Below are 53,784 nucleotides of genomic sequence, written 5' to 3' on the forward strand. Positions count from 1 at the left end.
TCCAGCGCTGTTCTCACGGTGGCTTGTGGTTGTTCCGGGCGCGCCCCCCCGCCTTGGGTTTCCCGGGGGGGGGCCCGGACCGCCCCGGCCGGCCCCACCCCGCCATGGATTCATACGGCCACCCCGCCTCGCCGTGTACGGCAACGGCACTGTGACAGCCGATGCCGCCCGATTCTCGCGGCCGTCCCGTGGCCGGTGTTCAGGTCGTCGGCTATCCGGATGATGTTCTCGCTGCGGGGCAAACCTCGTCTTCGAGGTCGCGGGGTCGAAGTTTCCGAGCATCGGGATGCGCGCCGTTCACCACGTCCGGCCAGTTCTGCGTGACGAATTGGGTGGAACGCGAATACAGGTCCTCTCGGGCGAGGCGGCGTAAGGCACCGAACAGATTCTCGTTGATCGTGGTGAGCTTGAGGATTGTGCGGACCGCTGCGCTGCGTGGCTGAACCGGAATCAATCGCATCTCGGCGGCGACGGTCGCCTTGGCCAGTTGGGCGTACTCGTCCAGCACATCCGGTCTCAGTTCATGGCCGAGCAGGCGCAGCGCTGCAAGGACGTCTGTAGCGTCGTCCAAGGCGGCGGCATCAGGCCGTACACGCCAGGCGCGGGCGGTGAGAAACGCGTTCAGCCGGCCGCGGGCATGCCGCCACGCCTCGTCATCATGGCTCAGGCCGGCGCCGCCGAGCGGCACGAGGTCCTGGGCGGTGGCGAGCACGTCGGCGGAGCCTCGGGCCGGGTCCTCGATCACTTCCAGCAGCGCACGGACGCCGTCGAGCGTGAGTCCGACGACCTCGGTGAGGACGCGGATGAGGCGAAGCCGCTCGACATGGGCGGGAGCGTAGTCGATCTGATTGCGGTAGGTCGCGCGGCCGGGAGGCAGCAGCCCCCTGCGCTTGTAGTACTTGATGGTGGGGATCGACAGACCGCTGCGGGCGCTGAGTTCAGTCATCCGCACTTCGCTCACCTCGTCACGCGCGCGGTCCGGTGGGGACCGCCCGCGGAGTCCGGCCCCGCCGCGCGGATCTTCGCGCATACGGAGGCTCCTACAGGTTGTAGGAGAACTATGGACGATCTCAGCGTGAATGGGGAGGCCCGTCGGCCCCCCATTCACGGAATCTGCGAGCTGCGGTCGGCTACGAGCCGCGGATCAGCGACCGGAATTCGGTGTACTTCATGCCGTTGACCTTGGCGACGTCGGGCACCTCGCTGAAGGTGCGGACGGCGCCGCCGCTCACCAGGTAGCGGCCCTCGGGGGAGAGCAGGACGTTGCGGCCGTCGGCCCGCTTGCCCTTGAGGATGAGGACGTACTGCTGCCCGGCGCCGTAGGCCGGGTCGTCATCGATGTTCGCCGTGGCACTTCCCGTCTGGAACACGGTGAAGGTGGCGGGCGTGCGGCCCTTCAGCCTTTCGACCGTGCGGAAGGTGACGGCCCGAGTGGGGATTCGGTTGACGCCGCCCGGTTCGCCGGCGGCCGGGACCACGATGTCGGCCCCCGGTCTGACGTTGACGACGGTGGCCCGTACGGCTTTGGAGCCCATCCGGGCCGCCTGGCGAACGGAGCCGGCGCGGTATCGCCAGCTGGCGAAGTACCGGGTCCCCGGAGTGGCGGTGGGGCCCTGCGCGCTCGCCGTGCCCGCGAAGCCGTACATGCTGTTGATATCGTTCCAGTTGTGCGGGACGGTGGTGGTGAGGTTGTTGTAGTAGCTCAGCCCCATGCAGCCGTCATTGGAGTGATCCAGCCCGAAGGTGTGGCCGATCTCCTGGCAGAAGATGCCGAGGATCCGGCTGGCGCCGGGATTGTAGGAGAGGTTCACCTCAGCGTGCGCGTGGGTGATGTAGCTCCCGCTCGAGTCGACGATGGTGGCGAGGCCGCCCCATCCGGTGTTTCCGTAGTATCCGTCGGCGACGCTGATGTCGCTGTGGGATCCGGTGCGGGGGAGCGACAGCACGGTGTGGCCGTCCCAGTCGTTCAAGGCCTGATTCGCCAGGCTCGAGTTGGATGCGGAGTTCCAGACCTGGATGGTGGAGCGGTTCCACTTCCAGTTGCCCCACTGGTGGGCTGAGGCGCTGTTCGTGTTCACGAAGACGAGCGGCATGCTTACCGCAGCCGTCAACGCGAGGACTTTCGTGGGCCGTCGCAAGGGATCCTCCTTCGACGTTTGGCGGGGGGCTTGGGAGTTCGATCAGGGAAAGCCGCGCGCTGCATTCCCCTCACTTCCCGATGTCTTCTGGACATCGGCCGCATGTGGCGAGCGGAAAGTAACCCCGCTGTTTCGGCGGTGACAAGGGGCGGGTTTGCGGGTTTCCCGGCTGACTTCGTGAACTGGGAGATCAGGGCGCCCGCCGAGCGGGTAGTCGATAGTCCGGCTATCCGTACCACCATGACGCCCCTGCGGCCGCGCGGGCCGTCGCGTCTCCAGCGGCCATTGACTACTAGGCCGCCTAGTAGCACTCTTGAGACATGACTGTCTCATCAATGCATACTTGGCGTCTCGGTCCGGGGTTGGGATCGATCATCGCGGGCAGCGGCGCGGTGTCGCTCTTCGCGACGTACTGGGACGATGCATGGCACACCGACTTCGGTCGCGATAGTGCCTGGATTCCGCCGCACGTCACGCTCTACGGTTCGGTGGCCGTCGCAGGCCTCGCGATCCTCGTCTGGGGCCTGACGGCCCTGGCCCGTCTCCGTTCCATCAGCGCCGTCCTTGGGCGGCCTCCGTTGGCGTTGGCCGCCCTCGGCGGCGGGTTTACGCTGGCGGCCGCCCCGGCGGATGCGGCTTGGCATGCCGCCTACGGCAGGGACGCGGTGCTGTGGAGCCCACCGCACATGCTCGTGGTGTTCGCTTCGGCGACGATGGCGATCGGAGTACTGGCCGGCCTTCGGACGACCCGGTCCGGACTGGTGGAGACCGCGGTCTCAGGTCTCGTGCTCGGCAGCCTCGTAATGGCGGTGCTGGAGTACGAAACCGACGTCCCGCAGTTCAGCGAGGCGTTCTATCTCCCGGTACTGCTGGCCGCCGCAATCCCGGCCGTGCTGGTCACGCGCCGCCTGGTGCCGCACCGTCACGCTGTCCTCAGAATGATCGCCGCTTATGCGCTGACGCGCCTGCTGACCACCGTCGTACTCGTGATCATGGGACGAAGCGCCCCCGACCTCCCGCTGGCGGTCATCGGGCTCGCCGCAATGGAGTTGCCTTGGCGCAGCACGTTCCAGAGGTACACCGCCGGGGCCGCCGGCGTCGCCGCAGCCGCATGGACGTCCGCCGCTCTCGGATGGACGGGTCAGTCGCCCGCGAGCGTGGGCGCAGTGGCGTTGCCCCTGCTCGCAGTGTGGCTGCTGTGCCTTGCAGCGGCACGCCGCAGGTCGCCTGTGCTCGGTGCAGCGGCGGCGGCACTGATCGGCATCGTGCTCGTGGTGAGTCCTGGTCGGCCGGCGCGAGCTCATGACCCCGGGCAGGGCGAGCCTTACGCAGAGGTGCGTCTCAGCGCTGTCACCGACAATGCCGGCGTCACGCATCTCGCTGTGCTTCCGGAAAGCCGCTGCAATGAGATGCAGCCATTGAGAGCAGTGGCGCGCAGGGCTGGACGGGAGGTCATCGGACGCCTCGGCCCCGTGGGCGGCTGCCGCTTCGAAGGGGCGTTGCGGTTGCCGCGCGGTGACCTGTGGTTCGTCTACGGGGAGTTCAGGACATCCGGAGGCGGAGACGCCGAGACCTGGATGCCGTTCAGGACCGGAGATAGAACGACGGTGACAATGCGGCGGGAGCTCTACCGCCCGGCCGGTGGCGGGGACGTGACAGGAGGCCAGATCGCTTGGGGAGCCGTCCTTTACGGGGTTGGTCTGTCGCTTCTCGCAGCGGCGTTGGTGCTGACACGCGCCCGTCGAAAGCCGGCTGGACGGTAGAGCGGGCGGGCCCGGGACCCCGCCCGCCCTACCGCGCGGTCCTACTGCTTGAGCAGGTTCTTCATCTTGGTGATCTCGGCGGACTGCGAGGTCACGATGTCCGTGGCCATCTGCTTGGCCGCGGGGAACTGCCCGGAGGACTGCTCGGTCTTGGCCATCGCCACGGCGCCCTCGTGATGCTTGATCATCATTTCGAGGAACGCCTTGTCGAAGGCCGCGCCCTTGGCGCCCTCCAGCTTCTTCATCTCCTTGTCCGTCATCATGCCGTCCATGCCGTGGCTCATGCCGCTCATCCCGGGCGAGGGCACCGACGCCCCCCAGCCGGTCAGCCAGGCGGACAGCTGCTTGATCTCCGGGTCCTGCGCCTTCTTGATCTCCGCGGCGAGCTGCTTCACCTCCGGAGACGAGGTGCGGATGGCGGCCAGGTCGGCCATCTCGATCGCCTGGCGGTGATGCGGGATCATCATCTGGGCGAACATGACGTCCTGGTCGTTGTGCTGCGTCTGCGAGCCGCCGTTGGACGGTGACGCGCTCGCCGGCATCGAGTGGCCGGACATCGGGGCCTTGGCGTTGTCGGAGTCGTTGTCGCCGCAGGCGGCCAGGCTGATCGCCAGGGCGGGGACGGCGACGAGCGCGAGTGCGCGCTTCATGGTGGTGGACCTTTCGTGTCGAGTGTCTGTGACTTCGGGGAGCCCGGCGCCCGCGAAGACGCCGCCGGTCTGTCACAGCCTCAGCACGCTCAGGCGGTACAGGGACGGCCTCGGTGGAGGCCGTCCTACGAGAAGGATTCGGATCCTGGTCAGGATCCGCCTCGCCACGATCACCGGCTCGCGCACGAACAGGGCGACGATCGCTCCGAGGAAGGAGATCATGGACAGTATCGCCAGGCAGACCTGACCGCCCGGATGATCCTGGTGATGATCACCGGGTTGGTCCTCGCCCGAGGATTGATGGACGGCTTTCGACGAGGATGGCGTCGCCTCGTGCCCGATGCTCATCGCCGTCAGCGGGACGCCCGCCGCTTCGGTGGGGCTCGGCGATGCCTGGAAGCCGTGCATCGCCAGGACGCAGAGCAACATGAGCAGGCCGAACGGCAGCTTCATGGCTTGCCCGCACCGTTCCGGTGACCGGTTCAGCTACCCCACCTGCCGTTCCATACCCCGTAGCGACCGTCCGCCCGGAAGACCGCCGGCCATTCCTCTCCCTGCGCTGCTCTGCCACGCCCATGGTAGCGAGGGATGGCCGGTGATCCGCCAAGGCGCCTCCCTGACCAGGACATACGTCTCCCGGCACGCTCCCGGCTCAATCGGGATCGCCTCGGTCAGAGGCCACGACTCGGTCATCGGCCACAACGACCGGCCATCGTGCGGTCGGAGGTGTTCGAGCGGATCGGCTCCAAATCGATGTAAAGGGTGTCCCAGAACGCCAGATCTTCGTCGTCCTGCAGTGTCGAGACCCGGCTCCAGAATTCGCGATCCTCTGCCTCGGCGGCGACGGCGGCCGAGATCACCGGCATGGCGGCGGTTCCGGCCTCGGACGCATCGAGGCCCGCCGGTGTGATGTCCGCGGGCAGTTCCACCGGCTGCTTGTGGTGCTTGCCGCGCTTCCGCACACGGATCGGCGGCTCCGCCGGAACGCGAGCAGCGATCGACTTGCCCGCCGCCAGCGCGGCCGTACCGCAGACCGCGATGGACAGCAGCCCTCCCAGCAGGACGTCCGGCTGGACGAGCGGCTGGTCGCCGGCCGCCTTCGGGCTCGCGCCCTGAGAGGTGACCGCCGTTTCGGGGCGCGTCGCCTCCGCGCCCTTGGACTCGGATGCGGGAGCCGCGTGCTTGGGGACGTAGTTCGTCTCGTCTTCGGTTCCCGGCAGCGGCTTGCCCGCCACTTTGACCTTGCCTGGGTAGCCGTAGCCGACGACGTCGCTGACGTCGCGCGTCTTCCGTTTGAGGTAGACGCCGTCGGTGTTGGCCTCGATCGTGCGCAGGGACGAGCCCTTGACGCTCTCCACCAGGCCGACATGGCTGATGGCGTCGATGTCCTTGGAGTCGGACCAGGCGAAGAACACCAGCGCACCCGGCTCGGGCTTGGTGCCCCACGCGTCCTTCTTCTTGAACCACTCGGCGTGCTGGATGGTGGAGGCGAACTCGCCCGCCCAGTCCTGTGTGTCGGTCTCGGTGGCGGCCCAGGCGAGGAACATGTCGCACCAGGGGGCGGTGGCGTAGTAGTCGTCACCGCCCTCGTAGGTCTTGCCGTACCAGTCGCCGTACTTCGTGTAGCCGCCGGCCTTCTCGCGGTATCCGAGTTCCTTCTTGGCTACTTCCAGCAGCTTCGCACCTACGGGATCCATCGGTTCTCCTTGACTCCGCCTGCCGGGTTAGCTGACGGGTTCGGGCCAGGAGCAGGCCCTACCGCGCGCGGCGGATTCACCCCAGGAACAGTGGGTCCCCGGCTCCCGCGGCGCTGGCGCGCCGATCGGGATTAGGCGGTCGGTCCGCGCCCCCCAGGCCGGGGAGTGGATCACGAACCGATTACGATGCAATGTAGTAGCACGTTCGCCGAGATGGCAACGCGAGGTCAAAGCCGACCACGGATCAGCTGCCTGCGGGCCGGTGTCTCCGCGCATCGTCGAGTGTCAGTACTGCCTGTTCAGGACGACTTGCATGCACCTGCCGACTTGTCGGGCGGACACGGCCAGTAGAGCTGAACCGGCCGTTCGCGGTCCGTCATAGCTACTATTGAAGGTAGTAGCCCTAGTTGATGTGCGGCTACTTGATCGTGGCCGGCGGCTGGCGTCGACGCAGCATGGCGGCTATCGTCACCTCCGACGCATCGTAGGAGATGGTACGCGAACCTTGCGGGAGGTCCGGGTGTTCAAGCCGAGCGGCCGCACGGTTCCCATAGTGATCGGCATTTCGGCGGTGACCACACTGACCGCGGACGTGGCGGTCCTGGCCGTCCGCTCGGCATCGCAAGCGCCTCCGGCCACGGTGGCGCAGGCCGGTGCGGCCCGGTTCCTGGCGGCGGGGCGTCCCGAACCGTCCTCAGCAGGGCTCGTCGCCCCCTTGACGTCGCGGCTCGCGCCGCACCTGCTCGTGGCCGCACCACGACCTCTCCCGCCCTCGGCGATCGCCAAGATCGCCGAGATGAAAGGCGTACGCGGAGTCGAGACGGTCGATGCGGCACAAGGCCGTCTCGCGGGCAAGTCCGTGACCGTCTTCGGCGTCGATCCTTCGACCTTCCGGCGCTACACACCGAAACCCACCGCGGAATCGGACGCGCTCTGGCGCAACGTCGCTGCAGGTGACATCGCGGTCTCCTTCGCACTGGGGACCGACGGCGGGGTGTCCCTCGGCAGCCAAGCGGCGCTCGACGGAACCGCTGGAAAGACCAGCCTCAGAGTCGGCGCGCTCGCCACGATGGGGATCGGTGAGGTCGACGCCGTGGTCTCGCGTCCAACCGCACGCACCCTGGGCATGGCGGAAGGCAATGCGCTGCTCATCAGCGCCGGGAAGCGCGACCTGACGAAGCTCACGCGGAGCGTGCGCAGGCTCGTACCGCGCGGGTCCAAGGTCGTATCCCTCGCCACCAAGAGCGGGACTTCCCCGGGCGCAGGTGCCCAGCTCCCGGACGCTCGCGGTCAGGTCTTGACCGCACTCCAGATCCGCACGGCGATCAAAGCGTCCGAGAGCAAGCTCGGGATGCCGTACGTCTGGGGCGGGGAGTCGGACGCCGAGGGCGGCTACGACTGCTCTGGAATCCTGCAGTATGCCTTCGGCAAGGCCGGTGTCCGGCTACCGCGGGTCGCCGACGACCAGGCGAAGGCCGGCTGGCGGATCCCGTTCGAGAAGGCCCGGCCCGGTGATCTGCTCACCTGGGCCCACGACCCCACCGCCCCGGGATACATCTCCCACATCGCGCTCTACCTCGGCGATGGAAAGATGCTCGCCGCACCGAGGCGCGGCACCGTCGTGCGCATCCAACCGGTCTACTTCAGGAACTTCCAAGGGGCGATCCGCATCAATCCGCGCCTCGCCGCCCGGCTGGCGGGCTGACAGGTTGGAATTGGATCTCACCCTGCCCAGCCGAGCTGGTCAGCGTTTCGAGCGCGGCCAGGATGCGCTAGGGGATTGGCGCTCAAGCGAAGAACCAGATGTGTATGGTCTCGGCATTAGCTCCCTGTTGCCGCCGGTGAGCGTCAGGTGGTGACCCTTTCATCGGCACGGGCCAGTGCGGAGGACGGCGAACAGCGGCAAGGAGCGGCCAGAGATGGGCGGTAACCACGCACACGGCAGTCACGCTCACGGCGGGCGGTCAGGGCTTCGCGGTCGGTGCGGATCGCGGTGCTGGCGGTCATTGTCCCGGTCGCGGTGGTGACGTTGGCGGCGGTGCTGTGGATGTGGCGGGACAAGCCCCCGGCGCCTGCCGGCGCGGGGCCGGCATTGAAGCCCGGCGGCCGACGACCGAACTCCCGCCGCCCTCGTGGCGAGGCGGGTCGAGCGCCCCTCTCCCATAGCGGCACGGCCGTCCCTCAGCGGCCGGAGTGACCCAAGGCTGCGGGCCGCTCCACCCAGCCTCGGCCTCAGTGCCGTGCCGGCGCCCACCCGTAGCGGACCTCACCCCTGCCCGGTTCGGCTGGTCAGCGTGTCGAGAGCGGCCTGGATCCGCTGTCCGGCCTCATCGGCGACCGGACGCAACTCGGGCCGCTCGGGGACGGCGACCATGACGCCTGGATCGAGCGGCAGCAGAGTCCCGCCCTCAGGCAGAGCGCGGACGACGACGTTGCACGGAAGCAGCAGACCGATCTCACGCTCGACGTCCAGAGCGCGGTGGGCGAGTTGGGGATTGCACGCACCAAGGATGAGGTAGTCCTCCATGTCCTCGCCGAGCTTGCTCTTAAGAGTGGCGCGGACGTCGATCTCGGTGAGCGTGCCGAATCCCTGGTCGGCGAAGGCTTCCTTCACCTGGGGAACTGCTTGGTCGTAGGGAAGGTCAAGGGTGGTGGTGCGCGCGTATTCCATGTCATTCGTCCACTGATGACGACCACGAATGCAGCATCCACCGGTGGCCAGCGGCTTGCTGCTGGTGAGCCGCGCCCGGGGGTGGGCGGTGCTACGTGCCCTCTGGCGTGACCACGGGTGGTTCCGACCGTCGTCAAGTTGTTGGATCGGCGTCGTCTTGCGGGAGAGGCAGTGTGCCGTGTGTGTCCTGCGCGTCGGCCACGGCCTCGCCGATGGGCACGAACTTGTGGGTGACCTGTGTGCCTTGAGCGATGACGCCGCTGGTGAGGACGGTGTTGCGGTGGCGCAGGGCCCCGTTGTCCCGGAGCAGGTCGTCAACGTCCCTTCTCGCTTTCGCCAGACGCTTCGTGAGTCGCAGGTGAACGAAGAGGCCGCCTATGGCGAGGCCGGGGATGAACCCGGCGAAGGAGGGCAGCCACAGCGTGGACGCCGCCGTAGCGATCATGGCGACCGTGGCCGCGATAACGCCGATGTGCTTCTCCAGCCAGTCCAGCGAGGCGTCGACGCGCCTGGGTATCTTCACCTCTCCGTCCTCTCTATGCGATGCATTACTAGGCCGGATCGTAGATGGGTTGGGTGTCTTGGTCGAGGGTGTTCGCTGCGACGACTCATCCCTGGCGGTCGAACCAGCCGAACCACCAGAGGCTGGAGACCGCCACGGCGATCCCCAGGATCAGGTAGAAGGGGCTGTGCCCGCCCGGAAGCATCCGAGTTCGCGTGAACTGTGTGAGCAGGTTAAGCACGATGGTCAGCAGCCCCAAAGTGGTAACGAGCCAGCCGATCCATCGATGCCAGGCGGGGCGGTAGCGGGTCGGCGCGCGGCGCGCCGCCGGTGGTCGGTACACCGCCTCGATCTTGGTCTGGCGCTTGGCTTTAGGGGACATGCGTCTCCCTCCCAATAATCTACTAAGGAGCATAGTAGTTTAATGGGCGGGTGCTGTGCCGCGGCGTCGGTGGACGCCGCGGCACAGATGTTCAGCGGGCGCCATAGAGGACGTTGAACGTCCGGCCGCCGTCCCGGGACTCGTACACGCTGCCGTCCTCGGCGGCAGCCAGCAGGTGCTGGGAGTCGACGGCGGTGAACGCGGCGGCCTGACCGCCGGGCAGTTGGCCCAGGCGTTGCCAGTCGCCGTCACCTGCCTTGACATGGATCTGCCCGTCCGGGGCCACGCCGATGAGCGTCTTGCCGCCCACCACGTCCACGTGCGTCAGGACGGGTGCGTCACTGACGGTCTTGAAGGAGCCTCCCGAGTCGTTGCTCTTCTGGAGGCCTTCGGGTGTGGCCGCATAGACCTCGTCGGGACGATCCTTGTATGCGCCGAGGTCGTTCACATCGAGGCGTTCGCCCAAAGTCCAGGTGCGCCCGTCGTCGCGACTGTGCCGCACGCTCTGGGTTTGGCTGTCGTAGGCGTAGAGGGTTTGTCCCGCTTGCTGGAGTGCGTGGAAATCGGCCTTCCCGGCTTCGGAGACCGTGGTCCACGTTTGTCCGGCGTCCGTGGACCGGATCAGGCCCAGATGCGGCGGGACGTCCTTCTTCTTCATATCGTCCATCGCCGGGTGACCGCTGGCGACGAACGTGCGAGGGCCGACGATCGTGAAGCCCATCGTGTCCTGCCGGTTCGTCCCCACCCGGCTGACCCGGTCGGGGGACTCGATCTTGAAAACGCCGAAGTGGGCTGCCACGTAGACGGATTTGTCAGCCGGGTCCATGGCGACGCCGTGAATGTGCCCGATCTGCGCCTCGGCGGAGGGAGCGGGGGCCTTGGCGTCATCGGCCTCGGCGCCGCACGCCGCCAGGACGATCGCGCCGGCGATCAGGGCCAGCGCATGGAGCGGGCGTACGGCACGGGTGCGCGGGAAGCGCAGGTTCATGTCGGCTCTCCGATCAGGCCTGGTAGCCGAGCAGGGTCATCATCCCGGACTCGGCGTGGTAGATGTTGTGGCAGTGGATCATCCACTTGCCGGGGTTGTCGGCGTCGAAGTCGACGTCCAGTGAACGGTTCGGGAGGACGATCGCGGTATCCTTGCGCACCCCGGTCGGTGCCACGGCGAAGGTGTGGCCGTGCAGGTGCATGGGGTGCCACATGGTGGTCCGGTTGACGAACGACAGCCGCACCCGCTCTCCCGAACGCACCGGGTACAGCTGCTTCGGGTCGTACTTGCGCCCGTTGATGGCCCAGTCGTACTTCATCATCCCGCCGGTCAACTCCAGGCGGACCGTCCGGTCCGGACGCCGGTCCTTGAGTTGCACCGCGTCGGCCGGGCGCAGGTCGCCATATCCGACGATCTTCTTTTGAAGCTCCCGGGGCCGGGCGTCCGCGGCGGGTGCCTCGGCGGCGGTGCTGGTGCGGAGGATGGCGCGGGCGACGGCCTTCTTGCCTTCGGCGAGGGCGGTCAGCGGGAACGCCCCTGACTTCACCGTGACGATTGCGTCGTAGCGTTCTCCCATCCCGAGCAGGAGCGCGTCGGTCTCGACGGGTCGCACGGGAAAGCCGTCCGTGTGGGTGACGGTCATGCGGTGCCCGCCCAGCGCCACCCGGAACGCGGTGTCGCCGCCGGCGTTGATGAACCTGATCCGGATGCGGTCGCCCGGCTTGGCGCGGAAGGTCTCCGGCTCCTTGGCCAGCCGGCCGTTGATCAGGAAGTACGGGTAGCGGACGTCACCCGCGTCGCCGCCCAGCAGCTCGCTCTCCGCGCCCATGAGCATGTGCCCGCCCACGCCGGACGAGCCGGGCGCGGGAGTCTCGGTCTGGTCGCCCATGTCCATGCCGGGCATGGCCGAGTGGTCGCCGCCGTCCATGCCCATGCCGCCCATGCCGCGGCTCAGCTCGGCGAGCACCTGCTCCGGGGTGCCGGTCACGTCGTCCAGCCAGTCGTCGAGGACCACGACCCATTCGGCGTCGTAGGACAGCGGCTCCCGGGGATCCTCGACGATCAGCGGCGCGTACAGGCCGCGGTCGAGTTGGGTGCCCGAGTGCGGGTGGAACCAGTACGTCCCGGGGTGCGGGGCGGTGAACTCGTACACGAACTCGGCCCCCGCCTTGATCTCGGGCTGAGTGACGCCTGGGACGCCGTCGTCGTCGTTGCGCAACGCCAGTCCGTGCCAGTGCACCGTCGTGCCGGTGGGCAGCCGGTTCGTCACACGGGCGCGCACTACCTCGCCCGCCTTCACCCGGATCTCTGCGCCGGGAAGGCGCTCACCGTACGTCCAGGTGCGGACGGTCCGCCCTCCGAGGTCGACCGCACCTTCACTCGGGATCAGCTGGAAGTCGCGGACGGCAGCACCGGCTTTCCGGCGGGCTGCCTCCGCTTTGCGGACCTCCGCGCTGTTCGGCGAGACGTAGCCGGACTTGCTTTCCGTGCCGCCGCATGCGGCGAGGGTGGCGCCGCCGGCCACCAGGAGTCCCGCGCGCAGGACAGAGCGTCGATCGATCGGTTTCATGATGTGAGGGCCTCGCATTCAGTCATGCGGATGGAAGGAGATCGGGCATGAACCGGGCACGTGTGGACGTGGCGAGGCATACGGAAAGGGCGGCCTCGCGACGGTCAACGGCACCCGGCCGGACCGCTCCTAGATCCGCAGAACCGCTAGACGAGTCAGGGACAGGCCGAGTCCCGGCGGCCCACGTGGATCGGGCAGACAGGCCGGTCGCAGCCGGGAGGGCTGGTCGTGCGGTGATGACTGAAGCCGCCACGCCGACCGGCGTAGCGCGATGAACAGCCCGGCGGCGACCAGTACCGCGAGGCAGACGACGGACGGATCCGAGACCATCCCGGCACCAGGGGCAGTCGCCTGGGCAACGTCGTGGAAGGCCGACGAATGCATCGCACCTGGCGATGTCTCCTGAGCGGCCGGTGTCGGCGAGTTCACGTGGTGGACGGCCATCGTCCGGCCATGGGACGTGGCGACCGCGCCGCGATCATGGTCGACCATGTGTCCGAGGGTGTGCATGGCGACGATGCCGAGGAGCACTGCACCGAGCAGGAGCGTCCACGCGAACGCACGACGAGGACCCCTCGGCCGGACTCCGCCTGCTGCCCGAGAGGGATCGGCATGCTTACGGTCGCACATCAGGAAGCACGATAGTAGATGGGCGAGAGCTTCATGACCTGACTGTCGTTTCGGGACCGAGTGCGCCCAGCGGCGTGACCCAAATCTCAGCATGCGGGGCGTGCGTCCAAGGCGTCTCCCAGGTTCTCGGTCCGGCCGCACCACCGATGCGCGTATTCTACTATGCCTCCTAGTATTTGATCTCTGGAGGTGGTTTCGCATGGTGCGGCCCACGTCATCGGTGCTGCGGGTCCGAGCGCGAACGGGGGCGGGGTGCCTGGCAGCCCTCCTGGTCGCGACCACGGTGGCGGGCGGGCAGTCGGCCGCGGCGGAACGTTCCCTCACCCAACCCAAGAAGGACCCCGCGGCACAGCTGGCTGAGCTGGAGAAGCGCAAGAAGGCCCTGGAGAAGGACTACCGAGGCCGGATCGAGAGCCTTGAAGATCTGAAGAGGAGCGCGTCCAAGGCCGCGCGGCAGGCAGGGCAGCACGAGCGTGAGCTGGACGCCGCCCGCACCCAGATTCGCGCGCTGGCGGCAAGCTCCTACATGCAGGGCGCCCCGTCCTCCATCCCTGTCCTGCTCAGTACTGACGGGTCCTCCCTTAAGGGCGCCACGACGCTGGAGTATCTGGCCCGCAACGGCGACCGGCGCATCCAGGCGGTCGCGGGCCTGGCGTTGGAGGCGGAGAAATCCCGGCGGACCGCCCAGGCGAAGGTCGACGCGGTCCGCCGCGAGATCGCCGAGCTGGAGAGCAAGCGCGCCAAGGTCCGCAAGCTCCTCGCCAAGTACCGTGCCGAGAACCCGCGCCGTGGCAGGCCCGACGGCGTCTCGGGAAAGACCAAGTCACCGTTGGTCGGCAACTACATGACGCCCCGCATGCGAAAGGTCATGCTGGAGATCGACCAGAAGTTCGGCCCCTTCCCCACGATCGGCTGCTACCGCGCCGGCGACCCGCAGGACCACGGCTCCGGACGGGCCTGCGACTTCATGGAGAGCACCGCCGGCAGGATGCCGACCGCCTCGGCGACCGCGCACGGGGACTCGGTGGCCAACTACGTCATCGACAACGCCGCACGCCTCGGCATCAAGTACGTGATCTGGCGTCAGCGCATCTGGGATTCGCGCCGCGGAGGCGGATGGCGCCAGATGGAGGACCGAGGCGGCATCACTCAGAACCACATGGATCACCCGCATGTCTCGGTGCTCTGAGATCGACCCCGGGAACCGTCGCCATGGGTTCAGCGGTGTCGGCCTGGCCGACGAAGACGGCGGTGTACTCGCCGAATCCGCCAAAGGGCGAGAACAGCGAGGACGGCCGGAACCGAGAGAGCAAGCGCTCTCCACGGGGTGACGAACGATACGAGGGCCTCACCGCCATCGCTCTGCTTGCCAGGGTCCGTTGGCGGCGGCGAGCCAGAGCCTCCGGGGGACGGACTGGGCACTTCTACACGGTTCGCCCACACCGTGAGCCGCGATCGGCGCTTGTCACCCGTCGGAACCGCGATGGCCCAGACGTCCGGTCGGACCACCATGCCGAGGGATTGACCGAGTTCCTTCCATCCGTCGGTCGGTGCGCCTCCCAAGCCGCGTACTCGGGACCAGGCCCCTCCCCCTTGCCGCCACAGAGTGAAGTCCACTCGGTCGTGTTTGAAGACGCCCTGCACCAGCAGCAGAGCTCCGTGCTGGTCATATGCGGCGGTAGGGGCCATCGGCAGCCCGTCCGCCGGCGGTCCAGACTGTGTCCTCCATTCCCGCCCATCCGTCGAACTCGCGATACGCACCCGTTGCCCGCCAGCCGCCGCCTCGGTCCAGCCGATCGTCCGCACCCCGTCGGGACGGACCGCCAGTGCGGGGATGAACAGGTTCAGCGGCATGCCCCGGCGCGGAAGTAGCCGTGGCCGTTTGCCCGCCCTGACGGCGGTGGAGGTCGTCCGGCCACCGGGTTCGATCTCGTACACGATGACGTCCTGCCTGCGTCCGGTTCGCCAGCCGGCCACGGCGGCGATGATCTGCCCGCGTGCCGTGATGGCGAGGCTCGATCCGAAGACGGCCGGGTCCCGGCGCGGCAGGCGGCGTTGTGCGAAACCGCCGTTGCCGCGCCGCCAGGCCACCATGGTTCGGGACGCGGCCGGTTCGGCGCGGCAATGCGCTTTTCGACCACGGGACCAGGTCCAGCTCAGGGCCGCGAGACCGGTCCCGGCGTCATAGGCCATGGACGGCCGGTCCAGGAAGGCGCCGCGTTCGGGGCCGGCCACCCGGCTGTAGGCCAGCTGGCCGCCCGAGAGCCGGGCGAGGAAGATCACCGATCCGGGCAGGCATCCGGGCGGACCGCTGCGCGCGGCGCCACCGGAGATCAGCAGTGATCCGTCCGCGGCGAACGCCAGCCCGGGGTCGAAGCTGCGGGCGAAACCGGGCGGACGCACGGTCCGCGGCTTGGACCACGTCCGCCCGCCGTCGCTCGACAGGGTCACTTGGATGCGCGTGGGGTTCAGGTAGGGATCGGCCGCGACGGCGATGCGCGCCGGATCACGGGGGTCGACGGCGAGTGCCGGCTCGGCCATCCGGCCGGATGGCGCGATCAGCGGCGCCGATGCGCGCGGCTGCTCCGCCGCGGCGGCCGGGAGTGGGGACGCGAGCGGGAACAGGCACCCCAGAAGGCATGACGAGCTCGTGATCGCGGCTCTCCGCATCGCCACCCCCGGCCGATTCGAGCGATATCTACTATGCATCCTAGTAGTTGCTACTACTATGCGACTTAGTAGATACCTGGTCGGAGGAGGCCGCATGTCGGATGGGCTGCGCAACACCTGGAACGAGCGAGTCGACACCTGGCATCACCACGTCACCAACTCACCCGCCTTCGAGAAGGTCCGCGACGAGGTGCTCCGCCTCGCGGACGTCCGAGCCACCGACCGATGCCTGGACCTCGGCGCCGGCACCGGTTTCCTGACGCTCCCGCTCGCCGGGCACGCCGGGCACGTCACTGCCGTGGACATCTCCCCGGCCATGGCGCAGGACCTTCAGCAGCGCGCCGTGGAGGCCGGGCACGACAACGTCGAGTCGATCGCGGGCGACCTGAACATGCTGCGCATACCGGCCGCGTCCCTGGACGTGGTCGTCTCCAACTACGCCCTCCACCACGTGACGAATCCGCAGAAGCGCGAACTCGTCGCGCGCGTCCACGGCTGGCTCAAGCCAGGGGGACGCCTGGTCGTGGCGGACATGATGTTCGGCCGGGGACTCGGCGCCGACGACCGCAAGGTCCTCGGCGCGAAGGTCAAGGCGCTCGCCGCCAAGGGCCCCGGCGGCATGTGGCGGATCGCCAAGAACGTCACCCGGCTCGGGCTGCGGCTCGGCGACGAGCAGCCGGCCCCGCCGGACTTCTGGCGGCGCGCGTTCACCGATGCGGGGTTCAGCGACGTGGGCCACATCCAGGTCGTCCAGGAGGCGGGCATCGTCTGGGGGAACGCGCACGCCGGTCCTCCGGTGGTCGGAACCGGTGCAGACGTCTCCACGCCCACCTGATGCATTTACCTACGAGGCCTGGTAGTAGATACCATGGAGGTTGGACGATGACGATGAGAGCCGAGCGCATGACGGACGGAACGGCGCGGCAGTGGCATCACCATCTGCTCACCGAGTCGGCTTCGGCCGCGCTCAGCGCCGAGATCCGGCTCAGGGCCGCACCACGGCCGCAGGACCGGTGCGTCGACCTTGGCGCAGGGGTCGGCATGCTCGCCATCCCACTCTCCGGCGAGGTCGCCGAACTGGTCGCGGTGGAGCCGTCCAGGGTCCTGGCGACGAGGTTGGCAGCACGCGCGCGTGAGTCGGGTTGCCCGGACATCAGGACGGAGAGCGTCCGGATCACCGAGCTGATCATGCCGCGCCAGAGCTGCGATCTGATCGTGAGCGGCCTGGCCCTCCACCACTGCGACAACCCTGAAAAGCGGGCGCTGGTTCCCCGCGCGCTGCGCTGGCTCCGCCCGGGAGGACGGTTGGTGATCGCCGACCTGATGCCCGACCGGACGCGGTCCGCCGGTAGGCGCCGACAGTTCCTGAGCGATTCGGGGTCCTGCGGAAGAGGGCGAATCGATCGCAGCGCCGGCCGGTTCTTCCGGTCGACGCTCCACACTCTCCGCGAGACGACAGCGACTGGAGAGTTCTGGGTGGAGGCCTTCGAGGACGCCGGGTTCCGCACCGTAGGGCACCGTCAGCCGGTACCGGGCGTCGGAGTGGTGTGGGGCACCGTCGAGCCGAATTGATCTCGGCACGCGCTAGCGAGAGAAAACTACTATGGACTGTAGTATGCAGAGCCGATCCAGCAGGCGGGACGTCGGAAGGCGGTAGATCATGCCCGGGCAGCGCTTCGGCGACCTGGAGGCCGCGGTCATGGACCGGATGTGGTCCTATGGCCGCCCCGCCAACGTCCGCGAGGTCCTTGAAGACCTTCAGCGTGAGCGGTCGATCGCCTACACCACGGTGATGACCGTGATGGACAACTTGCACAAGAAAGGATGGCTGCGTAGGAAGCGCGTCGGGCGCGCTTATGAGTACGAGGCGGTCGCCTCGCGAGAGGGCTACACGGCCAAGCTCATGCGTGAGGCGCTTGCGACCAGCAGCAACCAGGCCGCAGCGCTCGTCCACTTCCTGTCCGACTTGTCGCCAGAGGAAAGCGAAGCCCTGCAAGCGGCTCTTAACGTCGTGAAGCCGCGGGATACCACGTGACCGCGGTCGCCACCCTCCTCGCCTATGCGGCGCTGCTGGGAATCCTGGGTCCCCGGCTGCTGCGCGCCCGCGGATGGGCCGACCGGGCTCCACGGCTCGGTGTGCTCGCCTGGCAGGCGGCCGGAGCGTCCGTCATCGCCGCGGTGGTCCTCGCCGGCCTGATGCTCGTGGTGCCGATCGTCCGGGCACCGCACGGCCTGGCGGACCTGCTGGCGGCATGCCGCCTGATGCTGCGCGTGCACTACGAGGTCCCGCCACAGCCGGTCGCGGGCTACGCCGGGCTCTTCGTGGCCTGCGGCGTCCTGCTCTGGACGGCCGGACATGTCCTGACCGCCTTCATCGCGACCGCGCTTCAGCGGCGCCGACACATGCAGACGCTCACCATGGTGGCCCGCCGCCGCCGGGACCTGGGCGCCCTGGTCGTCGATTACGATCAGCCGCTGGCCTACTGCCTGCCAGGACGCCGACGCTGTGTCGTGCTGAGCACGGGGGCGCTCGAACGGCTTCCCGAGGATCAGCTGTCCGCGGTCCTCGCCCACGAGCGCGCGCATCTGGCGGGCCGCCACGATCTCGCGATCAACCTCGCCGTGGCATTCGGCCGTGCGTTCCCCACCGTACCGCTCCTCCGCGCCGCCAGGGCGGAGGTTCCCAGGTTGCTGGAGTTGCTGGCCGATGACGTGGCCGCCCGCAAACACGACCGCGTCACCCTCGCGGCGGCGCTGGTGGCCGTCGCCGGCGGCCGGACGCCGACCATGGCCATGGGGGCGGGCGGTGGCACGGCACTTCTGCGGGTCCGCCGCCTTCTCGCGCCCCACGATCCCCTGTCCCGCGCAGGACGTCTCACCGGCAGCATCGGTATCGCCCTGCTTGTGACGCTGCCGCTGGCTCTCGCTGCCAACCCGGCCATTACGGCGATCCTCGAACGCCACTGCCACTTTCCGGTGTAACGGCCGAGCCGGGGTCACAACCCGACGGGGCCGGCCTGGTATGCGTAGATGCACGGCGTCGCCCTCTTCGACCCCATATCTGCTTCTCCACGGGCGAAGGACCACGCCCGGATGGACGTGCACTGCCGGACAGCTCGTATAGGTGACGATGACGTCGACCGGCTGGCCGTCCGAGATCCCCAAACAAACTCGGACGGTCCAGTTCCTGGCCCCGGTCCCACGAAGGATGGCGCTGCACCGCTATCGACCCGCACGGGAGCATCTCCCCGCTCGGGTTGAACTTGCGGCAGCGTCCCAAGGCACGTCCCTCTACTACTTCGTCGAATAGTAGAGGGTGGGTGCGGGGCGTCCGGTGGGCTGGCCACAGGGATGGCAGCACAAAGACGTCCCCGTCACCCCGGGGGCGGGTGACGGGGACGCGGTACGGGGGGTTCGGCGCGCGGTGGTCAGGCCACGCGGACGCCGCCGGCGAACGGGCGGCCGGAGATCGAGCTGATCTTGACGACGTCGCCGGTCTGCGGGGCGTGGACCATCTTGCCGTTGCCGATGTACATGCCCATGTGGTGGAGGTCGCTGTAGAAGAAGACCAGGTCGCCGGGCTTGAGCTGGCTCTGGGAGACACGCGTGCCAGCGGTGAACTGGCTGCCGGTGTAGTGGGGGAGGCTGATGCCGACCTGGGCGTAGGCGTACAGCGTCAGTCCCGAGCAGTCGAAGCCCTTGATGTTGGCGCCCTGGGCGGTGCCGTAGGACGGGCCCGACGCATTGCCGCCGCCCCACGAGTACGGAACGCCGCGCTGGCTCAGGGCCGCCCTGACCGCCCCCATGGCCTTGGCCGAGGCCCCACCTGGATCAACGTTCGGGGCGGGTCCCGCGCTGGTGCGTCCGCCGGACCCAACGCCCAGCTTGGCTTCGACCTTCTTCAGCTTGGTCTGGAGCTCCTTACGCTTCTTCTTCGCCTCGTCGGTGAGCTCGCGCACCTGCTTCGCGCGTGCTTCAGCCGACTTGCGGGATCGTTCCGCGGATTGCATCGTCTGGAGCAGGTGGGCGACACGGGTGCTGTCCTGGCGGGCGAAGTAGTTGAGCGTGGCCGACTTGTCCAGCACGGCCTGTGGGTCGTCCGCTGAGGCGAAGGCGACCGCCGGGTCCGTCGGACCGTTCTTGTAGCTGTCGGCGGCGAGCTTGACGATCCGGTCCCGGGCCTCGTCCAGCGCCTTCTTCTGGCGGACGGCGTTGCCCTCGGCCACCTTGGCGGCGCGCTGCGCCTGCTGCAGGCGCACGCGCAACCCGTTGTACTGCTCGCTGAGCTTCTCCGCCTCGTCGGCGAGCTTCTTCTGCTGAGCAGTCAGCTCTTTGCGGGTCGGCTTGGGCTCTGCCCAAGCGGGCGGGGGAGCCACGAGCGTCGCGGAAACGGCGATCGATGCCGTCCATGCCGTGCTCATGATGAACCGGCGGCGGATCGGCGTTCTCTCTCCGGCAGCTCGTCGCTGCATGCACTGTCCTCTCCAGTACGCCTACCGGGTGAGCTGGCGGGTTCGGGCCGGAGTCGCCCTACCGCTCGGGGGAGCGGATTCACCCCAGTGGAAAACGGTTCCCCGGTTCCTCGGACGGCGCGGGGCCGCGGGATTCGGCGTGGCCACCGCTGTCCCCGGCGGGGACACCCCACGATGGCTCCTACGGAGCGTAGGAGATAGCGGCCTCATTCGCCACCCAAGCGGCCGATTGCGACAAACCGCCTCTGGAGTCTCAACGATGTGTTAATGACCGGCCGGTAAGGGACGGCCTCAGCAGATCTCGGACAGCTGCACGATGGTCGCGGCGGCGACCAGGAGGGGCGTGGCGACGGCGATGGTGACGAAGGCGGAGGCTGCCGCCCTGGCCGCCCGGCGCGGCTTCACCGCCTCGGCGGACTCCAGCCGCAGCACTCGTTCCGTGAGCGCCCCTGTGGAGGGGCCCGCGGCGCCGAGGGCGCCTGCCACACCTGGTGTCGCCGCGAGCCGGCACAGGGCGTCGACGAGCGTCCGCCTGCCACAGGCCCGGGCCGCCGCGTCGTCCGCGGCCATCTCCAGCAGCAGCGGCAGGGTCTTCTTCGCCCGGCGGACGGTCGGCAACCAGGGCAGGAGCGCGTAGGCGAGGTCGAGGATGAGTAGCATCGTGTGGTGCCGCTGACGTAGATGCGTCCGTTCGTGGACCAGGACAGCGCCGAACTCTTCGGGAGTGAGGGTCTCCTGCGTGCCGGTGCTTACCACGATCGCGCGCTGTCGGGCGGGGAGCGAGTACGCCACGGGGACGGGGTGGTCGAGGACGAGTACGTCGTCGTGCCGTCCATGCTCCTTGGCGACGAGCCGGAGCATCTCCCAGTGCCGGCGCCGGTGCCGCACGGCTCGTCTGAGCCGCGGCAGGCTGCGGACGAGCCTAGAGCAGCAGGCCGTCAGCAGCACCAGGCTCGCGGCCGCTGCCATGATGATCGCCTCGTCGCCGTGGTGCGGCAGGCAGTTGCGCAGCCACTCCAACAGGCCGTGGCCGGGCGCCGGCGGCGACAGCAGCGCCACCGCGACGATCCCGATGTCGGCGATGAAGGTGCCGGCCAGAGCCGCGAACCAGCAGGCGATGGCGATCCCCGGATGCGCGGCGGGGCGGCGGAGCCGATCGAGGGCGGGCCCCGCCAGGCAGCCCAGCAGGACCGCCGTGGACACCAGACTGATCACGAGGTAGATCACGCCGTCATTCCCCCTGCTCGCCGGACGTCCGTTGGCGCAGGGCGTCCAGCAGGTGGCGCGCGTCCTCAGGCGGGACGGCTTCGGCGAACCTCGCCAGGATGCTGCCGTGGTCGTCGGACTCGGTGAGCGCGTCGAGCATCAACTCGACCGCGTACTCCTCCCGCGCGCGGGTGGGGGCGTAGCGGAAGGCCGTCCCGTCGGGGGTGCGCCGCAGCAGCCCCTTCTGCGCCAGCCTCTCGGCCACGGTCTGGACGGTGTTGTAGGCCAGGGCCTTGTCGGCGTCCTCGTTCAGCTTCGCGAGCAGCTCACGCACCCGCAGCGGGCCGGGCGCGTCCCAGAGCACGTCCATGATGGAACGCTCGAGTGCTCCACCCAATCCGGCCACGCGCCACCTCCGTCCTGCGCACATTGTGCCGGAGAATCGGCTGTGGGCGGGAACGCGGGCTGTCGCTCGCTACCGGCACGTGATGCGGGGCTCGGCCTGATACGTGGTGTGGAACTTCTGGCGGCGCACCTCCTTCCCGTTCTGCTTGAAGATGCGCCAGACGTCGATCTGGAAACCCTCCGCACCGGGCATCGGGATGCACTTCGGCCCCGACTCGGTCTTGCTCTCGAAGCTCTTGATCGCGTACTTCTCGGAACTCTTCGATTCGATCTCGTAGCGCTTAGTGCTCCAGAAGCTCACGGTGAGGGACGTGTCGGTGTAGGCCGTGTCGACGAGGACGCCGTACGGCGAGTCGTTGCGCCACCGGAAGTCCGGCTGGGGGAAGGAGACGGTCGACTCCCGTCCGGCCGGATAGCGGGAGATGTAGTACGAGTGAGGGGTGTGCTGGACGTCCTGCAGCCCACCGAAGAACACGGCGTTGAACATCGTCGTCGCGAACTGCGAGATCCCGCCGCCGACATCGTCGACGTACCGTCCGTTGAGGATCATCGGTGCCTCGACAAAGCCGCGCGCCTTGTCGCGCTTGCCGACGATTCCGTTGAGGGAGAAGGTCTCGCCGGGCCCGACGATGTAGCCGTCGAGGATGCCGGCGATGGTGTGGATGTTCTTGACCCGAGGCGCGCAGCACGGATGGCGCGTGGTGAAGGAGCTGATCTTCTGCTTGATGCCCATTTTGCGGGCCTGGTCGGTCGCGACTCGCGGCTTGTCGACGGTCATCGGCACGCTCACCTCACGCCCCTGCGGTCGCAGGACCGCTCCGGCGACCGCGTCACCGAGTGCTCGGGAATCGACTCCCCGGCCTTCCGTGGAGGGAACGAGCCGAAGCTTGCCCGACTTGACCTTGAATGTCGCATCGCGAGCCGGGCGCTCAAGATCACGCAACCGCGTCCCTAGCTCCCGCGCCAACGCCGGACCGTCGACACGTGGACCCACCTTGCCCGAGTCATCAGGTGCGAAGACCAGGTGGGGAGCGAAGCTCTTGGGCTCCACCGTGATCTGCTCGCCATCGACGGCCAGGGTGATCGGCCCGGAAACGGCAACCCGGGCCGGGCCCGCCGCGACCTGGCGGATCTCGTTCGCATCTGCCTTCGGCCGCAGCGGGCTTGTCTGCAGTTCCGGAGTGGTGGGCTTACCCTCCAGCGCCGCGAGGAAAGCGGCCTTGACCGGAGCGGTGGCCGTGCGAGCGTCCAGCCCGACGCCCGGTTGCGGAAGTACGGTCTCGGGTGTGGTGCCGTGGAACTTCACCGCCCCTTCCCGTACGGGCGTGCCGATCCGCTTGTTGATCTGGCCCAGAGCGGCGGCGAACCGGGTCTCGTCCATGCGGATCTGAGGAGTGATCTCCCGTCCGCCGAAGACGGCGGAGAAGACCGAAGTGAACCCGAACCTGCCTTCCAGGGCCGCGTCGACGGTCGCGCGGGAATCCAGGGACAGCCCGGCCTTCGCAGGTTCAAGCGTCACGTCCTGGCCCCGTACTCGAAGGTGGAGTGCTTGAGCGGCGCGTGGACCGAGTTTCCGGTCGAGGCGTTCCACGGCGTCCCGCTCACTGAGCCCGCCGATGTCGACCCCCAAGGCCGTCGTTCCCCGCAGTACGTCGTTCCCGGCGTACGCCGCCGCGCCGCCGTAGCCGACGACCGTGACGATGACGAGGGCCGCGACGGAGAGGATCAGCGCTCGCCGGGGCCGGCTTCGGACGGCCAGGACGATCCGGGCGACGGGTGGTTTCGCCGTGTCCTCAGACGACGGACGCGTGGTGTGCACTGCCACCTCTCCTCCGGGTGCGGTCCCCATGCCGAGACCAGACTACTAAGCACCGTAGTAGAAAAGTGTCGAGAGCATGCCGGGTCGAGCAAGGCGACCCTGGCTGGAGTGCATGGAGAAGCCTCCCGTGTGCATATGTACGTCTCGTAGTTCGTGTGCGAGCGGTCGGAGGTTCACCAGTACTCGGCTCGGCAGGCCAAGTATCTCCTAGGCTCGCGTAGTACTATGAATGTGTAGTAGCAAGGTGCCCTCGGAGGGAGAACAATGACCACTACGCCTTCAGGTTCGTCCGGCATGGAAAGTGAGGACGGCTGGAACAGCACGACTGGACGCCACTGGGTCCAACACGAGGATCGCCACGACCGGATGCTGGCGTCCCTTACATCCCGGCTCATGGGCTCGGCCGGGATCTCCGGGACGGACAAGATCCTCGACATCGGCTGCGGATGCGGCGAGACCAGTCGCATCGCCGCACGGCAGGCCCCGGAGGGTGAGGTCCTCGGCGTCGACATATCGGCACCGATGCTCGGCCAGGCCCGTACGCGAGCCGAGGAAGAGGGCCTGGCCAACCTTCGCTTCGAGGAGGCCGACGCCGCGACGGCGCACCTCCCGGACGCCTACTACGACCTCGTGCTCAGCCGGTTCGGCGTGATGTTCTTCGACGACGCCAAGGCGGCCTTCGAGAACATCTCGCGATCTCTCCGCCCAGGCGGCCGGCTGACCTTTCTCTGCTGGCAGGAGGTCATGCAGAACGAGCACATCGTCGTCCCATTCAGCGTTCTCGCCGCACACGCGCCGGTACCGGACATTGGGGCCCCGGATGCTCCCGGTCCGTTCTCGCTCGCCGACCCCGAGCGAATCCGCGCACTGCTCACCGAGGCCGGCTGCACCGACATCAAGATCGAGCCGCTACACGAACGGCTCCGCCTGGGGTCGGATGTGCCGGACGTCCTGGCCTACTTCCGCGACCACCCGGCGGCCTCGTCCAGCATCACCGCCATGGACGACGCCACGCTCGCGAAGGTCGTCGACGAGCTGACTGAGGCGATCCGGCCGTTCCAGACTCCCGAGGGGGTGTTCTTCGGCTCCGCCGCCTGGCTGGTCACAGCCCGGCACTGACCAACCGCATCCGACGTCCGCGGTCGGGTGTGCCGTGCGCGTTCAGTTCTCCACCGGTGCAACGGACTCGGCGCGAGGCGAGGGGAGGCGGCACTCTCGGAGGGCCCGCAGGCGCCGACGGAGCGCCTCGGCCAGCAGCAACAGCGAGGCCACCGCGAGCACCGGCTGGAACGGCGCGAAGTAGGAGAGCGCCCCGCCGAACCCGATGGCGAGCACCACGAGCTTGTTGCACACCGGGCACCCGACCGCGAACAGGGAGACCAAGCCGCCGGCGAACGCCTTCTTACTCTGATTCACCACCGGACGCACCGGAGCGACATACGTCGCCAGGAGCAGGCCCTCCAGGACGGCGGTCAACCCGAGCACGGGGTAGTTCCACCACAGCACAGGGGTCATCCGTGAGTAGAAATCGGTAGGAACCACCCCAGTCGGCACCCCGATCAACAAGACCGTGACCGCGGCCCCGACCAGGCCGACGCCCCACTGCCGCCGCGTCCAACTCCGCATCACGACCTCCTGTGCTGAAAGATCTACTATCAAGGATAGTAAGAGATCGTGCGGGCGGCCAGGGCCCTTCTGTCGGGCGGCGGGGGGAGCCGGCGGTGCCGCGAGGTGCTGTGCAGCCTCTACTCGAACCGGACCGTGCGCCCTCGACTGGACGGCGCCCACAGCGGTCGGTGGAGAAGCCTAGGTTGAACCGAGATAGGCCCAGGTGAACAGGGCCGCGCGGTGGCGGTGGCGGCCGGTACCGGTATCGGATCGCCGTGCGGTTTCCGCAGAAGGTCAGAAATTTCCGCCCACACTCAGGATTATTTACCCCTCCGGGGTATGTTAGCGTCCTCGCGACATACCCCTTAGGGGTACATCTTTCGAAGGGTGGACTGTCATGTCCGCAGATCCGAGGCGCTGGTGGGCGCTCGCCGTGCTCGCCACCGCCCAGTTCATGGTCATCATGGACACCTCGATCATCGGGGTGGCCCTGCCCGACATGCAGCGCGAGCTCGGCTTCAGCCAGAGCGGCCTGCAATGGGTGTTCAACGCCTACGTGGTCGCCCTCGGCGGGCTGCTGCTGCTCGGCGGCAAGCTGTCGGACCTCTTCGGCGCGCGGCGGGTGTTCGCGGCCGGGTGGCTGGTGCTGATCGGCGGGTCGGTGGTCGCGGCGGCCGCCACGGGCGCCGAGGCCGAGATCGTCGGCCGCGCGGTCCAAGGCGTCGGCTCGGCGCTGATCGCACCGTCGGCGCTGACGCTGCTGATGGTGCTGTTCTCGGCCCGGCCGAAGGAACTGGCCAAGGCGATGGCGTTCTATGGCGCCGCGGCCCCGGCCGGAGGCACGGCCGGCGTGTTTCTCGGCGGTGTCATCACCGAATGGCTGAGCTGGCCGTGGGTGTTCATCATCTACATCCCGATCGGCCTGCTCACGCTGGCGATGGTCCCGGCCGTCCTGCCGGACGTTCCCGGACGGCGTGCCGGGCTGGACGTCCTGGGTGCGCTCGCGGTCACGGCCGGGCTCGGTCTCGCCGTCTACACGATCGTCCAGGCGCCCGGGCGGGGCTGGGACTCCGCGGCGACCGTCCTGCAGCTCGGCGGGGCCGTGCTGCTGCTGGCGATCTTCGTCGGACTGCAGCGCGTCGTCCGCAGCCCGCTGATGCCGCTGTCGGTGTGGCGCACCCCCAACCTGGCGGGCGCGAACGTCGCGATGACGCTGCTCGGCGCCGCGTGGATCCCGATGTGGTACTTCCTCAACCTCTACCTCCAGCAGGTCCTGGGGTACGGGGCGTTCCCGAGCGGCGCGGCGCTGCTGCCGATGACGGCGCTGATGATGGTGCTGATGGTCGGGGTCACCGGACGGCTCATCGCCCGGTTCGGCACCAAGCCGCTGATCGTCACCGGTCTCGTCGTCCTGGCGGGCGGCCTGGCGGTGCTGTCCACGATCGACGCTGGCGGGAGCTTCGTCACCGACGTGCTGCCGGGTTCGGTGATCTCGGCGGTCGGCATGTCGCTGGTCTTCATCCCGGCGACCATGGCGGCGATCGGGGGAGTGGCCCCCGAGCAGGGCGGACTGGCGTCCGGAATCGTCAACACCACCTACCAGGTCGGCTCGGCGATCGGCCTGGCCGTGATGACCGCCATCGCCACCTCGCAGGGTGCGGATGAGCTCGGTGACCTGCCCAGCTTGACCGACGGTTTCCAGGCCGCCTTCATCGGGGCCGCGGTCGTCGCGCTGGCGGGTGCCGGACTCGCCATGGCCACGCTGCGGACCCCCAGGGTCCAAGACACGGAAGAGCACCTCAAGGAGAAGATCCAGGCATGATCGGGTGTAAGAAGGCCGCCGCCCGGGTCACTGACCTGGGCGGCAGCCCCGTGCGTGGACAGTTCTACGGTCAGCCGATGGTGAGGGCGACGCCGCTTCCGATGCCGAGGGCGAGAGAAACCGCAGCTGCCAGGTAAGCCGTCCAATGGGCAGTGCGATCCAGGTGCTCAACCGGTTCGCCGTCGCTGGCGAACGCAGGCACGATCCAGCGTAGGTAGTAGAAGACGCTGGCGACCGAGTTGACGGCGGCGACGACGGCGAGCCAGGCGTAGTCACCGTCCAGGGCCGCGCCGAACATCAGGACTTTGCCGACGAACACGGCGGTGGGCGGGGTGCCCACCAGGCCCAGCAGACAGATGACCAGGGACACCGCCAGGAGCCGCGAGCGTCGCATCAGCGCGCCATAGGCTGCCAGGTCGTCGCTGCCGGCGGCGATGACCACGGCGAAGGCGCCGATATTGGTGATGGCGTACGCGGCGAGATAGAACAGCAGCGCCGGCTCGGCGAGATCGGTGCGCCCGGCCATCGCGACAGGGATCAGTAGATAGCCCGCCTGGCTGACGGTGGAGTAGGCGAGGAGCCGCCGGACGTTGTTCTGCCTGAACGCGGCGAGGTTGCCCAAGGTCATGGTGGCGGTGGCGATGACCGCGATGAGCAGCGGCCAGTCGCCCATGCCAGGCGGAAGGGCTTCGGCCGCGAAGCGGTAGAGGGCGGCGAAGGCTCCGATTTTCGGGACGGTGGTGACGAATGTCGCGACGACCGGGGGAGCGCCCTCGGTGACGTCCGGCACCCAGAAGTGGGCGGGTACGGCGCCCGCTTTGAACAGCAGCCCGGCCAGCAGGAGCACGACTCCGACCATGACTGCGCCGTCCGGGGCCGCCCCGAGTTCGGCCCGGAGCGATTCGTAGGACGTGCCGCGGCAGAGCCCGTAGAGCAGGGTCACGCCGGCCAGCATGATGATGCCCAGGAAGGCGCCCATGAGGTAGTACTTGAGCGCGGCCTCGGTGCCCGGCGCGTCCTTCCCGAAGCCGGCCAGCGCGTATCCGGGGATGCTGGCCAGCAAGTAGGCCGCCACCAGCACCAGCAGGTCTGAGGCAGCGCCCAGCGTGATCGTGCCGAGCGAGGCCAGCAGGATGAGGACGTAGAACTCGCTCTCCCTGCGGTGGCCGCGGAGAGGGCCCATCGCGAGCACGACGATCAGCAGTGTCGCCGCCAGGACGACGATCCGCGTCACGTGCGTGATGGGATCGAGCATGAACGCGTCGAAAGTCATCAGGTCCGCCCGGCGGGCGGCGAAGGCCGCCGCCACCAGACCGGCCACGAGCCCGATGGCGCACAGCACGGCGACGATCCACTGCCGGGTTCGCGGCAGGAACGACCCGGCAAGCAGCCCGATCACGGCGGCGCCGAGGATGAACAGTTCCGGCAGGAGGTCCGCCGGGTTCTCGCGCATCATCGCGCCACCAGCGAGACCACCGTGGCCGAAATCGGCTCGATGACGTCCAGCAGGAACCGGGGCGCGACCCCGATGACCACCGCCGGCGCCAGCAGCGGGACGACCGCGCCGAGCTCACTGCGGTGCGCGTCGGTGACCCGCGCCGTCAGTTCGCCCGGCGGGCCCAGGACGGCGCGGTGCAGCAGGCGCAGGAACAGCGCGGCGGTGATGAGGATGCCCAGGATCGCCAGCGCGCCGACGACGACGAGTCCGGTGCCGCCGCTGCCGATCACCCCGGTGAAGATCTGGAACTCGGCGATGAAGCCGGAGAAGCCGGGAAGCCCGAGGGAGGCGAACGCGCCGACCGCGACGAGGCCGGAGAAGACCGGGGCGCGTGCGGCCAGCCCGCCGAAGCGTCCCATGTCGTAGGTGCCGGCGCGGTCGTAGAGCACCCCGGCCAGCAGGAACAGCGCGCCGGTGATCAGCCCGTGGCTCACCATCTGGGTGACGGCGCCGGTCACCGCGAGCCGCCGCGCGGCCTGGTCGCCGACGGCGCCGGCGGCGCCGAGCGCCACGATGATGTATCCCATGTGGTTGACAGAGGTGTAGGCGATCAACCGCTTGAGGTCCTCTTGGGCGTAGGCCACCAGCGCCCCGTACAGGACGCCGATCAGCCCCACGATGATGATCACCCAGGCGTAGCGGCGCCAGGCGTCCGGGAGCATGGGCATCGCGATCCGGACGAAGCCGTACGTGCCCATCTTCAGCAGGATCCCGGCCAGGATCGCCGATCCGGCGGCGGGCGCGTCGGTGTGCGCCGGCGGCAGCCAGGTGTGGAACGGCACGGTCGGCGTCTTGATGGCCAGTCCGATGCCGATCGCCAGCAGGACGAGCCCGGCGAGGCCAGTGGAACCGGCCAATGGCGGCGTGCGGGTCAGCTCCACCATGTCGAAGGTGTGCGGCTCGGCTCCGAGGTAGAGGCCGATGAAGCCCAAGAGCAGGACGAGCGAGCCGAGGAAGGTGTAGAGGAAGAACTTCAGCGCCGACCGCATCCTGTCGCCGTGTCCCCATCCGGCGATGATGAAGTACATCGCCACGATGGACAGGTCGAAGAACACGAAGAACAGCAGCAGATCGAGGGCGGCGAACAGGCCGAGGGAGACCGTCTGCAGGAACAGGAAGAGCGCGGCGAAGGCTCGCGCCTGCCGTTCCTGGCGCAGCGAGTAGATCGCGCAGGTCAGGAACAGCAGCGAGGTCAGGGCCAGTAGCGGCAGCGACAGGCCGTCGACGCCGATGTGGTAGCCGGCGGAGACGGACGGGATCCAGTGCACCTTCGTCTCGTAGGAGATCCCGTCGCCGGTGCCGTGCCCGATCCACATGGCGATGACCAGGGCGAAGTCGACGGCGCACGCGACGATCCAGGTCCAGGTCACCGCGCGGGCGCCGAGCCCGGGCACGGCGTACAGCCCGAGCGCGACGGCGAGCGGAAGGAAGATCACTAGGGAGAGCACGTTCACCTGACCAGGAGGACGATGAGGATGAGCACGGCGAACAGGACCGCGGCCTGCGCGTAGTAGGTGTGCGCCTGGCCGGTCTGCGGGCGGCGGGCGAGGTCGGCCAGCCGGCGGGCTCCGTGGCCGATCGCTTTGACGAGACCGTCCACCCTGATCTCGATCCGGCGGTCGGCGAGTGCGGCGGCGAGCCGTCCGGTGGCGGCGGTCGCGCGCACTCCTCCGTCGATGACCCGGTCGTCGAAGCGGGCGAGTGCGGTGGCCAGCGCGAATACCGGGCGGGCGATGAGCAGTTCGGCGAGCCGTTCGAGGTGGAGCCAGTGCAGGGCGGGGGCCGTCCACGCCGTCCGGACCCGGCCGCCATGGCGCATGAGGGCCCACGTCACCCCGAGGACCAGCAGCACCAAGGCGCTGGAGAGCGCCAGTTCGGCCGGACCCGGCTTCGGCTCCCGGCCGGTGTCGAGGAGGTTCCGCCACGCCTCGTCCACCAGCGGCAGTGCGAAGACTCCGAGTGCAGCGGTGCCAAGGGCCAGTGCGGGCAGCGGCAGCTTTTCCAGCAGGCTGATGTGCCGTGTCCCGTGCTGCTCGGTGTCCGTTCGCGTCGCCGCGTCCATCGGGCGGGCCACGGCGAACAGCGCACGCGCCGCATAGCCCGCCGACAGCAATGCCGCAGCGAGACCGACCCCGTACAGCAGGGGAGAGTGCTCCAGGGCGGCGCTGAGAACCGTGTCCTTGGTGGCCCAGAGCGACAGCGGCGGCATTCCGGCAAGGGCGAGCATTCCGATGCCGAAGGTGATGCCGACCAGGCGGTAGCGGCGGGCCGCACCGTGCAGCTCGGTGAGGTCCTTGGTGCCGAGGGCGCTCAGCCAGGCACCGGCGCCCAGGAACAGCAGGCTCTTCACCGCGGCGTGCGCGACGAGATGCGCGGCGCCTCCGGCCACCGCGCCGGCTCCGGCGCCGAGCACCATGAACCCGATCTGCGCACAGGTCGACGCAGCCAGCAGCTGTTTCAGATCGCGTTGGGCCAAGGCGACCGCGCCCAGTAGCAGCGCTGTGAGCGCGCCCAGCCAGGCCACCAGCGATGCCGCCCAGCCGGTCGCCGCCAGCAGCGGTTCCAGGCGCAGCAGCAGGTACGCACCGGCGGCCACCATGGTCGCCGAGTGCAGCAGCGCGGAGACCGGGCTCGGGCCGTCCATGGCCCGCGACAGCCAGAACGAGAACGGCAGCTGCGCCGACTTGCCCAGCGCGGCCAGGACGACCCCGCCCGCGATCAAGTCCCGCCAGGGTCCGTCCGCGGCGGCCAGCCCGCTGAGGCTCAGCGCACCCGTTCCGACGAGGGCGGCGCCGGCGGCGAAGTAGAGGCCGAGGTCACCGGCGCGCGTGGTGACGAAGGAGATGTCCGCCGAGCTGACCCTTCTCGGCTCCCGCCACCAGAAGCCGATGAGCGCGTACGACATCGCGCCCATGACCTCCCAGCCCATCAGCAGGACGGCCAGGTCGGTCGCAGTGACCGTCACCAGCATCGCTCCGGTGAACACCAGCATCAGGCCGAAGAAGCGCGCTCGCGACTCGTCCAGGGAGAACTCTCCGGCGGAGAACAGCAGGACGGCGAGGCTGACCGACGTGACCGTCAGGACGAGGGCGGCGGAGAGCCCGTCCACTGCCAGACCGGCGGGCAGCCGGCCGAAAAGCGGGAACTGCACGACCGGCCGGGCCAGTGCCGCCGCGATCGCCAGGCACAGCGCGACCAGCGCGGCCCCTATCGCGATCGCGGGCGCCGGCCGGTCCAGGCTGCGTCCGAGTACGTAGCGTCCGGTGAGCAGCAGCACGCCGGTCACGATCGGGACCGCCGGCAGGAGCCAGCCGAGGACGCTCATCCTTTGAGATCTCCGGCCTCGTCGGTCATGTCGACGTCGCGGGTGCGGAACAGCGCGGTGACGACGGCGAACCCCATCGCCATCTCCAGCGCCATCACGGTCACGGCCACCAGCACCAGCACCTGGCCGTCCGCCGCTCCGGGCGCGACGTAGAACCAGAACGCGGCGCCCGCGACCAGCAGCCCGTTGATCATGAGTTCGAGACCCATCATCAGCATCACGACCGACTGCTGGGACAGCGCCCCGTACAACCCGACCGAGAACAGGGCGGCGGCGAGCACAAGAAAGACCTCAAGGTTCACTTCGCACCGCCCTCGTGCCCGGACGGCCGGTCGTAGCGGCCCCGGTCGGTCGCCAGCACCACCGAGGCGATCATCGTGGCGAGGATGGCGATCCCGATCACCATCATCACCAGCATCTTCGGCCCCATGATCGCCTCGCCGACGGCGAACGTCGGGTCGGCGGGCACGGTCCCACGCCGTGCCGGCCACGGGGTGAGGAAGATGCCGGCGACCAGCGCGGCGAAGACGGCGACGGAGATGGCGATGGCCCCGCGGTGGTTGTGCACCATCGTCATCGGCATGAGCCCGCCCGGATTCATCATGTACATGATCATGAAGACCGCCATGATGAGCATCTCCATGATCATCATGAGGATCACCAGGACGCCGAGGTAGTCGAGATCCAGGAGCAGCAGCTCCACGCCGACGCATAGGAACGACGCGAGCAGGGCGAACGTCGCCCGCGCCATCGAGTCCACGACGAAGACGGCCACGCCGAAACCCACGGCCGCCACCGCCAGAATCCAGAACGCAACGGTCTGCATCTCACCTCCTCAGTTCACGACCACGATGCCGACGACCAGGGTCTGCAGCAGCGTGGCCGGGATCAGGACCATCCAGGCGGCGGTCATGAAGCGGTCCATCCTGATCACCGGGAACCGTTGCCGGACCCAGACGAGCAGAGCGAGCACCGCGCACGTCTTGATCAGCGACCACGCCCATTCCGGCAGCCACGGCCCGGCACCGCCGCCCAGGAACAGCGGCACCGCGGCCGCCGCCGCGACGGTCAGCAACGCGAACCGGCCGGCGAAGAACAGCAGCCTGTCCGGCCCTGACAACTCGGCCGCGACGCCGCCCGCCAGATCGTCCGCGACCGGATGGCCCAGCGGCCCCCAGAAGGTCATGCCGAGCGCCGACAGGAGGTAGACGGCGAAGGCGACCGGCATCCAGACGACGAACCACAGGTCGTCCTGCGCGGCGGCCACCTCACCGAAGTCGAGGGAACCCGCGCCCAGGCCCGCCGTGATGAGCGCGAACATGTGCGGCAGTTCGTAGGCCAGCCCCTGAGCCAGGAACCGGTAGCCGCCCACCAGCGGGAACGCCGAGTTGACGCCCCATCCGGCCAACCACAGTGAGCCCCAGGCCACGACCTCCATCGCGTTGAACCACACGACGCTCACCGGCAGATCCCACACGCTCGTGTCCCCGAGGGGTATCACCGTCGCCGCCAGCAGGGCCGCTGTCGGAAGGCTGATCACGCCGATGCGCATGAGCAGGACATCCGGCGCGAGCGTGCGCCGCCGCTGCTGGGCGATCAGCCGGACGCCCTCCCGCAACGGGGCGGCCGGACCACCACCGGTGCGGAACGCCGTGTCCAACGCCGCAGCCGAATACGTCAGGGCAGCGAGGACGAGAGGCAGCGCCACGACGGCCCAGACCGGCGTCGGGTCACTCACCTGGAACCTCCGCTTTCGGTGCTGCGACATGGTCAAGGTCTGGGTCCAGGCTTGCGACCGTCAGCCTCGCCGCCGCCAACTCCGCGCCGTCCAGCAACTCGGGCAGCATGGCAAGAACCCTCGCGCTCGACCGGCTCTCTACTGGACCGCGCGGGCCATCGGTCCCCTGAATGGGCGCGCTGTCGTGCAGTTGCTCCGCGGCCTGGCTGATCTCGTCGAGCCAGCCGGTCAGCCGCGCGAACGCGTCACCGAGATGATGAGCTGATGGTCCGGCCAGACCGTGACGATCGGCCATCTCCCGGTCGACGACGCCGACGTCGCTGAGCATCCACCGCAGCGTTCTCGACTTGCCGGTGCGGCGCGCGAGCTTGGCGACCCGAGGTGCCACCTCGCTCCCGGGCGCACCCGCGACGATCTCATCGCGGAGTTCGCGGGCCTGGTCGGCCGCACTCTCCCAACCCGCAACGGCCAGCAGCCGGCCCACGCTGTCGAGATGGCTCGCCGCCCGTCGCCGCTCAGCGTTCCCGGTCGTCACCTGCTCTCCCGCAGCCGACCGCAGCCACGGCTCGTCCCAGAAGGACGGTTCGTCCGCTTGCCCGCCCATCACCGCGACCTCGACGGCCTGGACGACATCTCCCTGCAGCGTCAGGTGGAGCACGAGCCCGGCAGGCCAGTCGGGAAGCGCTGGACCGAGCGGGACGTGCAGCACGTCCAGCTTCAAGCCGTCCCGGTCCGCCGCTCGCTCGGCCATGGCCAGCCCCATCGGCGCCCCCATGTGATGCTCATGACCACCGTGCCCACCGTGCCCGCTGCCATGGCCAGCGTGACCGCCATGCTCCATATGCTCGCCGTGCTGTGCTTCCTCGTCGGACGAGCCCTCATCGTGTCCGGAATGACCTGAGTCAGCGCCTTGGCCGTGCTCGCTGTCGTGACCGTCGTGGTCCTCGTCTTCATGCCGCATCGTTTCGTGGTCGCCGCCGTCGTCCGACTCGGACGAGGTCGCGTGGTGATGCTCATGGCCCGACTCTTGATCGCCGTGCTCGTCCATCTCGTCGGTATCACTGTCGGGAGACCACGGTCCGCGCTCTCGGCGAGCCTCGGCATCCGCCCGCTGCGCAGCGGTATCTGCCAGCTCCCCGGCCGCCCGATCGAGTTCCGCGGCGACCCGCTCGGCCGATGCCGACTCATCCAGCCTGACGAGCGACCTCGGGCCCGGCATGTCCTCCCAGACCGTGTCCACAGCCGCCGCCAGGTCTGAGCCAGGCCGTCCGCACACGATGAGCATCGCCGCCGCTGCCGGAGACGTGACCACGCGTCCATTCCGCCGACGCAGCTCGGCCTCGACGAGGAGCCTGGTCCGTGTCGCTCCGGGGGCCGTGATGACGAAGGCGCGGGGATGCGCGTGGGCGAAGCGGAGGAGCCGTGCCGTCAGGCCCATCGGAAGGCCCCCTCGCGCCACGCGTAGACGATGCCGACGATCAGGAGCGCGAGGAACGCGAACATCTCGACGACCGCCTTTGTCCCCACTGAGGCGACCACCACCGCCCACGGATACATGAAGACCATCTCCATGTCGAAGGCCAGGAAGACCATCGTGACGGCGTACCAGCGCACGTGATAGCGCGACAGCGCGTGCTCCGGGGGACGAGCGCCCGACAGGTACGGCCCAGTACCCGGGGCGCCCGGTGGTGCGTAGGCGAACGACAACGCGTAGGCGGCTGCGACCACGGCCGCCAGCAACCCCAGAAGTGCGAGTACCGCTACGTACGGTTGCATGCCGGCGCCCCTGAGATCCACTTCCTCCTACGTCCAGTAGGAGATCATGCCTCACGACGGTACTCATTGCTAACACCCACCCACCAGTCCCTGGCGATCCCGTGCTTACTATGGGAGCTAGTAGAGGACGCGACGTGTCGGCCCGGCTCACCGGCCGGAGCTAGGGGAATTGACGATGGGTCGATGGCAACCCCTCCAGATCACCATGGACGGGCAGGACGGCCACAGGAGCCTCACCGAGCTGGCCATTTTCGGGCTGCTCGTCGGTGCCGCCATGGCCCTCTTCGGTCTGCCGCCGATCGACGTGCACGGCCCGCTGCATTACGCAGGGATCATGGACCCGCTGTGCGGCGGGACCCGCAGCGTCCACTCGTTGATGATTGCGGACTTTTCGACGGCGTGGCGCTACAACCCCATCGCGTTCCCTCTCGTCCTCGGTGCCATCGGCCTGCTGGTACGGCATCCGGTGGGACGCGCCACCGGGCGGTGGATGAATGTCCGCATCGGCAATCGGCGCGTGTTCTGGGGAGTCGCCGCGACACTGCTGGTCGCGCTGGACGTCAACCAGCAGCTCCACGCGGATCTGCTGCGCAGCTCGCCCGACCGGCTGTCATTCCTCGGCCCGGTCATCCTGGCCGGAGTCGGCACCGCCATCTACCTGCTACTGCGGCGCCCCCGCGTGGCCGCGTCACAGCAGCGCCAGTGGTGAAGCTCCCTCGTCCTGTTAGAACATGCAGCCGGGCGTGGTTTGGTCGATGACCAGCGCCGTCCAGACGCAGGCGGCGGCGAAAGCCGCTACGGAGAGGACGGCGCCAGCGCGGCCTACGAGGCCCAGGCGCGGCAGCGGGGGTTCGGTTCCGGTTTCGAGTTGGGTGATGCGCGCCGAGAGCAGATCATCGCTGGCCATTGCCGCGGCCGGGGCGGCCTTGGCCCATGCCGGACCCTCGGAGACCTTGAGCAGTGATCCGGCGAGAGCCGTGGTCCCGTGCTGGGCTACGGCACGCCGATCGGCGGCCAGTTCGCGTCCCACGGTGAAGCGGTGCCGGAGCCGTGACACGCCCGGTAGGTAGAAATGCCGGGCCAAGAGCACACGAGTGCAGAGGGTCTTCAGCGGATCGCGACTCCCCAAGTGGGCGCGCTCATGCGCGAGGACGGCCGCGAGTTCCGCTTCGTTCAGGGCGTTCAGGAGACCGGTGCTGACCAGGATGCGCGGTCGGCGAGGCCCATAGGTGAGCGCGAACGGACGGGATGTGGCGATCACGCGGATCCGTGAGCCGATCCGTAGCCGGTCGGTGAGCGCCCGCAGTTCCGAGGGCACAGGGCTGCGATACCGCCGAACGGTGTGCGTGAACGTGCGGATGTGCCACAGCGACCGTCCCAGTGACCATGCGCCCTTCAGCGTGCCGACGCTGGTCAGGGCGAGAATCAGCACGCCCGGGATCAGGTCGGGGCGGGACGTCCACAGGGTTGTGACGCCATCGTCCCGCACGGCCGTCCAGATCACCATCGCCAGGCAGCAGACCCCGTATGCCAGGAGGATGCGGAGAGCCAGCGATATCCCGACCAGCGTCCAGAACGCGCGGTTGCCGGTGTCCATCGGCCGGACCGTCATGAATCCTTCTCCAGCAGCGCTTGGAGGCGCTCTCGGATGGCGGGATCGGTGGCCGCCTGGTCGAGAAAGTGGCTGACCGCCGCGTCGCCATAGGTGCGCAGTACGCCTTGCACAGCCAGCGCCGCCTCGTCGGCGGCGGCCGGTTCGTAGGCGTGACCGCGTCCGCGACTGGTGCGGGTCAGGGCGCTCTTCTCGGCCAGCCGGCTCATGACGGTGAGCACGGTGGTGTAGGCCAACGGTGGTGTCCGATTGTCGTTGAGCGCGTCCAGCGTCTCCCGGACGGTCAATGGCCGGCGTGCGCCCCAGAGGACCTCCATGATCTCGGACTCCAGACTGCCGAGCGCCATCGACGTCCTCTCCCTCGAACTACTACGCATCCGTCGTACCAGACGATACCTCTGCGCCTGCGGGAGGCGATGGTCACAGCGGCACGGTGTAACCCTGGACCCAGCCCTGCATCAAGGTGATCAGATGAGTCCAGACACCCGTGACCTGCAGAACTCCGACGAGGACGAGCATGGCCCCGCCCACGCGGGTGAGAGCCCGGGCGTGCCGCCGCGCCACGTCGAAGGCCCGCATCACCCAACTGACCCCGAGTGCGGCCAACAGGAACGGGACACCTAGCCCGAGGCCGTACACCAAGGACAGGAGCGCACCGCGACCGGCGGTGCCTGTCGCCGTCGACAGGCTGAGGACGGCCGCCAGGGTGGGACCGATGCACGGCGTCCATCCGAGGCCGAAGACCACCCCGAGCAGTGGTGCGCCGGCGAGGCCGGCCCGCGGCCGCCACGACGGACGCATCGAACGGGCCAGCAACGGCACCCGATCGAGGACGCCCATGAAGGCCAGACCGAGCACGATCACCAGAGCGCCGAGAATCCGCGTGAGGAGCGACTGGTACGTGACCAACGCTGCGCCGAGCCCGCCGAACAGCGCCCCGTAGGCGGCGAACACCGCGGAGAATCCGAGCGCGAACAGCGCCGTGCCGACCACGGTCCGCGCCCGCCCCGGAGCTTGTCGACGGCGTCCCGCGGAGGTGCCGGTACCCTGCGCATCGGCACCCGCCATCCCCGTTACGTACGAGAGGTATCCCGGGACGAGTGGCAGGCAGCAAGGGGACAAGAACGAAACGGCCCCTGCAGCGGCCGCAATGGGTGCGGCAAGAAGAAGTGGCCCTCCGGCAACGAGCCCGCCGACCCCGCCGCCCATCCCTCAACCCCTATCTACTAGATAACTTAGTAGGTCAGAGGCTACAGCCGCCTTCGCCCGATCGCGTTTCGGGGTCACATCGTGTCCATCGGCGGTGGTTCGCGGATGCACTCTCGTCCTCGGCGGCCAGTGCGCGAAGGCCGGAGATCGGGCCGGATCAGGGGGCCCGCAGGCCGGCCGAGGTGACTGCGACGAGGCGCTCCACTGCGGCCTTCGACGGGAGGCCGTCCGCCGCCGCGAGGGCGTGGACGCAGTAGCGCGCGAGTTCGGCGGGTGCGACATCTTCCCTGACGTCTCCGGCTTCGGCGGCCTCGGCGATCAAGTCGCGTACGAGGTCGTTGAGGTGCTGATGCGCGTGGGTCACGTGCTCGCCCCGGTGCAGCAGAGCGGCGAGTTCGGTGCCATGGGGGCGCTCACTGGTGATCAAAGCGTAGGCGCGCAGGACGGCTTGAAGGCGCTCGCCAGGAGTCCCCGCCTGGTCACGCACCTCGGTGAGATGTCGCAGATGGTCGGCGACCTGGCGCTCGTGCCAGGCGGCCAGGATCGACTCGACGTCCGGGAAGTACTTGTACAGCGTCGCGCGTCCGATGCCGGTCTCCTTCGCGATCCGCGACATCGTCACCGAGGCCAGCCCGTGCTCGATCACGAGCGCGGCGGTGGTGCTCATGGTCGCGTCGCGCACCGCGCGGCGATGTTCCTCGATCGTCTCATTCCAGAGCTTGGGCACCATGCCACGATACGACGCGCCACTACATAAACATTGTGTCTTGATATAGACACTATGTATCGATAAGTTCGACGCCATCAGGTGTGAGCGAGAGTTCGCACAGAGGCACGCGCGGAAGGACACCGCATGGCCGATACGCGTCCACACCCCGGCTCTCAAAACGTCGACGACCTTGAGGACTTGTACGCGACGCCGCCGCCCTGGGACACCGGCCGCCCTCAGCCGGCCTTCCTCGCGCTCGCCGAGGCAGGGGCCATCCGGGGCCGGGGCCTGGACGTCGGCTGCGGCACCGGTGAGCACACGTTGATGGCCGCCGGCCTCGGCCTGGACGCCACCGGCGTGGACCTTGCCTCCAAAGCTCTTCGCGTCGCTGAGAACAAGGCTTCGGAGAGAGGTATGACCGTCCGGTTCTTGCATCACGACGTCCAGCGACTCGGCGCCCTAGGGGAGTCCTACGACACCGTGCTCGACTCGCTGGTGTTCCATATCTTCGGCGGGACGAGCCGCACTACCTACGTCGAGAGCCTGTGGTCCGTGCTGAGGCCCGGCGGCCGCTACTTCATGCTCTGCTTCAGCGACCGTCAGCCGGGTGAGCTGGGCCTGCCGCACAAGCTCACGCAGAGCGAGATCATCACCGCCTTCAGTGAGGGATGGCAGGTCGATTCCATCGAGCCGACCACGATCGAGGCGCCCCGTCATCCCGACGGCATCCATGGCTGGCTGGCCGCCGTCACCAGAACCTGAACCCGGCGAGACGGCCTTCCAGTGCGGCGCGACAACCGGGCATCGCCGACTCGATCGAATCGGTGCGAGCGACGCCTGAATCGCCCCGCATAGGAACACCAGAAGGGAAGAGACCAGTGCTGAGCGTTGAGGCCCACGTCGAGACCGACCGGCCAGGCCGGTACCTCGTCCAACTCTGTAGACACGGCAACCAGATGAGCCGGCACCTGAACTACCGGCCACGCGCTCACGGGGAAGGCATACCCCCCAAGGTGGAGGACGCAGAATGGTCTGACACGAGGGGGACCATCAGATTCAGTGGAGGGCAGTGCATCCTGCGAGCCACCCCGGACGGTCTGGTACTCCGAGTCGAAGCCGCCCACGAGACGGACCTGCGGCAGATTCAGAACGGCCTTGCCGGACGACTGGAGAAGATCGGCCGACGCGACCACCTGAAGGTCGAATGGCAAGGACCGGAAGCGCCCAGAACACCGTTCAGCGAAGCCGCGGAGCTCACGGCCCTCCAGTCCGTGGACCGAGCCGCAACACACCCTCACCCTCTCAAGACGATTGGTCTGACGCTGGCTATCGCGTTGGCCATCGCGTTCCACCTCGGCCTTGGCGGAGCCCTGTTGGCGGACTACCGATGGACAAGCTGGGCCGCCGACATCGTCCTGGCAGGAGTCCTCATCCTCGTCCTCGTGAAGGCCGCCGTCGTCGGCCGATACGCCGTCCGCCGGACAAGAGCGTCCAAGACCCCTCGAAGCCCGCACTAGCCGGCCTCCTGGCGGCTCGACCGCGGCTCACCGCTCCGATCTGATGCGGGTCACGAGCTATGGACGTGCTTCGATCTACGCATCGTCACACTGCGGCGGCGGGAGTATCGGCGGCCCCTTCGACGGGGGTGTCGGTGAGGCCGAGCCCCAGGTGCTCGACGTGGTAGAGGGCCTGGTCGAGGAGTTCGGCGACGTGGTCGTCATAGAGGGCGTAGACCACAGAACGGCCTTGCCGGGTGCCGGTCACCAGGCCGAGGTTGCGCAGTAGCCGCAGCTGGTGGGAGCAGGCCGACTGCTCCATGCCGACGGCGTGGGCGAGTTCGGTCGCGGGCATCGGGCCCTCGCGCAGCCGGGCGAGTATCAGCAGGCGCGAAGGGGTGGCCAGGGCCTGCAGGGTGGTGGCGACCTTCGCGGCGCCGGCCGCGTCCAGTGGCCTGCGCGGGACGGCCTCATCGGCGGCTCCGTGACCCATGGCGCTCAGTCTACGGCCCGCTGATGAATGAATAGATGTTCATGTATTCCTGTACTGTGAACTGATCGCGTCCGTCGCCGAAGGGACTTTCGCGTCATGCCGTCCACCCTCGTCTCGCCGGCTCCGGTGATCAGTGCGGAGCCGCCGCCCTCCCGGCGTCCCGTGCGGGTGTTCGCGCTGCCCGAGCCTTCATGATCGTCGCCTCGCCCTGCGCGGTCGTGCTGGCGACCATGCCGCCGCTGCTGTCGGCCATCGCGACCGCGGGCCGGCACGGCGTACTGATCAAGTCGGCCGTGGTCATGGAGCGGCTCGGGCAGATCGACGCGGTCGCCTTCGACAAGACCGGAACCCTGACCGAGGGCAACCCTCGGCTCACCGACATCCAGCCGTTGCCTGACAGGGACCTGACACAGGAGCGGCTTCTCGCCCTGGTCGCCGCCGCCGAGCGTCCCAGCGAGCACCCGCTGGCCCGCGCCATCGTCGGCGCCGCTCGCGAATAGGCGCTGGACGTCCCAGAAGATACCGAGTTCACCTCCGCCCTGGACGAGGCGTGACCGCACGCGTGGACGGGACGACCGTCACGGTCGGCAGCCCCGACTACCTCCGCACCCAAGTAGAGGAATCTGCGCGTGTTGGCGGCGCTCGTGCCGCAGCCGCCACCTTGGCGAGCCAGGGACGGACACCAGTGCTGGTCACCCTCGACGGCATCCCGTCCGGAGTGCTCGGCATCGCCGACACCCTGCGTCCAGGCGCCGCGGCCGCCGTCGCGTCCCTCGCCACACTCACCGGCACTGGCCGCAGCCCACACTGGCATCGCCATGGGACGTGCCGGCTCCGACCTCGCGCTGGAGACCGCCGATGCCGTGGTCGTCCGCGACGAACTGGCCGCCATCCCCACCGCCATCCCCACCGCCATCGTGCTGTCCCGCAGAGCACGCCGCCTCGTCATCCAGAACCTGGCCATCGCCGCCACCTTCATCACCGGCCTGGTCATCTGGGACCTGGCCGGCCACCTGCCGCTCCCGCTCGGCGTCGCCGGCCACGAGGGTTCCACGGTCCTCGTCGCCCTCAACGGCCTCCGCCTCCTGCGCGACACCGCTGGCGCCGGGCCGGCTCGATCTGACACCCCCGTGAGCCCGTGTCGCCGGACGGTGATCAATTCTCGGGGTGAGGGCGCAGCCGAGCATCGAGGCGTGCTGGCGCATTGTTCACGTGGTGTTCATCCCAGAGTGACCCTTTCGATCTGTGAATATCGATACTTGTACATATAGATAGGATCTGATGTACCGGTGATCCGCTGAAGGCAGGGTGGAGCAGCGATTGTTCTGTCGGCAGCTGAATGTGCCCGGCGGCCGGCAGGGGAGCTGTGGTGTGTGCCGTTGGGCCTGAGGTGACGCATCGGGAGTTCGACCGGGCCGCCATGCGCTGGCGCGGCGGTTTCCCGGGTCGGTGTCGCAGGAGACCGCACGGCGCCTGGTAGTGGACTCCTGCGAGCGCCTGCGCCGGACTGTGCGCGTGAGAGCGTACCTGCCCGTCCTTGCGGAACGGTTCGCCGGCGTCCGGCTGGAGGCGTTGGGTCACCTTGGGGTGCGGCGGGGCTTGTCCGATCAGTCCGGGGATCCGGTATCTGGATTGGCCGGTACCCGATCCGGCGGGGCGTCCGCTCGCCGAGGTGCGCCGTATTCGAGATGAACTTGACCTGCTCATCAATGAGCTTCTGGCAGATCTGTCCGTGTCCATCGATGGTTGAGGAGTCTGATGTCTGAGAAGCCCAGTGTGCTGTTCGTGTGCGTGCACAACGCCGGTCGGTCCCAGATGGCCGCCGCCTACCTCACGCACCTGGCGAGGGAAAAGGTGGAGGTCCGCTCCGCCGGCTCGGCGCCCGCTGATGCGGTGACCCCGGCCGTGGTGGAGGCGATGGCAGAGGAGGGCATCGACGTCTCCGGCGAGATCCCTAAGGTGCTCACGGTCGAGGCGGTGCAGGCGTCCGACGTGGTGATCACGATGGGCTGCGGCGACACCTGTCCGGTCTTCCCGGGCAAGCGGTATCTGGACTGGACGCTGGACGACCCGGCGGGTCAGGGTGTGGCGGCCGTGCGTCCAATCCGCGACGAGATCCGCAAGCGGATCGAGGGCCTGATCGCCGAGCTCGTCCCCGCGGATTGAGATGAGCGTCGTTCACGGTGATGGAGTGACCAGCGCAGCCGTTGACCGGGTGAGCGAGGACGTGCGGGAGGCTGGCTCGGCGGAGCTGGTGTGCATGCCTTTGTCGCTGGCCAAGCCGTTGAGCAGGGCCGATGCCGAGTCCTTGGCGAAGGTGCTGAAGGCGCTGGCCGATCCGACGCGTTTGCAGCTGGTCAGTTTGATCAAGTCGGCGCCGCAGGGTGAGGCGTGCGTCTGTGACCTGACCGCGCCGCTGGGGCTGCGGCAGCCGACGGTGAGTCATCACCTGAAGGTGCTGGTGGACGCGGGCCTTCTCCAGCGGGAGAAGCGCGCGACATGGGTGTGGTACTCGCTGGTGCCCGAAGCGTGGGAGAGCCTGCGGGGCTCCCTGCGCTGAGGGCGGGGCCAGGATCATCGGCTACGTCGCCGGGTCGTCCGATCCGGGCGGTGGGCAGCAGGTGTACAGGTAGCCGCGTAGTTCGGTGAGCGAGCGGTCCACGGCGGCCGAGTCGATCCGGTAGTGAACCTGTTTGCCGTCCCGGCGCGAGGTGAGGAGTCCGCCTCGGCGCAGCAGGGCGAGCTGTTGCGAGGCGTTGGACTGGCCGATGCCGAGGCGCTGGGCGACGGTGCCGACGGTGAGTTCGATGCCGCCGGTGAACAGCTCGAGCATCTGCTGCCGCTGCTCACTGGCCAGCGCCTTGAGGAACTCGCGTGCTCCGGCGCTGAGCGGGACGGCCGACGTCCCGCACCCGCCCCCGAGCGAAGAAGTCGTGCTCGCGTTCTCCACCGTCGGATCCGTGGACGTCGGCGGGCCGGTCACGGGCTTGACCATCGTTGCTGGCTCCTCCCCTGGGGCGTGCCCCACCATACGTCACATATCAACACATTGACATTTTACGAAGTATTGATATGTTCGCTGTATGCTCACCACATCACCTCTGATCATCGTCGGGGGCGGCCAGGCCGGTCTGGCCACCGCTCACATTGCTCGTTCCCTCGGCCTGGCGCCCGTTGTGCTGGAGGCGGCCGATCAGCCGGTCGGTTCGTGGCCGCACTACTATGACAGCCTCGCCCTGTTCTCTCCGGCCCGGCGTAGCGCTCTGCCCGGGGCGGCGTTCCCCGGTGATCCGGACGGCTACCCCGCGCGGGACGAGGTCGCGGCCTACCTTGCCGAGTACGCGGCACGCCTGGACGCCGACATCCGCACCGGTCACCGTGTCGAGAAGATCGTGGTCGCAGGGGACGGGGACCGGCGCGGTTTCGAGGTGGTGACGGCCGGCGGCGAGGTCTTCGCCGCCCCGATGGTGGTCGCCGCGACGGGCGGATTCAACCGCCCCCACCGTCCGGACCTGCCGGGCCTGCCGGGGTTCACCGGCACGGTGCTGCACTCGTCCGACTATCGGTGCCCCGAGCCGTTCGCGGGGAAGCGGGTGGTGATCGTGGGCGGCGGGAACTCGGCCGTTCAGATCGCGATTGAGCTCGCCGCTCATGCGCGGGTGACGCTGGCCACCCGGCATCCACTGCGCTTCATGGCGCAGCGCGTCCTGGGCGTCGACATGCACATCTGGTTGCAGCGGACCGGGCTGGACGCCGCGGGGTGGGCGCGGCCTCTGCTGACCGGCGGCAAGGGCACTCCGGTGTTCGACACCGGGACCTACCGGGACGCCATCGCCACGGGGAATCCCGACCGCCTTCCCATGTTCACCCGCCTGGACGGCGATCATGTCGTGTGGAGCGACGGCACCCAAGAGCGCGCTGACGTGCTGCTGCTGGCCACCGGCTACCGGCCCGGCGTCGACTATCTCGCCGGGCTGGGCGCGCTGGACGAAGACGGCCAACCGCGCCACCACGGCGGCCTCTCCGCCACCCATCCGGGTCTGGGGTACGTCGGGCTGGAATGGCAGCGCTCGTTCGCCTCGGCCACCCTGCGCGGGGTCGCCGCTGACGCCCGCCACGTCCTGACCCGGCTGTGCAAGCAGACCCGCGCCGGCAGCCCGACGCCGGCCCCGTCGGGGCGATGACGACGCGCCGCCGCGCACAACTCCGCACGTCGCGTTGAAAGGCCGATCTCCAGAGGTCAGGCCGGTGCTAGGGCGGGCATGACGAACAAGCCCGACAGGCGAGTGAGCTGCTCCGCCACCACGCGGTAGTAGACCCACGTCCCGCGTCGTTCACCCTCGATCAGCCCGGCTTGGCGGAGCACCTTCAGGTGGTGGGAGATGGTCGGCGCGGTCAGCTCGAACGATCCGGTCAGGTCACATACGCACGCTTCACCGCCGTCCACCGAGGCGATCATGTTGAGCAGGCGCAGCCGCACGGGATCGGACAACGCCTTGAACACCTTGGCCAGCTCGGCCGCCTCTTCCTCGCTCAGAGCAGGGCCGCTCAGCGGTGCGCAGCAGGTCGGGTCGGTCACGTCTTCAAGCTCCATCAACTTAGACATACATCTAATTTGACATCTATCTATGCAATGAGGCAAGCTGGCGCCTACTTAGACGGACATCGAAACAGGGAGTCAAGATGAAGGCGCTGCTCGCCCGGATCACCGCCCACCGCACCCGCACCGACCAGATCACCTTCCGCGAAGACCGCGGCCAGGTCTGCACCGCCGCGTGCCGCTCGGCCGCGCACGTCAGCCGCGTCACCACCGCCGCCTACCGCGCACGCTTCTGACCGCCTCGCCTATGGCGAGATCCATCACCGAACAGGTAAGGAGTCATAGTGAACGACAACACCGGACCACAGGAGTCGGCCGCGTCCGCCGGCGAGGGAAGCTGCTGCGGCGTCAGCGCCTGCTGCACCGACGCCGAGCAGGCCGTGAATCCCGAGACGACCGTCCATCAGGCCAAGACCGACGCCGGCTGCGGCTGCGTCACCGATGGTGAGCATGAGGAGCCGCCGGTCGTGGTGATCGGCGCCGGGCCGGTCGGGCTGGCCGCCGCCGCGCACCTGGCCGAACGCGATCAGGACTTCCTCGTCCTGGAGGCCGGTGACGAGGTCGGCGCCGCGATCTCCGCGTGGCGGCACGTCCGGCTGTTCTCGCCCTGGCGGTACGACACCGACGCCGCCGCCCGCCGCCTGCTGGAGCCGACCGGATGGCGCCTGCCCGACCCGGAGGCGTTGCCGACCGGCGCCGAGCTGGTCCGCGACTACCTGGCGCCGCTCGCCAAGGTGCCCGAGCTGGCCGGACGGATCCGCACCGGCACCCGGGTGACCGCCGTCGCCCGCCAAGGCGTGGACGTCACCCGCACGGTCGGCCGTGACGAGCGCCCTCTGCTGGTCCGCGCGGCCGGGCCGGACGGTGCCGTCACCGACCTCGCCGCCCGCGCCGTCATCGACACGTCCGGCACCTGGGGACGTGGCAACCCGCTCGGCCACTCCGGCCTGCCCGCCCCCGGCGAGCAGGAAGCCGCCCCGTACCTGACCGGGCCGCTGCCCGACGTCCTGGGCCGCGACCGCGACCGCTTCGCCGGCCGCCACACCTTGGTCGTCGGCATGGGCCACTCGGCCGCCAACACGCTGCTCGCCCTGGCCGAACTCGCCAAGACCGCACCCGGTACCCGCATCACCTGGACGGTGCGGGGCACATCGGTGGCCCGCATCTACGGGGGCGGCGACGCCGACGGCCTGCCCGCGCGCGGCGCGCTCGGCACCCGCCTCAAGCAGGCGGTGAACAACGGCGAGATCGACTTGGTCCGCAGCTTCACCATCACCGGTTTCACCGCGCCTGATGGCGGCCCCGCCACCGGGCCCGTCCAGGTCACCGGCCAGACCCCGGACGGCGCCCGCACCCTGCAGGTCGACAACGTGGTCGCGGCCACCGGATTCCGGCCCGATTTGGACATGCTGCGTGAGGTCCGCGTCGAACTCGACCCCGCGACCGAGGCGCCGACCAAGCTCGCGCCGCTGATCGACCCTAACTTCCACAGCTGTGGGACCGTCCCGCCGCACGGCGAACGCGACCTCGCCCACCCTGAGCCCGGCTTCTACATGGCGGGCATGAAGAGCTACGGACGCGCCCCCACGTTCCTGATGGCCACCGGGTACGAGCAGGTCCGCTCGATCGTCGCCGCGCTTGCCGGAGACCGCGAAGCCGCCGACACCGTCCAGCTCGACCTCCCCGAGACCGGCGTCTGCTCCACCAGCCTGGTCACCGAGGACCTCCTGCCCGGCGCCACCAGCGAGGACGGCGGCAGCGGAACCTCGTGCTCCACCGAGCCGGGGACCGCCGCGCAGATCGAACCCGAGGGCGGATCGTGCTGCGGCGCCGCGGCGCCCGAACCGGTCGCGATCGGTGTCGGCGCCCCTGCCGGAGTGGGCTTCGCGACTGGACGCGTGCACGGCTACTCCGGCGAGGCCGAACGCGACGATGCCTGACGCGGCCGAATCTGCCACGCGAGACCGGGCACCGGCGGCCCCGGCCGCCGGTGCCCGCAGGCTGATCGGCTACGCCTCGCAAGCGGGGGGCAGCCCCCTGGCGGCACTGTGCATCACCGAGATCACCAGCTGGGGTGTGCTGTACTACGCCTTCCCGGTCCTCGCCTCGGCCATCACCCGCGATACCGGCTGGTCCACTGCGGGGATCACGGCCGCGTTCTCCGCTGCACTGATCGTGGCCGCCCTGGCCGGCATCCCGGTCGGCCGCGCGCTGGACCGGCACGGTCCCCGCACCCTGATGACCGGCGGCTCGGTGCTGGCCGTCCTGGCAGTCCTCGCCGTTGCGGCCGCGCCGAACCTGCTGTGGTTCGCTGCCGCCTGGCTGCTGGCCGGGACCGCCATGGCCGCCGTGCTCTACCAGCCCGCCTTCGCCGCACTGACCCGCTACTACGCGCCCCGCCACCTCGGTGCGCTGACGACCGTCACCCTGGTCGCCGGGCTCGCCAGCACCGTTTTCGCACCGCTCACCGACGCCTTGGCGGCCCACCTGTCCTGGCGCGGCGTCTACCTGGTGCTGGCAGTGGTGCTGGCCGTCATCACCGTACCGCTGCACCTGCTGGCCCTGCGGCGCCCCTGGCCCCCGCCGCCCAAGGCCGCCGCTGACGGACGGGACAGAGCGGGAGGCCGCGCCCGCGACCGCGCCGGTGTCTCGGCCACCGTCCGCAGCCGGCCGTTCCTTCTGCTGACCCTGGCGCTCACCCTGTCGGCGTTCGCGATGTACGCAGTGGTGATCAACCTCATCCCGCTGCTCACCTCCCGCGGCGCCGGCAGCAGCACTGCGGCCTGGGCACTCGGCCTCGGAGGCGTCGGACAGGTCACTGGGCGCCTGGGCTACGGCGCCCTGGTCCGCCGCACCGGCGTCCGCGCCCGCACCGTCTGGATCCTGGCGCTGTCGGCCGCCACCACCGCCGCGCTCGCCGTCATCCCCGGCCCGGTGGCCCTGCTCATCGCCGTGGCGTTCCTGGCCGGCACCACCCGCGGCATCGCCACCCTGCTGCAGGCCACTGCCGTCTCGGACCGGTGGGGGACCACCTCCTACGGCGCCCTGTCCGGAATCCTCGCCGCCCCGATCACTACCGCTACCGCTCTGGCACCCTTCGCCGGCGCCGCCCTGGCTGCCGGACTCGGCGGATACTCCAGCATGTTCCTGGTTCTGACCGCGGCCGCCGTCGTCGCCGCGCTCCTTGCCGCCGGTACCGCACCAGCACGCACCACCGCCGACGGCCACGCGCCCGCCGGACGGTAGCCAGCAGTGACATTGCCAGGAGGACACCAGGTGAACGACAACGTCCTGGACGTTGCGGTCATCGGCGCCGGTCAAGCGGGCCTTGCCGCCGGCTTCTACCTGCGCCGCAGCGGTGTGGACTTCGCCCTCTTCGACGCGCAGGACCAGCCGGGCGGCGCCTGGTCGCACATGTGGACGTCCCTACGGTTGTTCTCACCCGCCCGGAACAGTTCGCTCCCAGGCTGGCCCATGCCCTCTTGGAACAATGGCTACCCACCCGCCGCACACGTCGTCGACTACCTGACCGCCTACGAGAGGCGCTACGACCTACCGGTGCATCGACCAGTGGGCATCAAGGCGATTCACCGCGACGGCGACCTGCTCCGCTTGGACAGCGCCACCACGTCCTGGTGGGCACGGCACGTCATCAGCGCTACGGGCACCTGGCTGCGCCCGTACCTGCCCTACTATCCCGGGCGCCGCGACTACCAAGGCCGCCAGCTCCACACCGTCCAATACCACACACCCGAGGAGTTCCAGGGGCAGCGTGTCGTCGTGGTGGGCGGCGGCAACTCGGCCGCCCAGATCCTGGCAGACCTGGCCCCGCATGCGACCACGATCTGGACGACCCAGCGCCCGCCGCGTTTCCTGCCCGACGACCTCGACGGACGCGCCCTGTTCGAGTTGGCCACCCGGCGCTTCCACGAACTACGCGAAGGGCACGCCGACTCTGGCGGCATAGGTGGACTCGGCGACATCGTTGTCGTCCCCTCCGTCCGCCGTGCCCGCGACCAAGGCGTACTGCACGCCCGACCGATGTTCAATCGCCTCACCCCGACCGGTGTGGCCTGGCCCGACGGCCACACCGCAGACTGCGACGCGATCATCTGGTGCACCGGCTTCCGTCCCGCCCTCAGCCACCTCACTCCGCTGGGCCTACGCGACGGGACGGGACGCATCCCGACCGGCGGCGGAACCCGGGCGCTGGCCGAACCCCGGCTGCACCTGCTGGGATACGGCGACTGGACCGGCCCCGGATCGGCGACCCTGGTCGGCGCCGCCCGAACCGCCCGAGACGCCGTCCGCGACATCACCGCCCAACTCGGCGTCCGATGAGCCACCGGCGGAGCTCCCTTTGGGGGCATCGTTCGTCCCCGCAGGACGGGCCCGACCTCGACTCCGAATAGAGCCGAGAGCGGCTACATAATTACACGAAGTCGTGTGATAGTGGATTTATGGAGAACGAAGGTCCGGAGTGCTGCTCCACGGAGCCTGCGTCGGTGCTGACGCCGACGCAGCGGGCGGGTAAGCCGCCGCTCGCCGAGCGGCCCCTGCTCACCCAATCTCAGGCGTCTCAGCTGGTGGTGTTGTTCAAGGTGCTGGGGAACGACACGCGGCTGCGGTTGCTGCATGCGCTGCACCGCGACGGCGAGGTGCCGGTGGGGGAGCTGGCCGAGCAGGTAGGGATGCGCCCGCAGGCGGTCTCCAATCAGCTGCAGCGGCTGACCGACCGGGGCATCGTGGCCGCCCGCCGGGACGGCAACCGGATCTTCTATTCGATCGCCGATCCGTGCATTCCCGCGGTGCTGGACCTGGCGTTGTGCCTGGCCGAAGAGACGGCGGTGGCCGGTGATGGCAGAGCATGATCAGCATGGCTTGACGAAACGGCACCTCCAGGTCGGTGCGGCTCGCATCGCCTACCTCGATGAGGGAGACGGGCTGCCGGTGCTGCTGCTGCACGGTTGCCCGTTCTCGTCCTTCGTGTGGCGGCGGGTCATCACCGGACTGGGGCCGCGGATCCGGTGCGTGGCGCCGGATCTGCTCGGGTTGGGGGACACCGAGACCCCGCCGGATGCCGACTGGCGGCTGCCCGCCCAAGTCGACGCGGTGCTGGGACTGCTGGACGAACTGGGCTTGGACAAGGTGGCCGTGGTCGGTCATGACCAGGGCGGCGCGATCGCCCAGCTGCTGGCCGCCGACCATCCCGGCCGGATCACCGCCTTGGTGCTGGCCGATGCGGAGGCGTACGACAACTGGCCCTCGGCGGAGGAGCTGCCGTTCGTCCGTGCCACCCAGCTGCCGGTCTTGGGGCGCGTGGTGTTGTGGGCGTGGTCTCGGCGGTCGCTGTTCCGGTGGGCGCCGGCCTCGGGCAAGGCTGTGCACGATAAGGCCGCCCTCACCGATGAGCTGGTCGACGGGTACATTGCCGCCAACCTCGGCAATGCCCACCGGCGTGGCGAGACCCGGCGGTTCCTCGCGGCGCAGCTCGATCCCGCCAACCAGGCCCATACCGCCGCCGCGCTCGAAGGGCTCCGGCGATTCGCCGCCCCGACGCTTATTCTCTGGGGCGCCGAGGACGTGCATTTCCCCGCCCAATGGGCCGAGCGGCTGCACCGCGACATCGCCGGCACCCAACGGCAACCCGAACGCCTGGTGATCCTGCCCGCCACTGGCCACCTGCTGATGGAAGAACGGCCGGTCGAGGTCGCCGACCTGCTGGCCGGATTCCTCACCGCGCACACCCGGCCGGCTGAAGTGGGATGACCATGCTGCTGGACGGCCTGATCATCCTGCACATTGCGGCCGGGCTGACCGCCGTCATCAGTGGCGTCGACGCGATGCGCGTCCCGAAGCGGCCCGGCCGCCACCCCCGACGCGGCCGTATCTACTTGGGTGCCCTGGCCGTGGTCGTGGTCACCGCGTCCGGCATCGCCATCGCCCGGCCGCACACCGCCTACCTGCTGATCCTCGGCGGCTTGGCGCTCGCCGCCGCCGGTACCGGATACGCGGCCCGCCGGATGCGATGGCACGGATGGCTGCGCCACCACATCACCGCGATGGCGCTGTCCTACATCACCCTGCTGACCGCGTTCTATGTCGACAACGGGCCGCGGCTGCCGCTGTGGAAGCTGCTTCCGCCGATCACCTTCTGGTTCCTGCCCGCCGCGGTCGGCCTGCCGCTGCTGCTGCGGGCGCTGCACCGCCATCTTGCACCGTCCAAACCTCGGACCGCTTCCCGTGAGGAGACCGTCCCATGACCGATCCCGACACCACCAACACGGCCGCTGCTTCCGACACCAAGGACAACAGCCGGGTACGCGACCAGGTCCGAGCCCACTAGGCCGCGGCCGCCCGAGCGGTCGCCGCCCGCACCGGAACCGGCTGCTGCTCGACCTCACCCCAAGGCGGCGACTGCTGCACCGCCCCGACCAGCCTGGACGAGCCCGGTTTCGGAGCCGCCCGGTACACCGACCACGACTGCTCGCAGCTGCCCGCCGACGCGGTCACCGCCAGCCTCGGCTGCGGCAACCCGCTGGCCGTCGCAGAACTGGCCGCCGGCGACACCGTCTTGGACCTGGGTTCGGGCGGGGGCATCGACGTCCTGCTGTCGGCTCGCCGCGTCGGCCCGGGCGGCAAGGTCTACGGCCTGGACATGACCGAGGAGATGCTCGTCCTCGCCCGGCGCAACGCACGCGAGGCCGGCGCCACCAATGTGGAGTTCCTCCAAGGGAACATGGAGCAGATCCCGCTTCCCGACGACCACGTCGACGTGGATATCTCAAACTGCGTGATCAACCTTTCCACCGACAAACCCGCGGTGCTCGCCGAACCCCATCGGGTCCTGCGGCCTGGCGGACGACTCGGCATCAGCGACGTCGTCGCCGAGAACCACCTCACCCCCGACGACCGCGCGACCCGCGGCGACCACGTCGCCTGCATCGCCGGCGCCCTCACTTTCATCGAATACCGCGACCATCTGACCGCCGCCGGGGTCACCGGCATCACCATCGCCCCCACCCACCGGCTCACCGACGGCATGCACTCGGCGATCGTCCAAGCCGCCAAACCCGTGGTCTGAGCCCAGGGCTTTCGAAGAGTGCGGCCGTCTTAGCCGGGCCGCAGGGCGCGGTCGCCGCTGGCGAGGATGTCGGTGGCCAAGGTGACGCAGTCGTTGCAGATCCACACGCCGGGTCCGGCGACCATGGGACGGCCCGTATCGGTGCAGCCGCAGAAGGAGCAGGCCCGGTCACGGGGATCGCACTGGCCCTTGCGCTGACGGCGGCGAGGACGGCGCGGGACCGGCGGGATCACCTCGTTGAGCTCTTTCTTGATCACCGCGATGTCAAGGCCCACGTCGTCCAGCACGCGGCGGGAGGCGGCGCCTTCATCGGTGATCAACGCGAACAGCAGGTGCTCGGTGCGGACGTGGCTCTGGCCGCGGCGCGCGGCCATCTGATGCGCGATGGCCAGTGCGTTGTCGGCGCCTCCGTCCCCGACAACGGCGCCGCTCGGTCTCGTCGTCGCCGGTGATGACGGTGGGTTCGAACAGCCTGGCGGAAGACTGGCGGATCTTCTCCCGGGTCACCCCGGCCCGGTCCAGGACGCCGGCGGCGATCCCCGCATGGAGCAGCCCGAGCAGCAGATGCTGCGTGCCGGGAACGCTTTCGTCCGCGTCGGCGGCGGCCTGCGCGGCCTGCAGGCAGGCGGCCAGCCGCGGGGCGATCGTGGCCTTCCCCGCGTCGATCGGAGCGGCGACCGGGCCGATCCGGTCGGCGAACTTCTGCCGGGCGGCCTGTTTGGAGATTCCGAGTCGCTGCCCGATCACCGTCCACGAAAGCCCTGCCGAGCGCGCGGCGGCGACGAAGTGCTCGACCATCGCGTCGGCCGATTCGCCCACTTCGGCGGCGACCCCGACGGCCGTCTCCAGCAGCACGAGTGGGTCGGAGCTGTCCGCCTGCTCAGAGACGGCATCGATCAGGATCCTGGGGCTCAGCGCTAAAGCATCCACATCGACAAAACTAGGTTGTCGATCTGCAGGTTAGACAAGGATTGGTTGTCGAAGGCGCGTGGCCGGTCTGTCGAACGACTACGAACCGGCTTGCCGCAGGTTCCAGGCGTGGTCGTGCGGCTACGTGGGTCGGGCGCCGGTCAGTAGCGGGCTGAAGATGGCGTGCCGAGCCGTTCGGTGTCGGCCTGGCCCAGTGTCCGGCCGGTCACCTCCGGGTGCGCCCGCTCCCAGGCGGCGGCGGTCCGCGCCGAGGCGAAGAAGTTGACGTAGCCACAGCACACGTCGACCGCCGCGGGCTGTGCCGTCGACTCCTCGCGGCTT

60 protein-coding genes, 1 pseudogene and 2 riboswitches (1 of these 63 only partly in view) are annotated in these 53,784 nt (G+C 69.1%); of the genes and pseudogenes, 26 read left to right on the plus strand and 35 right to left on the minus strand.

Translation table 11 applies throughout. The annotated features are described in order from the left end of the window. Window positions 1–211 precede the first annotated feature (211 nt). Together ABZ806_RS23180 and ABZ806_RS23185 are read right to left on the minus strand one after the other, a co-directional pair. Window positions 212–1,030, minus strand: a complete 819-nt coding sequence (locus ABZ806_RS23180) for a MerR family transcriptional regulator (RefSeq protein WP_500219444.1) — start codon at window positions 1,028–1,030, stop codon at window positions 212–214. 100 nt (window positions 1,031–1,130) lie between these two features. Further along, window positions 1,131–2,111 carry a zinc metalloprotease gene (locus tag ABZ806_RS23185; RefSeq protein ID WP_500219445.1) on the minus strand — a complete coding sequence of 327 codons (981 nt, stop codon included), beginning with the start codon at window positions 2,109–2,111 and terminating at the stop codon, window positions 1,131–1,133. Between the two features lie 389 nt (window positions 2,112–2,500). Here ABZ806_RS23185 and ABZ806_RS23190 point away from each other — a divergent pair, with 389 nt between their 5' ends. Continuing rightward, complete coding sequence (locus ABZ806_RS23190; protein WP_500219446.1) at window positions 2,501–3,901, plus strand: hypothetical protein; 1,401 nt, start codon at window positions 2,501–2,503, stop codon at window positions 3,899–3,901. Between the two features lie 41 nt (window positions 3,902–3,942). On the opposite strand, the gene ABZ806_RS23195 is transcribed toward ABZ806_RS23190, so the two are convergent. The 3 genes from ABZ806_RS23195 to ABZ806_RS23205 all read right to left on the minus strand — a co-directional run bounded on the left by ABZ806_RS23195 (window position 3,943) and on the right by ABZ806_RS23205 (window position 6,248). Then, window positions 3,943–4,551, minus strand: coding sequence for a DUF305 domain-containing protein (locus tag ABZ806_RS23195; RefSeq protein ID WP_500219447.1), 609 nt, complete (start codon window positions 4,549–4,551; stop codon window positions 3,943–3,945). A 72-nt stretch (window positions 4,552–4,623) separates the two neighbouring features. After that, window positions 4,624–5,004, minus strand: a complete 381-nt coding sequence (locus ABZ806_RS23200) for a DUF6153 family protein (RefSeq protein ID WP_500219448.1) — start codon at window positions 5,002–5,004, stop codon at window positions 4,624–4,626. Between the two features lie 236 nt (window positions 5,005–5,240). Further along, on the minus strand, window positions 5,241–6,248 hold the full coding sequence (locus ABZ806_RS23205; protein ID WP_500219449.1) for a CHAP domain-containing protein: 1,008 nt from the start codon (window positions 6,246–6,248) through the stop codon (window positions 5,241–5,243). A 1-nt stretch (window position 6,249) separates the two neighbouring features. After that, a riboswitch (cyclic di-AMP (ydaO/yuaA leader) is annotated at window positions 6,250–6,396 on the minus strand. Window positions 6,397–6,768: 372 nt separating this feature from the next. Between ABZ806_RS23205 and ABZ806_RS23210 the strand changes: the two genes are divergently transcribed. Then, window positions 6,769–7,953: a C40 family peptidase gene (locus tag ABZ806_RS23210; RefSeq protein ID WP_500219450.1), complete on the plus strand. Its 1,185-nt coding sequence runs from the start codon at window positions 6,769–6,771 to the stop codon at window positions 7,951–7,953. A 561-nt stretch (window positions 7,954–8,514) separates the two neighbouring features. Here the strand turns inward: ABZ806_RS23210 and ABZ806_RS23215 are convergent. From ABZ806_RS23215 to ABZ806_RS23240, 6 genes are all read right to left on the minus strand, one after another. After that, window positions 8,515–8,919 carry a DUF302 domain-containing protein gene (locus ABZ806_RS23215; RefSeq protein WP_500219451.1) on the minus strand — a complete coding sequence of 135 codons (405 nt, stop codon included), beginning with the start codon at window positions 8,917–8,919 and terminating at the stop codon, window positions 8,515–8,517. A 133-nt stretch (window positions 8,920–9,052) separates the two neighbouring features. Then, window positions 9,053–9,442: a hypothetical protein gene (locus ABZ806_RS23220; protein ID WP_500219452.1), complete on the minus strand. Its 390-nt coding sequence runs from the start codon at window positions 9,440–9,442 to the stop codon at window positions 9,053–9,055. A gap of 85 nt (window positions 9,443–9,527) precedes the next feature. Then, entirely contained in the window at window positions 9,528–9,803 is a 276-nt protein-coding gene (locus ABZ806_RS23225) for a hypothetical protein (RefSeq protein WP_500219453.1), read from the minus strand. A 91-nt stretch (window positions 9,804–9,894) separates the two neighbouring features. Beyond that, window positions 9,895–10,791 carry a F510_1955 family glycosylhydrolase gene (locus tag ABZ806_RS23230; protein WP_500219454.1) on the minus strand — a complete coding sequence of 299 codons (897 nt, stop codon included), beginning with the start codon at window positions 10,789–10,791 and terminating at the stop codon, window positions 9,895–9,897. 13 nt (window positions 10,792–10,804) lie between these two features. Beyond that, on the minus strand, window positions 10,805–12,361 hold the full coding sequence (locus tag ABZ806_RS23235; RefSeq protein ID WP_500219455.1) for a multicopper oxidase family protein: 1,557 nt from the start codon (window positions 12,359–12,361) through the stop codon (window positions 10,805–10,807). A gap of 129 nt (window positions 12,362–12,490) precedes the next feature. Next, the gene (locus ABZ806_RS23240; protein WP_500219520.1) at window positions 12,491–13,192 is read right to left on the minus strand and encodes a DUF6153 family protein; all 702 of its coding nucleotides are present in this window, start codon (window positions 13,190–13,192) and stop codon (window positions 12,491–12,493) included. Between ABZ806_RS23240 and ABZ806_RS23245 the strand changes: the two genes are divergently transcribed. Beyond that, entirely contained in the window at window positions 13,191–14,180 is a 990-nt protein-coding gene (locus ABZ806_RS23245; RefSeq protein WP_500219456.1) for a coiled-coil domain-containing protein, read from the plus strand. The two genes, ABZ806_RS23240 and ABZ806_RS23245, sit on opposite strands and share 2 nt — an antisense overlap. 29 nt (window positions 14,181–14,209) lie before the next feature. On the opposite strand, the gene ABZ806_RS23250 is transcribed toward ABZ806_RS23245, so the two are convergent. Further along, the gene (locus ABZ806_RS23250; RefSeq protein WP_500219457.1) at window positions 14,210–15,532 is read right to left on the minus strand and encodes a hypothetical protein; all 1,323 of its coding nucleotides are present in this window, start codon (window positions 15,530–15,532) and stop codon (window positions 14,210–14,212) included. Between the two features lie 223 nt (window positions 15,533–15,755). Here ABZ806_RS23250 and ABZ806_RS23255 point away from each other — a divergent pair, with 223 nt between their 5' ends. The 4 genes from ABZ806_RS23255 to ABZ806_RS23270 all read left to right on the plus strand — a co-directional run bounded on the left by ABZ806_RS23255 (window position 15,756) and on the right by ABZ806_RS23270 (window position 18,643). Continuing rightward, window positions 15,756–16,496, plus strand: a complete 741-nt coding sequence (locus ABZ806_RS23255) for a class I SAM-dependent methyltransferase (protein ID WP_500219458.1) — start codon at window positions 15,756–15,758, stop codon at window positions 16,494–16,496. A gap of 47 nt (window positions 16,497–16,543) precedes the next feature. After that, window positions 16,544–17,233: a class I SAM-dependent methyltransferase gene (locus ABZ806_RS23260; RefSeq protein WP_500219459.1), complete on the plus strand. Its 690-nt coding sequence runs from the start codon at window positions 16,544–16,546 to the stop codon at window positions 17,231–17,233. A gap of 88 nt (window positions 17,234–17,321) precedes the next feature. Further along, on the plus strand, window positions 17,322–17,696 hold the full coding sequence (locus ABZ806_RS23265; RefSeq protein WP_500219460.1) for a BlaI/MecI/CopY family transcriptional regulator: 375 nt from the start codon (window positions 17,322–17,324) through the stop codon (window positions 17,694–17,696). Beyond that, window positions 17,693–18,643, plus strand: coding sequence for a M56 family metallopeptidase (locus tag ABZ806_RS23270; protein ID WP_500219461.1), 951 nt, complete (start codon window positions 17,693–17,695; stop codon window positions 18,641–18,643). The genes ABZ806_RS23265 and ABZ806_RS23270 overlap by 4 nt, the downstream gene beginning before the upstream one ends. A 446-nt stretch (window positions 18,644–19,089) precedes the next feature. On the opposite strand, the gene ABZ806_RS23275 is transcribed toward ABZ806_RS23270, so the two are convergent. From ABZ806_RS23275 to ABZ806_RS23290, 4 genes are all read right to left on the minus strand, one after another. Continuing rightward, complete coding sequence (locus tag ABZ806_RS23275) at window positions 19,090–20,133, minus strand: C40 family peptidase (RefSeq protein WP_500219462.1); 1,044 nt, start codon at window positions 20,131–20,133, stop codon at window positions 19,090–19,092. 3 nt (window positions 20,134–20,136) lie between these two features. Further along, window positions 20,137–20,283: riboswitch (cyclic di-AMP (ydaO/yuaA leader) on the minus strand. A 141-nt stretch (window positions 20,284–20,424) separates the two neighbouring features. Next, window positions 20,425–21,360, minus strand: a complete 936-nt coding sequence (locus ABZ806_RS23280; RefSeq protein ID WP_500219463.1) for a M56 family metallopeptidase — start codon at window positions 21,358–21,360, stop codon at window positions 20,425–20,427. 4 nt (window positions 21,361–21,364) lie between these two features. Further along, the gene (locus ABZ806_RS23285; RefSeq protein WP_500219464.1) at window positions 21,365–21,769 is read right to left on the minus strand and encodes a BlaI/MecI/CopY family transcriptional regulator; all 405 of its coding nucleotides are present in this window, start codon (window positions 21,767–21,769) and stop codon (window positions 21,365–21,367) included. A 45-nt stretch (window positions 21,770–21,814) separates the two neighbouring features. Continuing rightward, a complete protein-coding gene (locus tag ABZ806_RS23290; RefSeq protein WP_500219465.1) occupies window positions 21,815–23,569 on the minus strand; it encodes a VanW family protein in 1,755 nt (584 codons plus the stop codon). Window positions 23,570–23,857: 288 nt separating this feature from the next. Between ABZ806_RS23290 and ABZ806_RS23295 the strand changes: the two genes are divergently transcribed. Then, window positions 23,858–24,682, plus strand: coding sequence for a class I SAM-dependent methyltransferase (locus tag ABZ806_RS23295; protein WP_500219466.1), 825 nt, complete (start codon window positions 23,858–23,860; stop codon window positions 24,680–24,682). A gap of 42 nt (window positions 24,683–24,724) precedes the next feature. Here ABZ806_RS23295 and ABZ806_RS23300 read toward each other — a convergent pair whose 3' ends face one another. Next, window positions 24,725–25,078, minus strand: a complete 354-nt coding sequence (locus tag ABZ806_RS23300; RefSeq protein WP_500219467.1) for a hypothetical protein — start codon at window positions 25,076–25,078, stop codon at window positions 24,725–24,727. 490 nt (window positions 25,079–25,568) lie between these two features. Here ABZ806_RS23300 and ABZ806_RS23305 point away from each other — a divergent pair, with 490 nt between their 5' ends. Further along, on the plus strand, window positions 25,569–26,993 hold the full coding sequence (locus ABZ806_RS23305) for an MFS transporter (RefSeq protein WP_500219468.1): 1,425 nt from the start codon (window positions 25,569–25,571) through the stop codon (window positions 26,991–26,993). Between the two features lie 70 nt (window positions 26,994–27,063). On the opposite strand, the gene ABZ806_RS23310 is transcribed toward ABZ806_RS23305, so the two are convergent. The 8 genes from ABZ806_RS23310 to ABZ806_RS23345 are packed head-to-tail and all read right to left on the minus strand — an operon-like array spanning window position 27,064 to window position 35,330. Next, window positions 27,064–28,449: an NADH-quinone oxidoreductase subunit N gene (locus ABZ806_RS23310; RefSeq protein WP_500219469.1), complete on the minus strand. Its 1,386-nt coding sequence runs from the start codon at window positions 28,447–28,449 to the stop codon at window positions 27,064–27,066. Then, window positions 28,446–29,945 carry a complex I subunit 4 family protein gene (locus ABZ806_RS23315; protein ID WP_500219470.1) on the minus strand — a complete coding sequence of 500 codons (1,500 nt, stop codon included), beginning with the start codon at window positions 29,943–29,945 and terminating at the stop codon, window positions 28,446–28,448. The genes ABZ806_RS23310 and ABZ806_RS23315 overlap by 4 nt, the downstream gene beginning before the upstream one ends. Next, window positions 29,942–31,816, minus strand: coding sequence for an NADH-quinone oxidoreductase subunit 5 family protein (locus ABZ806_RS23320; RefSeq protein ID WP_500219471.1), 1,875 nt, complete (start codon window positions 31,814–31,816; stop codon window positions 29,942–29,944). Before ABZ806_RS23320 ends, ABZ806_RS23315 begins: the two co-directional genes overlap by 4 nt. Beyond that, window positions 31,813–32,118, minus strand: a complete 306-nt coding sequence (nuoK, locus tag ABZ806_RS23325; protein WP_500219472.1) for an NADH-quinone oxidoreductase subunit NuoK — start codon at window positions 32,116–32,118, stop codon at window positions 31,813–31,815. The genes ABZ806_RS23320 and nuoK overlap by 4 nt, the downstream gene beginning before the upstream one ends. Next, window positions 32,115–32,642, minus strand: a complete 528-nt coding sequence (locus tag ABZ806_RS23330; protein WP_500219473.1) for an NADH-quinone oxidoreductase subunit J — start codon at window positions 32,640–32,642, stop codon at window positions 32,115–32,117. Before ABZ806_RS23330 ends, nuoK begins: the two co-directional genes overlap by 4 nt. A 9-nt stretch (window positions 32,643–32,651) precedes the next feature. Further along, on the minus strand, window positions 32,652–33,554 hold the full coding sequence (locus ABZ806_RS23335; RefSeq protein WP_500219474.1) for a complex I subunit 1 family protein: 903 nt from the start codon (window positions 33,552–33,554) through the stop codon (window positions 32,652–32,654). Next, window positions 33,547–34,992 (minus strand): hypothetical protein, encoded by a 1,446-nt coding sequence (locus ABZ806_RS23340; protein WP_500219475.1) that lies wholly within the window; start codon window positions 34,990–34,992, stop codon window positions 33,547–33,549. The genes ABZ806_RS23335 and ABZ806_RS23340 overlap by 8 nt, the downstream gene beginning before the upstream one ends. Next, on the minus strand, window positions 34,983–35,330 hold the full coding sequence (locus tag ABZ806_RS23345; protein ID WP_500219476.1) for an NADH-quinone oxidoreductase subunit A: 348 nt from the start codon (window positions 35,328–35,330) through the stop codon (window positions 34,983–34,985). The genes ABZ806_RS23340 and ABZ806_RS23345 overlap by 10 nt, the downstream gene beginning before the upstream one ends. 175 nt (window positions 35,331–35,505) lie before the next feature. Between ABZ806_RS23345 and ABZ806_RS23350 the strand changes: the two genes are divergently transcribed. Further along, window positions 35,506–36,039, plus strand: a complete 534-nt coding sequence (locus ABZ806_RS23350; protein ID WP_500219477.1) for a DUF2752 domain-containing protein — start codon at window positions 35,506–35,508, stop codon at window positions 36,037–36,039. A 15-nt stretch (window positions 36,040–36,054) separates the two neighbouring features. Here the strand turns inward: ABZ806_RS23350 and ABZ806_RS23355 are convergent, their stop codons facing one another. The 4 genes from ABZ806_RS23355 to ABZ806_RS23370 form a co-directional block, all read right to left on the minus strand. After that, on the minus strand, window positions 36,055–36,927 hold the full coding sequence (locus tag ABZ806_RS23355) for a M56 family metallopeptidase (protein WP_500219478.1): 873 nt from the start codon (window positions 36,925–36,927) through the stop codon (window positions 36,055–36,057). Between the two features lie 11 nt (window positions 36,928–36,938). Next, the gene (locus ABZ806_RS23360) at window positions 36,939–37,289 is read right to left on the minus strand and encodes a BlaI/MecI/CopY family transcriptional regulator (protein ID WP_500219479.1); all 351 of its coding nucleotides are present in this window, start codon (window positions 37,287–37,289) and stop codon (window positions 36,939–36,941) included. Window positions 37,290–37,362: 73 nt separating this feature from the next. Then, the gene (locus ABZ806_RS23365) at window positions 37,363–38,151 is read right to left on the minus strand and encodes a cytochrome c biogenesis CcdA family protein (protein ID WP_500219480.1); all 789 of its coding nucleotides are present in this window, start codon (window positions 38,149–38,151) and stop codon (window positions 37,363–37,365) included. 157 nt (window positions 38,152–38,308) lie between these two features. Beyond that, window positions 38,309–38,881, minus strand: a complete 573-nt coding sequence (locus tag ABZ806_RS23370; RefSeq protein ID WP_500219481.1) for a TetR/AcrR family transcriptional regulator — start codon at window positions 38,879–38,881, stop codon at window positions 38,309–38,311. Window positions 38,882–39,004: 123 nt separating this feature from the next. Between ABZ806_RS23370 and ABZ806_RS23375 the strand changes: the two genes are divergently transcribed. Further along, window positions 39,005–39,622: a class I SAM-dependent methyltransferase gene (locus ABZ806_RS23375; RefSeq protein ID WP_500219482.1), complete on the plus strand. Its 618-nt coding sequence runs from the start codon at window positions 39,005–39,007 to the stop codon at window positions 39,620–39,622. A gap of 116 nt (window positions 39,623–39,738) precedes the next feature. Next, complete coding sequence (locus ABZ806_RS23380) at window positions 39,739–40,377, plus strand: DUF2218 domain-containing protein (protein WP_500219483.1); 639 nt, start codon at window positions 39,739–39,741, stop codon at window positions 40,375–40,377. Between the two features lie 85 nt (window positions 40,378–40,462). Here the strand turns inward: ABZ806_RS23380 and ABZ806_RS23385 are convergent, their stop codons facing one another. After that, window positions 40,463–40,849: an ArsR/SmtB family transcription factor gene (locus ABZ806_RS23385; protein ID WP_500219484.1), complete on the minus strand. Its 387-nt coding sequence runs from the start codon at window positions 40,847–40,849 to the stop codon at window positions 40,463–40,465. Window positions 40,850–41,040: 191 nt separating this feature from the next. Here ABZ806_RS23385 and ABZ806_RS23390 point away from each other — a divergent pair, with 191 nt between their 5' ends. The 5 genes from ABZ806_RS23390 (at window position 41,041) to ABZ806_RS23410 (ending at window position 43,409) form a co-directional block, all read left to right on the plus strand. Then, entirely contained in the window at window positions 41,041–41,349 is a 309-nt protein-coding gene (locus tag ABZ806_RS23390; protein ID WP_500219485.1) for an HAD family hydrolase, read from the plus strand. Between the two features lie 318 nt (window positions 41,350–41,667). Beyond that, complete coding sequence (locus ABZ806_RS23395; protein ID WP_500219486.1) at window positions 41,668–42,120, plus strand: hypothetical protein; 453 nt, start codon at window positions 41,668–41,670, stop codon at window positions 42,118–42,120. Between the two features lie 154 nt (window positions 42,121–42,274). Next, entirely contained in the window at window positions 42,275–42,541 is a 267-nt protein-coding gene (locus tag ABZ806_RS23400) for a three-helix bundle dimerization domain-containing protein (RefSeq protein ID WP_500219521.1), read from the plus strand. A gap of 66 nt (window positions 42,542–42,607) precedes the next feature. Continuing rightward, window positions 42,608–43,015, plus strand: a complete 408-nt coding sequence (locus tag ABZ806_RS23405) for an arsenate reductase ArsC (RefSeq protein WP_500219487.1) — start codon at window positions 42,608–42,610, stop codon at window positions 43,013–43,015. Between the two features lie 25 nt (window positions 43,016–43,040). Continuing rightward, window positions 43,041–43,409 carry an ArsR/SmtB family transcription factor gene (locus tag ABZ806_RS23410; protein WP_500219488.1) on the plus strand — a complete coding sequence of 123 codons (369 nt, stop codon included), beginning with the start codon at window positions 43,041–43,043 and terminating at the stop codon, window positions 43,407–43,409. Between the two features lie 21 nt (window positions 43,410–43,430). Here ABZ806_RS23410 and ABZ806_RS23415 read toward each other — a convergent pair whose 3' ends face one another. Then, entirely contained in the window at window positions 43,431–43,844 is a 414-nt protein-coding gene (locus tag ABZ806_RS23415; protein WP_500219489.1) for an ArsR/SmtB family transcription factor, read from the minus strand. An 88-nt stretch (window positions 43,845–43,932) separates the two neighbouring features. Here ABZ806_RS23415 and ABZ806_RS23420 point away from each other — a divergent pair, with 88 nt between their 5' ends. Beyond that, window positions 43,933–45,033 (plus strand): flavin-containing monooxygenase, encoded by a 1,101-nt coding sequence (locus ABZ806_RS23420; protein WP_500219490.1) that lies wholly within the window; start codon window positions 43,933–43,935, stop codon window positions 45,031–45,033. Between the two features lie 56 nt (window positions 45,034–45,089). Here ABZ806_RS23420 and ABZ806_RS23425 read toward each other — a convergent pair whose 3' ends face one another. Further along, complete coding sequence (locus tag ABZ806_RS23425) at window positions 45,090–45,455, minus strand: ArsR/SmtB family transcription factor (RefSeq protein WP_500219491.1); 366 nt, start codon at window positions 45,453–45,455, stop codon at window positions 45,090–45,092. Window positions 45,456–45,532: 77 nt separating this feature from the next. On the opposite strand from ABZ806_RS23425, the gene ABZ806_RS23430 reads away from it, so the two are divergent. The 8 genes and pseudogenes from ABZ806_RS23430 to arsM all read left to right on the plus strand — a co-directional run. Next, window positions 45,533–45,685 (plus strand): hypothetical protein, encoded by a 153-nt coding sequence (locus ABZ806_RS23430; protein ID WP_500219492.1) that lies wholly within the window; start codon window positions 45,533–45,535, stop codon window positions 45,683–45,685. Window positions 45,686–45,733: 48 nt separating this feature from the next. Continuing rightward, window positions 45,734–47,389: an FAD-dependent oxidoreductase gene (locus ABZ806_RS23435; RefSeq protein WP_500219493.1), complete on the plus strand. Its 1,656-nt coding sequence runs from the start codon at window positions 45,734–45,736 to the stop codon at window positions 47,387–47,389. Then, window positions 47,382–48,695, plus strand: a complete 1,314-nt coding sequence (locus ABZ806_RS23440; protein ID WP_500219494.1) for an MFS transporter — start codon at window positions 47,382–47,384, stop codon at window positions 48,693–48,695. The genes ABZ806_RS23435 and ABZ806_RS23440 overlap by 8 nt, the downstream gene beginning before the upstream one ends. A gap of 30 nt (window positions 48,696–48,725) precedes the next feature. Beyond that, window positions 48,726–49,790: an ArsO family NAD(P)H-dependent flavin-containing monooxygenase gene (locus tag ABZ806_RS23445; protein ID WP_500219495.1), complete on the plus strand. Its 1,065-nt coding sequence runs from the start codon at window positions 48,726–48,728 to the stop codon at window positions 49,788–49,790. Window positions 49,791–49,909: 119 nt separating this feature from the next. Continuing rightward, window positions 49,910–50,320 (plus strand): ArsR/SmtB family transcription factor, encoded by a 411-nt coding sequence (locus ABZ806_RS23450; RefSeq protein ID WP_500219496.1) that lies wholly within the window; start codon window positions 49,910–49,912, stop codon window positions 50,318–50,320. After that, window positions 50,307–51,218 (plus strand): alpha/beta fold hydrolase, encoded by a 912-nt coding sequence (locus ABZ806_RS23455; RefSeq protein ID WP_500219497.1) that lies wholly within the window; start codon window positions 50,307–50,309, stop codon window positions 51,216–51,218. Before ABZ806_RS23450 ends, ABZ806_RS23455 begins: the two co-directional genes overlap by 14 nt. Then, complete coding sequence (locus tag ABZ806_RS23460; RefSeq protein WP_500219498.1) at window positions 51,215–51,712, plus strand: hypothetical protein; 498 nt, start codon at window positions 51,215–51,217, stop codon at window positions 51,710–51,712. Before ABZ806_RS23455 ends, ABZ806_RS23460 begins: the two co-directional genes overlap by 4 nt. Before the next feature lie 113 nt (window positions 51,713–51,825). Further along, window positions 51,826–52,533 (plus strand): annotated as a pseudogene (arsM, locus tag ABZ806_RS23465) (arsenite methyltransferase); the annotation flags it as partial. A 29-nt stretch (window positions 52,534–52,562) separates the two neighbouring features. Here the strand turns inward: arsM and ABZ806_RS23470 are convergent. From ABZ806_RS23470 to ABZ806_RS23480, 3 genes are all read right to left on the minus strand, one after another. Continuing rightward, the gene (locus ABZ806_RS23470) at window positions 52,563–52,907 is read right to left on the minus strand and encodes a Clp protease N-terminal domain-containing protein (RefSeq protein WP_500219499.1); all 345 of its coding nucleotides are present in this window, start codon (window positions 52,905–52,907) and stop codon (window positions 52,563–52,565) included. Continuing rightward, complete coding sequence (locus ABZ806_RS23475; RefSeq protein WP_500219500.1) at window positions 52,840–53,463, minus strand: hypothetical protein; 624 nt, start codon at window positions 53,461–53,463, stop codon at window positions 52,840–52,842. Before ABZ806_RS23475 ends, ABZ806_RS23470 begins: the two co-directional genes overlap by 68 nt. Window positions 53,464–53,603: 140 nt before the next feature. Next, on the minus strand, window positions 53,604–53,784 hold the final stretch of the coding sequence (locus ABZ806_RS23480; RefSeq protein ID WP_500219501.1) for an alkylmercury lyase family protein. The gene runs 815 nt beyond the window's last position; only the last 181 of its 996 coding nucleotides appear in the window; its start codon lies beyond the right edge, outside the window — the gene reads right to left on this strand; its stop codon occupies window positions 53,604–53,606.

It is taken from the genome of Spirillospora sp. NPDC047418 (assembly GCF_040643275.1).
Classification (GTDB): domain Bacteria; phylum Actinomycetota; class Actinomycetes; order Streptosporangiales; family Streptosporangiaceae; genus Spirillospora.

Excerpts from the sequence above, each read along its gene's own strand:
- ABZ806_RS23180 (WP_500219444.1), bottom strand. The coding sequence starts at position 1,030 with ATGCGCGAAGATCCGCGCGGCGGGGCCGGACTCCGCGGGCGGTCCCCA.
- ABZ806_RS23195 (WP_500219447.1), bottom strand. The coding sequence starts at position 4,551 with ATGAAGCGCGCACTCGCGCTCGTCGCCGTCCCCGCCCTGGCGATCAGC.
- ABZ806_RS23200 (WP_500219448.1), bottom strand. The coding sequence starts at position 5,004 with ATGAAGCTGCCGTTCGGCCTGCTCATGTTGCTCTGCGTCCTGGCGATG.
- ABZ806_RS23205 (WP_500219449.1), bottom strand. The coding sequence starts at position 6,248 with ATGGATCCCGTAGGTGCGAAGCTGCTGGAAGTAGCCAAGAAGGAACTC.
- ABZ806_RS23215 (WP_500219451.1), bottom strand. The coding sequence starts at position 8,919 with ATGGAATACGCGCGCACCACCACCCTTGACCTTCCCTACGACCAAGCA.
- ABZ806_RS23225 (WP_500219453.1), bottom strand. The coding sequence starts at position 9,803 with ATGTCCCCTAAAGCCAAGCGCCAGACCAAGATCGAGGCGGTGTACCGA.
- ABZ806_RS23230 (WP_500219454.1), bottom strand. The coding sequence starts at position 10,791 with ATGAACCTGCGCTTCCCGCGCACCCGTGCCGTACGCCCGCTCCATGCG.
- ABZ806_RS23235 (WP_500219455.1), bottom strand. The coding sequence starts at position 12,361 with ATGAAACCGATCGATCGACGCTCTGTCCTGCGCGCGGGACTCCTGGTG.
- ABZ806_RS23245 (WP_500219456.1), top strand. The coding sequence starts at position 13,191 with ATGGTGCGGCCCACGTCATCGGTGCTGCGGGTCCGAGCGCGAACGGGG.
- ABZ806_RS23240 (WP_500219520.1), bottom strand. The coding sequence starts at position 13,192 with ATGCGAAACCACCTCCAGAGATCAAATACTAGGAGGCATAGTAGAATA.
- ABZ806_RS23250 (WP_500219457.1), bottom strand. The coding sequence starts at position 15,532 with ATGGCCGAGCCGGCACTCGCCGTCGACCCCCGTGATCCGGCGCGCATC.
- ABZ806_RS23255 (WP_500219458.1), top strand. The coding sequence starts at position 15,756 with ATGTCGGATGGGCTGCGCAACACCTGGAACGAGCGAGTCGACACCTGG.
- ABZ806_RS23260 (WP_500219459.1), top strand. The coding sequence starts at position 16,544 with ATGACGATGAGAGCCGAGCGCATGACGGACGGAACGGCGCGGCAGTGG.
- ABZ806_RS23265 (WP_500219460.1), top strand. The coding sequence starts at position 17,322 with ATGCCCGGGCAGCGCTTCGGCGACCTGGAGGCCGCGGTCATGGACCGG.
- ABZ806_RS23275 (WP_500219462.1), bottom strand. The coding sequence starts at position 20,133 with ATGCAGCGACGAGCTGCCGGAGAGAGAACGCCGATCCGCCGCCGGTTC.
- ABZ806_RS23285 (WP_500219464.1), bottom strand. The coding sequence starts at position 21,769 with ATGTGCGCAGGACGGAGGTGGCGCGTGGCCGGATTGGGTGGAGCACTC.
- ABZ806_RS23295 (WP_500219466.1), top strand. The coding sequence starts at position 23,858 with ATGGAAAGTGAGGACGGCTGGAACAGCACGACTGGACGCCACTGGGTC.
- ABZ806_RS23300 (WP_500219467.1), bottom strand. The coding sequence starts at position 25,078 with ATGACCCCTGTGCTGTGGTGGAACTACCCCGTGCTCGGGTTGACCGCC.
- ABZ806_RS23305 (WP_500219468.1), top strand. The coding sequence starts at position 25,569 with ATGTCCGCAGATCCGAGGCGCTGGTGGGCGCTCGCCGTGCTCGCCACC.
- ABZ806_RS23310 (WP_500219469.1), bottom strand. The coding sequence starts at position 28,449 with ATGATGCGCGAGAACCCGGCGGACCTCCTGCCGGAACTGTTCATCCTC.
- ABZ806_RS23320 (WP_500219471.1), bottom strand. The coding sequence starts at position 31,816 with ATGAGCGTCCTCGGCTGGCTCCTGCCGGCGGTCCCGATCGTGACCGGC.
- ABZ806_RS23330 (WP_500219473.1), bottom strand. The coding sequence starts at position 32,642 with ATGCAGACCGTTGCGTTCTGGATTCTGGCGGTGGCGGCCGTGGGTTTC.
- ABZ806_RS23340 (WP_500219475.1), bottom strand. The coding sequence starts at position 34,992 with ATGGGCCTGACGGCACGGCTCCTCCGCTTCGCCCACGCGCATCCCCGC.
- ABZ806_RS23345 (WP_500219476.1), bottom strand. The coding sequence starts at position 35,330 with ATGCAACCGTACGTAGCGGTACTCGCACTTCTGGGGTTGCTGGCGGCC.
- ABZ806_RS23350 (WP_500219477.1), top strand. The coding sequence starts at position 35,506 with ATGGGTCGATGGCAACCCCTCCAGATCACCATGGACGGGCAGGACGGC.
- ABZ806_RS23355 (WP_500219478.1), bottom strand. The coding sequence starts at position 36,927 with ATGGACACCGGCAACCGCGCGTTCTGGACGCTGGTCGGGATATCGCTG.
- ABZ806_RS23360 (WP_500219479.1), bottom strand. The coding sequence starts at position 37,289 with ATGGCGCTCGGCAGTCTGGAGTCCGAGATCATGGAGGTCCTCTGGGGC.
- ABZ806_RS23365 (WP_500219480.1), bottom strand. The coding sequence starts at position 38,151 with ATGGGCGGCGGGGTCGGCGGGCTCGTTGCCGGAGGGCCACTTCTTCTT.
- ABZ806_RS23370 (WP_500219481.1), bottom strand. The coding sequence starts at position 38,881 with ATGGTGCCCAAGCTCTGGAATGAGACGATCGAGGAACATCGCCGCGCG.
- ABZ806_RS23375 (WP_500219482.1), top strand. The coding sequence starts at position 39,005 with ATGGCCGATACGCGTCCACACCCCGGCTCTCAAAACGTCGACGACCTT.
- ABZ806_RS23385 (WP_500219484.1), bottom strand. The coding sequence starts at position 40,849 with ATGGGTCACGGAGCCGCCGATGAGGCCGTCCCGCGCAGGCCACTGGAC.
- ABZ806_RS23390 (WP_500219485.1), top strand. The coding sequence starts at position 41,041 with ATGATCGTCGCCTCGCCCTGCGCGGTCGTGCTGGCGACCATGCCGCCG.
- ABZ806_RS23395 (WP_500219486.1), top strand. The coding sequence starts at position 41,668 with ATGGGACGTGCCGGCTCCGACCTCGCGCTGGAGACCGCCGATGCCGTG.
- ABZ806_RS23405 (WP_500219487.1), top strand. The coding sequence starts at position 42,608 with ATGTCTGAGAAGCCCAGTGTGCTGTTCGTGTGCGTGCACAACGCCGGT.
- ABZ806_RS23415 (WP_500219489.1), bottom strand. The coding sequence starts at position 43,844 with ATGGTCAAGCCCGTGACCGGCCCGCCGACGTCCACGGATCCGACGGTG.
- ABZ806_RS23420 (WP_500219490.1), top strand. The coding sequence starts at position 43,933 with ATGCTCACCACATCACCTCTGATCATCGTCGGGGGCGGCCAGGCCGGT.
- ABZ806_RS23425 (WP_500219491.1), bottom strand. The coding sequence starts at position 45,455 with ATGTCTAAGTTGATGGAGCTTGAAGACGTGACCGACCCGACCTGCTGC.
- ABZ806_RS23430 (WP_500219492.1), top strand. The coding sequence starts at position 45,533 with ATGAAGGCGCTGCTCGCCCGGATCACCGCCCACCGCACCCGCACCGAC.
- ABZ806_RS23440 (WP_500219494.1), top strand. The coding sequence starts at position 47,382 with ATGCCTGACGCGGCCGAATCTGCCACGCGAGACCGGGCACCGGCGGCC.
- ABZ806_RS23450 (WP_500219496.1), top strand. The coding sequence starts at position 49,910 with ATGGAGAACGAAGGTCCGGAGTGCTGCTCCACGGAGCCTGCGTCGGTG.
- ABZ806_RS23455 (WP_500219497.1), top strand. The coding sequence starts at position 50,307 with ATGGCAGAGCATGATCAGCATGGCTTGACGAAACGGCACCTCCAGGTC.
- ABZ806_RS23460 (WP_500219498.1), top strand. The coding sequence starts at position 51,215 with ATGACCATGCTGCTGGACGGCCTGATCATCCTGCACATTGCGGCCGGG.
- ABZ806_RS23470 (WP_500219499.1), bottom strand. The coding sequence starts at position 52,907 with ATGGCCGCGCGCCGCGGCCAGAGCCACGTCCGCACCGAGCACCTGCTG.